The sequence below is a fragment of the Pseudoalteromonas sp. L21 genome, from assembly GCF_021728035.1.
In the GTDB taxonomy this organism is placed as follows: domain Bacteria; phylum Pseudomonadota; class Gammaproteobacteria; order Enterobacterales; family Alteromonadaceae; genus Pseudoalteromonas; species Pseudoalteromonas arabiensis.
This window is the reverse complement of the sequence record NZ_JAKKCV010000001.1, coordinates 456,190-513,860: the sequence shown is the minus strand read 5'-3', so window position 1 is coordinate 513,860 and position 57,671 is coordinate 456,190. Positions and strand designations below refer to the sequence as shown.

Genomic DNA, 57,671 nt, shown 5'->3' with positions numbered 1-57,671 from the left:
AGGTGGTGGCACATCTTTTGTTGAGCTTGCTCGTATTGCAGAAGGGATTGATCCGTCAGGTTTATCATTTGATGATAGCCTAAATGCAGGTAGTGATGGCATTTTTACGCCAAGAGATACCACCGATGGTGTCGTCCCTAATGACGCTTTAGCAACATTAAGTGTCAATGAGCTTGGCAATTCGAACAATCCTCAACCGGTTATTTCAGGTACAACGCAGAACCTTGTAGGCGAGACATTAACTGTCACAGTCACCGATGTGAATGGAAATACACAGGTTGTTACAGTGATTGTCCAGCCTGATGGCACTTTCACGACGACACCGCTAGACCCCTTACCAGATGGACCGATTGTGATTGATGTGGATGTGATCGATCCTAACGGTAATCCACTGAATGATAATATCTTGGCAAATATAGATACAACGGGCCCTCAAGTGCAGCTTAATGCGCTTAATGACTCTGCTTCACCTAATGTAGAGATTTCGGGCACCGTGTCAGGAATTGAAGTGGGTGGAGATGTCACAATCACTGTGACTGACAGCCAAGGGCGAGTACAAACCATTGTGACTCAAGTTGATGAACAGGGTAATTGGAGCATAACAGCGCAAGATCTTTCTGAAGGGCTATACAATGTTGTCGCCTCAGCAATTGACGAAGTAGGTAATGAGGGGGTTGATACTGATAGTAGCCTCATTGATTTAACGCCGCCTGATATTACGCTTGTTGCGATTGCCGACACTAATGATACAACTCCCACATTTGTTGGGCGGGTTGATGATGTGCCAGAGGGAACTCAGGTACGTATTCAAGTTGTTGATAGTAACGGTCAGTCACAAATATTTACAGCCATTGTTGGCGCTGATGGCAGTTATACCGTAGATGCAACGGCGGGATTTCCTGAAGGGGCATTTACCGCTATCGCGACAGTGGTGGATCCTGTTGGTAATAGTGCATCGGCCAATGCCAATGGAGAAATCGCATTTTCTCCTATTTCAATAACAATCAACTCAATTGCTGATAGCAATGATCCAACGCCATTTCTTAGCGGTCAAACCGAAGGCGTTGCGGCGGGTACAACCATCATGCTGATGATCACTGCCAGTAATGGACAAGTCATTAACTTGCTTGCAGTTACTCAAGCTGATGGTAGCTGGTCACTGCAAATGACAGAACCGCTTCCTGAGGGGGACTTTACTATTGTAGCAACTGTTCTTGACCCTCAGGGCAATGAAGCACAGGCGACAGCGGTTGGCAATGTCGATTTAACGGTTAGCATTAACTTTATTATTGATACAAACGATACGACCCCTGTAGTGACAGGCTCAACCCAAGATGTTGATGCAGGTACAGTGGTCACCGTTACCTTCATTGGTAGTGACGGTGCTACAGAAACACTACAAGTGATTACCGATGCAAACGGGGATTGGTCAGTAGAAGCAACAACACCGCTGGTGGAAGGAACATTCACTGTTACAGCAACGGTAACGGATGCGGTTGGTAATACGGCAACCGCGACTGAAATAGGCGAAATAGACTTAACCGATCCTATTATTTTTATAGACACATTAAATGATACTAATGACACGACGCCGACTATCTCAGGCTCCGTTTTAGATGTTCCTGCAGGAACAACAGTGACATTACTGGTTACAGACAGCGGCGGTAATGCACAAACACTCACAACAACAACGGATGCAGATGGTAATTGGCAAGTTGATGTTATAAATGATTTAGCTGAAGGGGACTACACCGTTACGGCGAGTGTTAGCGATGAGGCTGGTAATAATAGTACGGCCACAGCAACGGATACAGTTGATTTAACACCGCCAATAATAACAATTAATACCATAGGTGATGTTAATGATTTAACGCCCACTATAGATGGCACAACACAAACCCTAGACGCCGGCACTGAAGTCACCATTACTGTGACCGATAGTAGCGGAGCGCAGCAGACTTTCATAACCACGACAAATGCTGATGGTAGTTGGTCAATAACCCTAACCGACCCCCTTGCTGAGGGAGAGTTTACTGTTGTAGCCCAAACGCAAGATGCAGCTGGTAATACTGCGCAGGATACCGAAGTCGGTGTGATTGATTTAACTGGACCAACTATAGAAATTAATGATTTTACCCCGTCAAATGACGTAACGCCTATTATTTCTGGGGTGGTGAGTGGTGTTGATGTTGGTACGCAAGTAACCGTGACTTTAGTGGATAGTAACGGCAATCAACAAACATTAACGGCCACCGTTAATGCTGATAATAGTTGGCAAGTTGGTGCCAACCAAGCCATTGTTGAAGGGCCGTTTACAATTACGGCTACGGTAAATGATCTGGCTGGTAATCAAGCAACAGATACTGCACAAGGCATTATAGATTTAACCGCACCGATAATTACATTAGACGATCCTGGCAGTAGCGCTGATACAACTCCGACTATTTCAGGTGTCGTTGAAGGTGTTGACGAAGGCACTGCGGTGACCATTGTTGTGGTTGATGCAAATGGTAATAGTCAAGAATTAAGCGCAGTGACAAACATCAATGGTGGTTTTTCAGTTGATGCTGCTACAGAGCTTAGTGAAGGTCAGTATACTGTCACCGCAACAGTTGCAGATGCAGCTGGAAACCAAGCTTCTGCAACTGCAAATGGGTTAATTGATTCATCATTACTCACCATTACTATTGATGCAATCGGTGAAACAAATGATACCACCCCAACCATTTCAGGGACGACAATTAATGCAGCTCCTGGGAACGTAATCACGGTTGTTGTTACGCCTGCCTCGGGACCTGTGCAGAGCTTTGTGACTCAAGTCGGCCCTGATGGATCATGGAGTATTGAGGTACCTACCGCGCTTGCTGAAGGTGAAGTTTCGATTGATGCGACTGTGACAAACTCTGTTGGAAATACGGCTAACGAAGTTATTAGCGGTATTATTGATATCACTGCGCCTGTAGTTTCTATCGATGAAATTGGTGTCACAAACGATAGTACGCCAATCATCACAGGCTCGGCAGAAGGTGCCTTAGCGGGAAGTACAGTGACAGTAACCGTGTTTGACTCTGTGAATAACAGCCAAACTTACACAACAACGCTGGATGCACAAGGTAATTGGGTTGTACAAGTTACAACACCTGTCAGCGAAGGTAATTTTTCAGTAACTGCAAGCGTGACTGATAACGCAGGTAATACAGGGCTCGATACTGAGATAGGCACATTAGATTCTACAGCACCACTGATAACCATTGATAACCTTGGCACAGTCAATGACCCTACACCAATTATCAGTGGTACAACAAATGAACCTGCTGGCAGTGTTGTACAACTGACGGTAAGTAACGGGGTTGATAGTTATGTTTTTACTGCCATTGTCAGTGGCGGTGGCACGTGGGCTGCTGAGGTACCTGAAGAATTACAAAATGGTACATTTGATATTGTAGCCTCGATTACTGATGCGCAGGGCAATGAAGCTGTAGCAACAAGTTCGTTTGTTTTAAATGCCAGTGCGCCCAGTCTTTCAATTGATACAATTAACGATACCAATGACACTACACCCACCATCAGTGGTACATCGGATGCGCCTAACGGTACCGTGGTGTCTATTATTGTCGAAGACAGTAACAGTAATTTGCAAGCCCTATCCGCCGTCGTTCAAAATGGAATTTGGGTAGCCAATGTCACATCGCCATTAAGTGAAGGGGCATTTTCTGTATCAGCTTCCGTTACTGTTAATGGTATAACTGGTGATGCAACAGCTCAAGGTCTTGTTGATATAACACCACCAACGGTCAGTATTGATGCACTGGCTGATACCACGGATATTACCCCTCTCATATCTGGACAAGCTTCAGGCTTGGCTATTGGCAGTGTTGTTACTTTACAAGTGACTGATAGCGCTGGAAATACTCAATCATTAGCAGCGGTTGTTGGTGCCAATGGTAATTGGTCTGTCGAGGTGGAGACAGGGTTAGCTGAAGGTACTTACACCGTTGAAGCCACTGTCGCAGACACGGCAGGCAATACAGCTTCAGACACTGCCACAGGCGTTGTCGACTTAACTGCACCTCTTGTCTCAGTTAATGGTCCTTTCCTAACAAATGATGATACGCCACTTGTAACTGGTACCTCTGATTTAGCGAATGCAAGTGTTGAAGTAACATTTACGGATGTGAATGGCGATAGTCATATTGTTGTCGTGCAAACGGACAGTAACGGAAACTGGAGTGCAGAGGCTTCGCAGTCACTCGCAGATGGTAGTTATAATGTTTCAGCAAGCGTAACGGATGCTGCCGGTAATACAGGTACTGATACTGATAGCGGTGTGATTGATACAATTCCTCCACAGCTTGCCTTTGAACCTACCTTATTATTAGGTCAATTGATTACTTTGAGTGGTACATCAGATTTACCGGCAGGAAGTGTGGTTACGGTTACTCAAAATTTAATTGGTGCACCAGCAGTCACAACAACCGTGACAACAGATGCTAATGGGAATTGGTCATTAACGGGGTTGAGTGTGCCTATTGTTAATTTGGCATCTATTACAGCAACCGCGTCAGATGCTGCAGGTAATGTCACAACAATTACTACAACTGACTTTGATGATACACCGCCGATTTTAACTGTCAGTGTAGATGCTTTAACTAATGATAATACTCCCCTTATTTCGGGCACCACTGATGCTGGCCAAGGCGCGCAAGTAACCGTTGTTGTTACCGATCAAGCAGGGAATAGTCAAACACTCAATGCGACTGTGAATGCAAATGGTGAATGGTCAATCAGTCCGAATGTGATACTGGCAGATGGCACATTTACTGTCAGTGCTAGTGTACAAAATAGTTTTGGTAATACCACAACAGAAACAGCCAGTGGCGTTATTGATACTGTAGCACCGAGTTTAACGCTTGATGGCGTTGGTAGTGGCAATGATGTAACACCTGTACTGAGTGGCACCAGTGACGAAATAGGTGCGACCATTAATATAGAAGTGACTGATAGCAATGGAACACAGCAAATTAGTGCAACAGTGGCAAGCGATGGCACATGGTCTGTAGAAGTGCCAAATGGCTTAGCTGAAGGAAGTTACACTGTTACTGCATCAGTCAGTGACGATGCAGGTAATACGACAACCCAAAACGCGACAGGTGATATTGATATTACCTTGCCTATAGTTACTGTGAATAATAACGGATTAGGAAACGATAGCACGCCATTATTAAGCGGCACATCCGGTGAGGCAGCAGGAACAGTTGTCAACCTTACAGTGACCGATATCAATGGTGATACGTATGATTTAACCGCAACGGTTGATGCAAATGGTGACTGGCAAGTAGAGGCGCCTTCACTCCCTGATGGTAATTACACCGTTTCAGCAAGCATAACCGATGATGCCGGCAATATTGGCACAGCATCCGGCACCGGTAATATAGACACTGTTGCCCCTGCTATTTCGATTAATAGTCTTGGCACTGTAAACACAAACACACCTACAATAAGTGGTACCTCAACAGAGCCGCAAGGCACACAAATATCTCTGATTGTGACTGATTCAAATAACGTTGATGTGTCTTTAACGGCTGTCGTTGATAGCAATGGAGATTGGTCGGTTACATCTATGGTATTAGCTGATGATGACTACACTGTTGTAGCCACAGTTGCAGATCCTGCAGGTAATACTGCCAGCGCCTCAAGTGACTTTACTGTTAACATCAGCGCGCCGAGTATGTCAGTTGATGCGATAGCCGATACGAATGACACAACCCCGACAATTACAGGCACTACTTCAGCGCCAAACGGCTCGACAGTGACCGTGGTGATTGATGATGGTACTAACCCGCCACAAACATTAACTGCGACTCTTCTTGATGGCATTTGGTCTGTGACACCACCTACAGCATTAGCAGAAGGTAACTTCACAGTGACGGCAACAGTTACCGTTGGAGGTGTTGATGGTGAGGCGTCAACGATAGGCGTTGTTGATTTAACAGCACCTACTATCAGTATTAACAACATAGGTAGTACAAATGACGATACACCAACAATTAGTGGGGTCACTGATGCAAGTGCTGGCAGTACCGTTACATTAGAAATTACGGATTCACTTGGCGGCATCCAAACGATCACCGCGACTGTACAGGCTAATGGCACATGGTCGGTATCGCCGAGCATAGCATTAGCAGAGGGCAGTTTTACAGTTAACGCCAGTGTATTTGATGTTGCAGGTAACGAAGGTACGGCAACTGAAACAGGCTTAATAGATACGACTGCGCCAACAATCGTGATTGATCCACTCTCTGATACAACAGACGTAACACCATTGATCAGTGGGCAAAGTAGCGGCGCTTCAGTCGGTACGCTTGTTACACTAACCATTACCGATGGCGCAGGGCAAGAGCAAGTCGTCACAACGCAAATACAACCAGGGGGGGCATGGTCAGTTGAGGTAACCACCCCATTGGCTGAGGGTGAATACACTGTTAATGCGACATTCGAGGATGCTGCTGGTAATCAAGGCTCGGATACAGAAACAGGCAATGTTGACCTTACTGCGCCCAATATCACCATTGATGCACCTGAATTAACTAATGATAATACACCGACGGTAACCGGTACGTCTGATTTAGCAAACACGCAGCTAGACGTGACCTTTTTAGATGCCGACAGTGTTAGTCATGTTGTTACCGTAACCACAGATGCTTTAGGTAACTGGAGTGCTGATGCAGGTCAAGCGCTTGCTGATGGTAGCTATACCGTATCAGCGACAGTTCAAGATAATGCGGGCAACACCGGCACAGCATCTGATAGTGGTATTGTTGATACTATTGCACCTGATATTCGCATTATACCTTCGTTCCTATTAGGTAATTTAGTCGGGCTATCTGGCACATCTGATTTACCTCAAGGCAGTGTCATTACCATTACTGAGCAGTTAGTCGGTGGCTTAGTGGGGGCAACTTATACGGCTACCACTGATGCGAATGGTGATTGGGAGGTTGCAAATATCACTGTACCGCTACTTAACTTAGCTTACGTAACGGCCACTGCCACGGATGAAGCAGGGAACACCGCTACGGTGAGTACATTAAATTTTGATAATGTTGCTCCTGTCTTAACACTCAATGTTGATTCTTTAACTAATGACACGACGCCGACTATCTCAGGAACAACTGATATGGGAGAAGGGACTGTTATTAACATTACCGTCACTGATAGTGCTGGTGGCTCGCAAAGCTTTACAGCGACAGTGTTAAATGATCAAACTTGGTCTGTTGATGTCCCCGCAGCGCTTGCAGAAGGTGGCTTTACGGTAACAGCGTCGGTTAGCGATGAAGTGGGTAATTTAACCACGGAGCAGGCATCGGGTGTGCTAGATAGTGTAACCCCAAGCCTAGTTATTAACGATATTGGTGCTACTGCAGATGTTCGACCAACGATTTCAGGCAGTAGTAATGAAATTGGCGGTACAGTCGTTGTCGAAGTAGCAGGGCAAACAATTACAACGACAGTGGCAAGTGATGGAACGTGGCAGTTTGTTGTTCCCCTTGATATTAGCGACGGCAGCTACACAGTTACCGCTACAATTACGGATGATGCTAATAATACGCAAACAGTAACAACACCCATCACTGTCGATACGGTTGATCCTGTTGTCACACTGGATGCGCTTGTATTAGGTAATTCAAGTACGCCAGTTATTTCTGGCACATCGACAGAACCACAAGGTACGCTTGTCGATGTTAGCGTTACAGATAGTAATGGCGATATTCAAACATTGACGGCAACAGTACAAATCGATGGTACTTGGCAAGTAACGCCCAGTGATTTGCCTGATGGTAACTATAGTGTGACCGCGAGTATTACCGACTCTGCGGGTAATTCAGGTAGCGCTTCAGATACCGGTGCAATTGATACCTTCGCGCCAATTCTTGTCATTAATGGTCTTGGCACAATAAACGACACCACACCAACCATTAGTGGGACAACGAGCGAACCACAGGGTAGCACGGTGAACATAAGCGTTGAAAATGACGGTAATACCTATCCGCTTACTGCAACAGTGCAAGCAGATGGTAGTTGGTCTGTCGATGTATCACCAGCTTTAACAGATGGTGCAGTCAGTATTACTGCAAGCATTACTGATGCAGCAAGTAATACGACAACGGCCACTGAAACAGCGACTCTTGATAGTAATGCACCTACCATCGCTGTTGACGCACTATCAGTGACGAACAATACAACACCGACTATCTCTGGCACCAGTGATGCCGCAGATACCACGCAGGTGACTGTGAATGTTGAAGATGCACTTGGCAACATTCAGACCGTCTTTGCAACCGTAACAGGGGGTGTATGGAGTGTGCAATTACCGACACCATTAAGCGAAGGTAGTTTTAGTATTACAGCGAGTGTGACCGAAGGCGGGTTAACAGGCACTGCCACACGCAGTGGTGAAATCGACCTAACGGCACCTCTATTCAGTGTTAATACACCAGATGTAACAAATGATACAACTCCTACAATCAGTGGCACCAGTGATGCTCCGCAAGGTACCCTAGTATCAATAACCGTAACAGATGCGCTCAATAATGAAGTCACAGCGAGTGCAATTGTTGGTGCAAGTGGTAATTGGTCTGTTGCACTTGCTTCTCCCCTTGCTGAGGGAGCTTATACAATTGATGCAAGTATTACAGATGCTGCGGGTAATACAGCAACAGATTCGGCATCGGGTAGCATAGACATAACACCTGCAGATGTAACGATTGATCCAATCGCCGTGACAAGTGATTTAACACCAAGCGTGACAGGTAGTGCAACAGGGGCTACAGCAGGGAGTTTGGTGATTGTTACATTTGTTGATTCTGTGGGAGTAAGTCACAGTGTTGAAACAACATTAGATGCAAACCTAGAATGGCAGGTTGAGGCAACACAAAATCTTGCTGAAGGAGCATACACAGTAACAGCAGTTGTCAGAGACAGTGCTGGTAACGATGGTTCTATCTCAACAACGGCGGTGATTGATACGATTGCACCTACTATTAGTATCAACGCGAGTAGTTTGATACTCACAAATGATTCAACACCCACAGTGAATGGTACGTCTGATCTCGCTAACAGCAATATTATTGTTACTTTCACCGCAGCTGGTGGCGTAACGCATAGTGTTGCGGCTGTGACAGATGTGAACGGCAACTGGCAAGCAACCGCGACTCAAGCTCTTGCTGATGGTACTTACTCTGTTGCTGTAAGTATCACTGATGAAGCTGGAAATACTGGAACAGACAGTAAAACCGGCGGAGAGGTTGATACGGTTGCACCAGAACTTTCAATCGTACCGTCATTCTTATTAGGTAACTTGGTTTCGCTCTCTGGTACCTCAGATTTACCTGAGGGCAGCGTTATCTCAATTACGAATCACTTAGTGGGAGGAGGCGTCAGCGCACCCTATACAGCCACTGTTGATGCAAATGGGGATTGGCAAGTCCTTAACTTATCTGTTTCGTTACTAACGCTTGCTTATGTTGAGGCATCAGCAACCGATGCCGCAGGCAATACCACAACCATATCTAGCATTGATTACAGTAACGACCCTAGTTTAGATGCGTTTAATGTAACTAATTATAATCCAGGCGTTTTAGGACTTCTTCTCCCATCAGCTTCAGGGGAGGCAGAACCAGGCACAGAAGTTTATGCCATTGGTTCTAACTTGGTTGGGCTTAATTTATTAAATATTGTTGATTTATCTTTACTTAATTCAGCGCAAACAGTAACCGCAGATAGTAATGGTGATTGGTTTATTAGCTTGTCAGTATTAGACTTAGGTAATGAATATTACTTTGCAATCGTCGACCCTGTAACAGGTGACTTCATTGTTAAAAATACCGAAAATGATTTAGTGGGCACTGGGGTACTCGATACTGAGCCTGATGATGGTCTTATTGGTTTAGGCAGTGAACCTTTGTTAGCTGATTTTGATGAGAGTGAAGAGCAAATGGCACAAGGAACTGAGCCTCAACCACTTGGCGAAAGTATTGATTTGAGTTTGGTTATGACTGACACAAACACAGATTCTACTATTGCTGAGGGGGCGGCACCACTTGAACTGAGTATTGATGATGTACTCACCGATAGTGAGCAAACGGATGTACTTGCTCTTGATACTGGCAATGAAAGTCAAAGTTTGGCATTCAATGGTGAGCCCGAAGTGACATCAGACGCAGCAAATGATATTCAAAATGGCTCTGAGGAGTTAATTAAGAAACTCATCGAAGGCGGCAATAACGCTATCGATATTTAAAACGAGTTACTAAATACAAATAAAGCGCGATTTATCGCGCTTTATTTTTGACTCTGAACAGCTTATTTTAGTAGATATGGTTTTAGGTTTTGCTTAGGAAACTCACGAGTAAATCTTACTTTGTAGTCGCGACTTTATGTCGCGTTATTTATAAGCAATAACTTGGAGCAATAATCAGGTTTACAGCGCCATCTTTTCGGCAAATAGCAAAGTGGCTTATCAGAGGGGGCTATCAATTTGTGAGGTTGTCGTAATAAAGGAGAGATAACCCAAACGCATTACGCTTTTAGGTTATGTACAATTTTATTCTCGCCCTGAATAACACTGCCACCTTGGTCATAGGTCATAGACGATGGTGCACCAATTAAAATATCTTTTAATTGTTTTACACTTAGTTGGGCTTGATGTGCGGCATGTGCATTGACATCGTTTTTCTTTTTGCAATTTGTAAGAAGCTCATTCACCTGCGTGATAAGTGAAGAAACGTCTTCATCTTGAGCATCATTTTTACTCACAAGCACCTGAACTTCTTTATCAAGCGTTTGAATTTTTTGTAATAAGGAGATTTTTTGTTGGGCAATCTCTTTTAAACCTTCACCTCGTTTTGAGGCAATGGCTGTTAGCTCATCATCTAAAAGCGCAGCAATAGACTCTAAATAAGAGACTTGCTGTGTTAATTTGCTGGCAATTAAATGGTTATGATCAGCCATAAACGTCAAACTCGAATGCTGCGATGTTCTTTGCTAGTTTTTCAGTATCAATTTGATACTTTCCTTCGCTGATTGCTTTTTTCAACTCAGCGACTTTTGTACTGTCAAAACCAGATGACTGCTCAGCCTTTTCTTGCAAAGATTTTAATTGCTTTGCTTGCGGCGTTAAGCTCACTGAATCTGCACTGGCTTTAGGCGCAGCTGATTTAGCCGTTTGCGTGTTAAGGTTATCTTTTTGTAAATCAAGCTGTTTTTGCTTGGTATTCGTCAACACAGATGTTTGCTGACTATTATTATTGACGTTGCTTACCATTATTTTGACCTATACATTACCCAACATATGCCTTGGTATCGGCAGGCACACAAGATACTTTAACATAAATATTAAAAATTAAATATTCACCTGTACAGACTCGACACCATCCACGCGTGCATTTAATACTTTACCTGATTTTTTGTTTTTTACACGTACTAATTCATCAAGCGTACCATCTTCTAAAGCAACACCTGTTGTTTTGATTCTAAGTCCACGTATCGCTGCAATGATGGTTACATTATCCCCTTTGCACACCATACAAATATGGCTCATGACAATCGGAAGACCGCTGCGGATATTACGTTTGCTCCGACTTCCTATTAGCACTGATTCATCTTGAATATATTGCGTACGAACAAATTGTTTAGGCTTCATTTCAAGACGCAGATGTTCAGCTTTAATAACCTCTCCACGAGTTAAATTGGTTGTTACTACTACCACAGGCTCAAGTTCAATAATTCTGACATGCACATACTGCGTCCAACTATTTAAGTCTTCGCATTTAAGTTGTACGGTTACCTGCCGATTAAAAGGAGGTTCAGTCGGTACGGTTTTACTCAGCGGTAACTGACAAGGCCTATCAGGGATTCGGCTATCAAGAGGCAGTGCGCTGACTTGTGGTGTTGAATCCAGATCAGTTATTTGTTCGCTGATAAAATCGATAGCGATTTGTTGAAGTTGCTGGTGATTATAGACTTCAGCGTGAAGTTGCGTACTAAGCAACAGGCTAGCAAGAAAATAAAAAACACTGTATCTTCGGCTTTTTTTTAACAAACTCATCATGTTTCGACTATGCTTATGGTTGAAAACAAGGTATAAATATTTTGCGTCAAAAAACAGACGCTTTGTAACCTTATGTAGCTTTAACACAAAGAAAGCAATTATTGTTCCGACTCTGGTTGTTTATCTTTAGGAGATTGAAATGGCAGGCATTTTAGACTCAGTTAACCAGCGTACTCAGTTGGTTGGGCAAAACCGCCTTGAATTACTATTATTCAAACTCAGAGGGCGTCAACGCTTTGGTATTAACGTGTTTAAAGTAAGAGAGGTTTTACAATGCCCACCGCTTACAAACATGCCAAAATCAAACGCCTATATCCGTGGTGTGGCCCATATTCGAGGTCAAACTATCTCAGTTATCGATTTATCTATGGCTGTTGGCGGTCCTGCGATTGAAAATATTAAAGATAGTTTTATTATCATTGCGGAATACAATCGCTCAGTTCAAGGCTTTTTAGTCGGTGGTGTTGAACGTATTGTAAATATGAATTGGGAAAAAATTATGCCTCCGCCATCAGGCGCTGGCCGTTATTCGTATTTGACAGCCGTTACCGAAATTGAAAACGAGCTGGTAGAGATCCTTGACGTTGAAAAGATTCTTAACGAGATTTGCCCGGTTAATACTGAGGTCAGCGCTGAGGTTGTGGGCGAAGGCGAAATTCAAAAAGATTTAGGCGAACGCATTGTCTTTATTGCTGATGATTCTGCGGTAGCAAGAAACCAAGTTAAGCGTGCACTTGAGCCATTAGGTGTGCAAACTGAACTTGCTAAAAATGGTAAAGAAGCGTTACTCAGGCTACGTGAAATTGCTGAACTTGACTGTCAAAACAACATCACTGAACGTGTTGGGTTGCTGATATCTGATGTTGAAATGCCTGAAATGGACGGTTATACCCTAACAGCAGAAATAAAAGCCGATCCAAAATTATCACCGCTACATGTTATTTTACATACATCGCTGAGTGGTGTATTTAATCAAGCAATGATTGAAAAAGTGGGTGCGGATGATTTTATTGCAAAGTTTAACCCTGATGAATTAGCGAGAGCTGTTAAAAAATGGGTTCACTGTGATTAATAATTTATAGGTGGTATTACTTTGGAAAATAAGCACTTACAACAAAGCGAATACGATCAATTTCGCTCTTTTTTAGAGCAACAATGTGGGATTGTGTTAGGTGATAATAAACTTTATTTAGTTAAGAGTCGCCTAGCCCCATTGATGGCTCGCTTTAGTGTGGAATCGTTATCACAGCTTGTGAGCAAAACATTAAGCCCTCATGAGAGGCAGTTACGTGCCGCAGTTGTTGATGCGATGACGACAAACGAAACACTTTGGTTTCGTGATCAATACCCCTTTGAGTTACTTAAAACTAAATTGTTTCCTGAATTTAAAGACTTGCGTAGACCGGTGAAAATTTGGTCTGCGGCAAGCTCTTCTGGTCAAGAGCCTTACTCGATAGCTATGTCGGTTGCTGAGTTTCAGTCTAAGCAACCTGGTGTTTTAAAAATGGGTGCGCAGATTATCGGTACTGATATTTCAAATACTATGCTTGATATGTGTAAGAATGCAGAATACGACTCACTTGCCCTCGCACGAGGCTTGTCGATGGAAAGGCGGCAAAAGTTCTTTAAGGATAGTGGCAATGGTATGGCGCAGGTGGTTGATCCAATAAGAAAAATGGTCAGTTTTAGGCATCTAAACTTATTAGATTCTTATGCCTTGATGGGCAAGTTTGATATTATTTTTTGCCGCAATGTACTGATTTACTTTTCACCAGAGGTTAAGGCAAAAATTATTGCGCAATTTGCGCAGGCACTTAACCCTAAAGGCTATTTATTTTTAGGTGCATCTGAGTCAATGGCAGGTTTAAGTGATAGTTTTGATATGGTACGTTGTAATCCAGGTATCATCTACCAGAAGAAATAATTCCCTCCTAGCAACCTAACGATTAGGTTGCTATATTTTATTTATTTTCAATTAGTTATAACCATATTTATAGCCCCCTTAATTTTTGGCTTATCTTTTGCATTATGCTACGCAGAGTCAAATTTTTGGAGATGGTTATGGCTATCAGTTTTGATAAAGCATTCGGTGTTCACCCCCATGCAATGTTGATCCGTTCACAACGTGCTGAGTTATTAGCGACGAATATCGCTAATGCTGATACGCCGGGCTACAAGGCAAAAGATGTGGATTTTGCATCTGCATTAAAAGCGGCAAAAAGCAACCAACAAAGCGGCAACACTATGGTACGTACAAACGAGAAACACCTTGCGGGTGGTAGTCGTTTTGTTGGTAACTCAGAAATGTTTCGCACGCCAAATCAAGCAGATACAGGTGATGGTAACTCTGTTGATATACAAGTGGAACGAAACTTGTATGTACAAAACTCATTAGAGTATCAGGCAAGCCTGCAATTTATGAGTAGTAAAATTAAAGGCCTTAAAAAAGCCCTCGGTAGTCAAGGAGCTTAATCATGAGTTTATATAATGTTTTTGATATTTCAGGTACGGGGATGAGTGCACAAAATGTGCGTTTAAATACCACGGCGAGTAATATCTCAAATGCAAATACGATTAGCTCAAGTCAAAATGAGACTTACCGAGCGCGCCATCCTGTGTTTGCCGCTGAACTAACAAAAGCGTCAGCATCACAAAGCAATCCTCAGGGCTCTTCTGTTGGCGTTAAAGTACTGGGTATTGTAGAGAGCGACAAGCCCCTGCAAATTGAATATAACCCGAATCATCCAAGTGCAGATGAAAACGGTTATATCTACAAGCCTAATGTTAACGTCGTAGAAGAAATGGCTAATATGATTTCTGCCTCTCGCTCTTATCAAACAAATGTGCAAGTTGCTGATGCAGCAAAGCAAATGTTAAGTAAAACACTGTTGCTTGGGCAGCGGTAACCGAGGATAAGTTATGAGTAACGACATCAGCAGTGCGTCATCCACGTATTTAGATAACTTACGTTGGCAAGACAATCAAACGAAAACAGAAGAGAAAGATGACACATTAACACAAGAAGATTTCTTCTCGTTATTAACTCAGCAGTTATCGTTTCAAGATCCGAGTAAGCCCGCTGACAATGATCAAATGATTGCTCAGATGACAAACTTTACCATGGCAGAAGGTATTTCAAATCTTAATAGTAAATTTGAATCCCTTACGGCTTCGATGACATCTAACTCGGCACTACAAGCATCTACTTTAGTGGGTAAACAAGCGTTGCTTGAGTCAAATATGTTGGATTTAAATGAAACGGGTGTTTCTAAAGGATCTGTTGTTGCAGAAAAACCGGTAGATAAGTTAACACTGCGTATTGAAGACGAATCGGGCCAACTTGTCAGAACCATTGAGTTAGGTGCGCAATCTGCTGGTGCAATTCGTTTTGAATGGGATGGCGAAAATGAAGATGGTGAACGTTTGCCTCCTGGCGAGTACAAAATCAAAGCCGAGGGAAGTGTTAATGGTGACTATACTAGCTTACCGATAGCGACTTTCAAGAATATTGAGAGTGTCAACATTAATGGTTCGAACGGCATTATTATAAATACTAAAGAAGGCGCGGTTAGGCTAACTGATGTAGCAGAAATCGCTTAATTATACAGATTAATTAGTTAGCCAAGTGCTACAGATTGACACTTTAGAGGTGAATTATGAGCTTCAATATTGCATTAACCGGACTTGCTGCCGCGCAAAAAGATTTAGATGTAACAGCAAATAATATTGCGAACGTTAATACGACAGGCTTTAAAGAATCACGAGCTGAATTTGCGGATGTATATGCATCTTCAGTGTTTAGCTCAGGTCGAACTAAAAATGGTGACGGTGTGCAAACAACCATGGTGGCTCAACAGTTCCATCAGGGGTCACTACAGTTTACTAATAACTCGCTTGATTTAGCCATCACTGGCGAAGGTTATTTCGCGATGAGCCAAGAGCTAGGTGCTCAAGATTTTACTTATACGCGCGCTGGTGCCTTTAAGCTAAATAAAGATAACTTTGTTGTTGATGCTAAAGGAAACTACTTACAAGGTTTCCCTGTGGACCCTGCAACAGGCGATACAACGTCAGTGAGCTTAAGTACCTCTTCAGCTATTCAAATCCCAGACTCATCAGGCTCGCCGCGTTCAACAAATAACGTGTATTCATCGTTCAATCTAGATTCACGTTCTACTACGCCAACAGTGACGCCTTTTGATCCTGAGACAAGTGCGTCGTATAACAGTTCGACATCGACAACGATATATGATTCACTGGGTGAGCCGCACGTATTACAGCTTTATTTTGTTAAAACAGATGCGACTGTAACGGGGAATGACAATGAGTGGCAAGTGTATGCTACGCTTGATGAGAAATCATTTAGCCCAGCAGGTGTTGAAGAAACAGCAGCACCTTACACACCATTATCGACATTTCAATTTGATTCAAGTGGTTTACCATTAAACACAAATGGTGCACCAAACACAGATGCTACCTTCAACCCACTTTCTATCCCAAATGGTGCGGGTGCTGGGGTTGGTTTATCTGACTTATTATCAAATGGTGCGAGTTTCCCTGAAGACGTTAATATTAACTGGCGTGATGAAGCAGGTACTACGAATAAAATACCAACCCAGTATGCCAGCCGCTTTGAAGTGAAAGCACTTGAACAAGATGGCGCAACAGTGGGCCGCCTAGCAGGTATTGATATTGGCACAGATGGTAAGGTTGTTGCTTCGTACAGTAATGGTGATACCTCATTCCTAGGGCAAGTTGCCATGGTTCGTTTTTCTAATTCACAAGGCTTACAACAAGTGGGCGATACATCGTGGAAGAAAAGCTTAACCTCTGGTGAGCCTATTGCTGGGGAGCCAGGTTCAGGTACACTTGGTACTGTGAATTCTTCTGCTCTTGAGCAGTCAAACGTGAACTTAACAACTGAGTTAGTTGATTTGATTAGTGCACAGCGTAACTTCCAAGCAAACTCGCGTGCGCTTGAAGTGAACTCAACACTACAACAAAATATCTTACAGATCCGTTAATAATAGCGGATCTTCAACTCAATCCGACACAAGGGCTGCTCTTTAATAGGCAGCCTTTTTCATTTTAGTCATATAGGCCCACACCGCTACAACAGAGAGCTTTACATTCCATAGGCGTTTAAATAAGGCGTCAATTTTACTTTGGCACTGTTATTGCATTTATCAAATATCGTATTTTTAATGAGTCAATGTTATGGACAAAATGGTCTACATTGCCATGTCGGGTGCTAAGCAAAGTATGCGAGGTCTAGCCCTAAAGGCTAATAACCTAGCGAATGCTAACACCACTGGCTTTAAAGCTGATTTTGCACAAGCCCGCTCTATGCAAGCATTTGGTGAAGGCATGCCTACACGCGTGTTTTCTATGCAAGAGCGACCTGGCTCAAATATGGAGTCGGGTGGGTATGTTGAGACTGGGCGCGATCTTGATGTTGCATTGAGCGATAGAGGTTGGCTAAGTGTTCAAGATGCCTCAGGTAACGAAGCTTATACAAAAGCCGGCACATTAAACATTACTCCCGATGGCGCATTAATGACCAGCCATGGACGTCAAGTTATTGGCGAAGGTGGTCCGATTATTTTGCCACTGCCGATTGAAAAAGTTGAATTTAGTTCTGATGGTTCTATTCAAGTTCGACCTCAAGGTGCGCCAGCAAACTTTTTAGAAGTCGTTGACAGACTTAAGGTTATTGAGGCTGACAACACGCAACTTGAAAAAGGTAATGATGGCTTATTTCGGCCAAAACCAGAGACCTTAGTGAATGGCCAATGTACCTTTTGTGATGTGTCAGAAAATGTAGAGGTGTTATCAGGCACACTTGAAATGTCCAATGTGAATCCTGTACATGAAATGGTCGATATGATCAGCCATCAACGCCAATTTGAATTACAAGTTAAATTGATGAAAACAGCGGAAGAGATTGATGAACGTCAAGATCAGCTGTTACGCATCGTTTAATAGCACTGAGAGGGTAGAATTATGAATCCTGCATTGTGGATCAGTAAAACAGGGCTTGATGCCCAACAAACCGATATTTCGGTGATTTCAAATAATCTTGCGAATGCCAGTACGGTAGGCTATAAAAAAAGCCGTGCAGTATTCGAAGATTTACTATATCAAAATATCAATCAGCCTGGTGGTCGCTCATCACAAGATACTGAGATGCCATCAGGTTTAATGCTTGGTGCGGGTGCAAAAGTAGTTGCAAACCAAAAGAACTTTTCGCAAGGTAACATGCTTACTACCGAAAACTCACTCGATTGGATGATTTCAGGCCCCGGCTTTTTTGAAGTACAACTGCCTGATGGAAATATTGCTTACTCACGTAATGGTCAATTTACAACCGATGAAGATGGCCGAATTGTAACCTCAGGTGCGGGTTTCCCTATTCAGCCTGAAATGAATGTTCCTGACGATGCGCAATCAATCACTGTTTCACAAGACGGTGAAGTATCTGTGCGGGTGGCAGGACAAGCAGAAAATGTCGTGATTGGTCAGCTTACAATCAGTGATTTTATTAATCCGTCGGGTTTAGAGCCGATGGGGCAAAACCTGTATACAGAAACCGCTGTAAGTGGTGCGCCTGTGCAAGGTAATCCAGGTATTGATGGCTTAGGCACTGTGGTTCAAGGATCACTTGAAACGTCGAACGTTAATGTAACCGAAGAGCTTGTTAATCTGATTGAAACGCAACGAATTTATGAAATGAATTCAAAAGTGATTTCAGCGGTTGATGAAATGCTTAGCTATATTAATCAGCAGCTTTAATGGGTAGGAGGTCGCATGCGTAATATTATCTTAGTCACATCGGCAGCATTTATGTTAGGTGGTTGTATGTCAACACAGAACCACCATGTGGTTCAGGATGACCCTTACTATGCACCTATGTATCCAGAGCCTTCTGCTGAACAAATGGTACCAACAGGTTCATTGTTTGATAGTTATCTGTCAAATGATCTGTATTCAGATAAAAAAGCACTCAGAACAGGCGATATTATTACTGTTAAGTTGCAAGAGTCTACGCAAGCATCGAAAGCGGCAAAAACTGAAACAGATAAAGAAACGGATGCCAGCTTAGATCCGGTTATCGGCTTAGGTGGAAACCCAGTTAATATAGGCGGAGATAGCATCCAGTTTGGCATTGGCTCAGGTTCATCGTTTAAAGGCGATTCAAAGTCAAACCAGTCTAATAGCTTATTTGGTGATATATCCGTCAATGTAATGCGCGTTTTGCCTAATGGCAATTTAGTGATCCGCGGTGAAAAGTGGCTAACCTTAAATACAGGCGAAGAATTTATTCGTTTAGAAGGCTTAGTTCGCCCTGAAGATGTGACCGCCGATAATACAGTCACATCAAATCGCATTGCGAATGCACGAATTCAATATTCAGGAAAAGGGCAAATGCAAGAGTCGCAAAGTGCTGGATGGCTTTCACGATTCTTCAGCAGTTCACTTTTTCCTTTTTAGAGGTAACACATCATGAATGGGGTTAAATACATCATCGCGCTTTGCTTACTTAGTTTGCAGTTTAGTGTGCAGGCTGAGCGGGTTAAAGATGTCTCTATGGTTGAAGGTGTTCGCTCTAACCAATTAGTTGGCTATGGTCTGGTTGTTGGTTTGCCAGGAACTGGTGAGCAAAGCCGTTTTACTGAACAAAGCTTTAAAGCCATGCTCAATGGTTTTGGCATAACTTTGCCGGCGAGTTTAAAGCCAAAAATTAAAAATGTTGCCGCCGTTGCTGTGCATGCAGAACTGCCTGCATTTAGAAAGCCTGGCCAAACAATTGACATCACTGTTTCTTCAATTGGTAGTGCAGGTAGTTTACGTGGCGGTACATTACTGCAAACCTTCTTAAAAGGGGTGGATGGCAACACCTATGCGATTGCCCAAGGTAGCCTTGTCGTCGGTGGGTTAGGGGCAGAAGGTGCTGACGGTAGCCGTGTTATTATCAATACACCCACTGTTGGGCGTATTCCAAATGGCGCAACGGTTGAGAGAGCAGTTAAAAGCCCGTTTATGCAAGGTGACTACATTACCTTTAATTTGAATCGCCCAGATTTCACAACAGCAAAAAGATTAGAGCAAACAATTAATGACTTAGTTGGTCCAAATAGCGCGCAAGCAATTGATGCGGCGTCAGTGAGAGTGCTTGCACCTCGTGATGCATCGCAGCGTGTTGCTTATTTATCAACGCTTGAAAATTTGGAGTTCAAGCCTGCTGACACTGCAGCAAAAATTATTGTTAATTCACGTACAGGCACAATAGTGATTGGTAAGAATGTTAAGTTGCAACCGGCGGCGATAACGCATGGTGGATTAACCGTTACCATTGCTGAGCAGCAAAATGTTTCGCAGCCAAACGCATTTAGCGAGGGTGAAACAGTTGTGACTAATCAAAGTATTATCGATGTTAACCAAGATGATTCTCGTGCATTTGTATTTAATCCAGGAATTAGTCTTGATGATCTGGTGCGTGCTATTAACGAAGTAGGGGCAGCCCCAGGTGACTTAATGGCCATTCTTGAAGCTCTTAAGCAAGCAGGGGCCATAAATGGGCAACTTGTGATTATTTAATTAACTAAAAACGCGCGAAAGCGCGTTTTTAGTCTCTGCGTTATTATTCTACATTCTTTTCTCTTATTTGTTGGCTCATTTTTTGCATTTGATTGGGTATTAATAATTATTGTGTCAAAAAGCTGATGGATACTAATCATCTCGACAAGCAAAACTTTTTTGATTTAGGTAACTTAGACTCATTACGTCAAAGTGCCCTAAAAAATGATGCCTCTAGCGATGCGTCAAAAGAAGCGCTAAAAAAGGCGGCGGCACAATTTGAATCTATCTTCACACAAATGCTCTTGAAGAGCATGCGTAAAGCGAATGAAGCGTTCGAAGATAAAGACAGTCCTTTTAACACCAGTGGCGTAAAGTTTTTTGAAGAAATGCATGATCAGCAGCTATCAGTCGAGCTGTCTTCAAATGGCTCATTGGGTTTAGCAGATCTTATTGTTCAGCAGTTATCGCCTGATGGCAAAAAATTTATGCCAGGCTCTGTGCTTAGGACTACAACTGAGTTTAACAGTGATAGACGTGCAAGTGGTGTTGAACAGCCAGATACGACGACTAAAGCTGTCGAGACTACGTCAGCCAATGAACAAACTGAAAATCGCTTTGATGATGCTGAATCATTTATCAGCACGGTGTGGGAACATGCTAAAAATGCAGCTGAGAAAATTGGTTTAAACCCTGCTGTCATGGTTGCGCAAGCAGCCCTTGAGACAGGTTGGGGAAAACACATTATTAGTAAAGCAGACGGCACCAGTAGTAACAACTTATTCAATATTAAATCTGATAAAAGCTGGCAAGGTGACAAAGCAAGCAAACTTACTTTGGAGTTTGAGCAAGGTGTGCCTGTTAAGAAACAAGCCAGTTTTCGTTCTTATCAATCGATTAAAGAAAGTGTTCATGATTTTGTGGATTTCCTCAATGAGAATCCTCGTTATCAAGAAGCACTTGAAAACACCGCAGAGCCTGCAGCATTTTTAGATTCTTTACAAAAAGCAGGTTATGCAACAGACCCAAATTATGCCGATAAAATAAAGCAGGTACTAAAGCGTGTTGAGCTTCAAAGTGTTGCTGCTTCATTGGTACGTTAAGGAGTAAGCCCTCATGTCATTTAATATTTATGACATTGCAAATGCTGGTATAAGAGCAAACTCACAGTTGCTGCAAACCACCAGTAAAAATATAGCCAATGTTAATACAGAAGGCTACGTACGTGAGCGAACAGAATTTACTACCATGATCGACAATCAAGTTGGTCGTGGTGAAACTTATCGTTTACTCAATGAGTTTGCGCAAAAACAGCTCAATCGTGACACGTCAAGTAAAGCATTTTTTGACCAATTTGTAACTGAAGCAAGCCGCATGGATAGCTTATTCTCAGAAGAGTCAAATAGTGTATCAACCAGTGTTAATTCGTTTTTTAATAATATTCAAGAAAGCCTAAATCAGCCATCGTCAAATGTTGCGCGTTCTTTAGTGATGACAGATGCACAGAATCTAATTGATCAAATGGATAGACTATCGGGGATTGTTTCAGAGCAAAAAGCGGTTGTGAATGAGCAGCTAGAAATCTTTTCCGAAGAAGCGAATAATTTAATTCAAAGTATAAGTGAACTGAATTCACAAATTGTTGCTGTTGATGGCACTGACCGTGAGTCACTTTCAAGTAGCCTTTATAATGAACGTGATAAAGCGATTCGTGATTTATCAGAATTAATTGATATTGAAACGTTGGATGGAAGTAACGGTGAAAAACAAGTTTATTTAGGCACAGGCGAAGCCTTAGTTATGGAAAATGGTACATTTAATTTATTTTCTTTAACAGGCGATCCTGATCCGAGTTTTCAAGAACTTAAGTTAGATGTCAATGGTGGCAAAGCTGTGCCGCTTGAGGTAGATACGGGTAAATTAAAAGGCAAAATTGGTGGTCTTTTATCATTTCGTGATGACATCCTCGTGCCGGCACACAATCAGCTTGGTCAAATGGGGTTGGCGCTTGCTGATGCATTTAACCAACAGAATCACTTAGGTATGACTGCAAATGGTGAAATGGGCGGAGATATTTTTGCTATCCCTTCAACCAATGGCCTTGCGTATCAGGCAAATACGGGTAACGCATCAATGACGGCAACTGTTGAAGCTGGGTTTGGTAGTTCACTACCAGCCAGTGATTTTGTGATTAGTTATACCAGCCCTACGACAGTGGAAATCCAAGCGGTTGATAATAAAGGTGAGCCAATTGGTGCAGTAACAACCGCAGATGTTGTGGGTGGGGTTATTGACTCTTCAACTATTACACCTGCCGGTGGTGAGTCATTTGGTTTAGAGCTCAATGTTTCTGGCACGGCGAATGTCGGTGATAAGTTTATGGTTAAATTAAACTCTCACGCTTCTGGCAATTTAGAGCTGGCTACAAACAGACCCGAAGACTTAGCGCTTGCATCGCCTATTCGCACTGCTAATGATATCAACAACACCAGTGATGCCAGTATTTCTGCCGGAACAGTAACCGATGCAGGCTATTTTGGTTCTCCAGTCAGTTTACCTAATGGCAGTATTACAATTTCTAAAACTGCAGAGCCAGATGAATATACAGTGTCTGATGGGGTTAATACTGAAACATTCAACGGAACACCGCCATTAAAAAATGTACTTTCAGCTGCAGGCGGTAATTTTGTAAATTACGGTTTTGATTTCGATATAGAAGGTACACCTGCTTTAGGTGATACATTTACTGTGGAAGCAAATGAAGGCGGAATTGACGATAACCGTAATGGTTTATTGCTTGCTGATATTCAGAATTCAAATATCGTGAGACGAAATGTTGACGGCTCAGCAGATAATAATCATCAGACCGTTAATCAAGCCTATACTGGTTTAGTGTCTGATATTGGTGTTGTTACAGGGCAAGCTCAAACGAATGGCGCGGCTTTTACAGCGTTGGCTGAGCAATCTGAAGCATGGTATGAGTCTTTGTCGGGTGTAAACCTAGATGAAGAAGCTGCTAACTTGCTTCGTTTTCAACAATCTTATGCGGCGTCTGCACAAGTGCTTGCGACTGCCCGTTCAGTTTTTGATACCTTATTAAGTGCGGCGAGGTAATTATGCGTTTATCTAATAATTTAATGTACCAAAGCAGTATCAACAAAATTCTTGAAGGGCAGCAAGGTGTTGCTAATGCACAAGAGCGCGTGAATACTGGGCAAAAATATTTATCGACTTCAGAAAGCCCGTCTGCCTACTCGCAAGCATCTTTATTTACAAATAAAATTCAGACAAACGAGCAGTATACTAAAAATATTAATCAACTGAATGGCAGATTAGAAACAGAAGAAAGTGTACTACAAAATATCAATACCACCATTCAGGCTGCGCAAGAGCTAACAATTCGTGCCGGTAATGGAGCAATGAGCCAAACAGACTTACAAACCATTGCCAGCGAGCTGGAGGAGCTGCAAAAGTCTTTGCTCAGCTCAATGAATAGCCAATCTGAAGATGGCAAGTATATTTTTTCTGGTTATCAAGATAGCACGCAAACATACAGCCTGAATACGCTAACTGGCTTATATGAATATCAAGGCGATCAGGGACAGCATAAAGTAACAATAGCTAAAGGTGTTGATGTTCGCTCAAGTGATAATGGTTTTACTGCGTTCGAAAAAGTGAATGCCCGCCTTGATGTGGTATCAAATGAGGGAACAGCGGCAGGTGGTGTTACATCGGGTACAGTGTATGTCAAAAAACAAGCTGATTTTGATAAGTTCCATCAAGCGAATTACGACTTGAACCCGACGGCATTGCCTGCAGATAATACATTTCAAGTCGAACTTGTTCCGGGTGTTAACCCTGGTGACCCTGACACCTATGTTATTAATGATGGCTATGGTAATCCAATCACCCCAGCAGTGACTGGTGAATACACAGGCGAGCCAATTGAATATGCCGGTATGGAGTTTAAGCTAGAGGGCGCAGCCCCTGGTACGTTTGATTTTTCGTTGCAACAACCGCAAAAAGAAAATGTACTCAATACCATGCAAAACCTGATCACTAGCCTTAATAGTGGTCTTGAAGGCGATGAGCTGCACGATGCACTCGCTGATGGCTTAGTACAATTACAAAATGCCAGTGATCAAGTTGTGTTTACCCAAGCAAGTTTAGGTGCCCGCATGAACTTGGTTGAACAAGTGACGGATTCAAATAGCGCGTTAGATATTAATAATAAAGAGAGTAAAGCAAATCTAGTTGAAGTCGATATGGCCGAAGCGATTAGCGACTTAACGAAACATGAAACAGCGTTGCAGGCATCACAAGCAACTTTTGGGCGCTTAGCCAACTTAACATTGTTTGATTATTTATAGTGACAAAACATCGGAAATAGTTTGCCTATTTCTAAAAAAGCCAGTGGCAATAAATTGTCACTGGCTTTTTTATTATGAGCTTTATCATAAGGAGTGAATTAAAAACGCTTATAAAACATGGTTTTAAAATTTATTTTTGAGCTGGCACGCTTCCTGCTTTATGTGTTTTACAAAGCGCGTGGTTCCTCACATTATCATTGGACCACAGCCTAATTAAAACTAGGAGATGGTAAAATGGCATTAACAGTCAATACTAATGTGTCGTCACTAAACGCACAGCGTAATCTGAATAAATCAAGTCAAGGTTTAACAACCTCAATGGAACGCTTAGCGTCAGGTATGCGTATTAATAGCGCCAAAGACGATGCAGCGGGCCTACAAATTTCAAACCGTTTAACATCACAAATAAACGGTCTTGCAGTCGCACAGCGTAACGCAAATGATGGTATCTCAATGGCGCAAACAGCTGAAGGTGCGATGCAAGAGTCTACCAGTATCTTACAACGTATGCGTGAGCTTGCGCTTCAAGCTGCAAATGGTTCAAACTCAGCAGAAGATAGAGACGCGCTACAGCAAGAAGTTACAGCATTACAAACAGAATTAACTCGTATCTCTGATACAACAACGTTCGGTGGTGTACAGCTACTCGATGGAACCTTTGGCACTAAGCAATTCCAAGTGGGCTCAGATGCGAACCAAACGATTGATGTAACACTTGAGAGCACAGCTGCGGGTGATATCGGCTCACATGAAGTGAAAGGTGGTGGGTCAGTTTTTGGTGAGTTTAATAACTCAACACTTGCAACAGAGTTTGCTAATGGTACTGGTGGCAGCGTAACTTTCTCTGGTTATAAGGGTGCTTATACACATACCTATGCAAATACACAATCAGCAGTGGATGTGGCTGAGGCAATTAATGCAGAAAATACAGGTATTGAAGCAAAAGCCTATGTGAATGTAACAATCGACAATTTAGGTGTTGATGATGATGGTACTTTAAACGTAGGTACTAAATCTTATGATTTAGCAACGTTTGCGGGTAACGCGGAACGTTTATCTGAAGAGCTTGCTAAAGATGGCTTTAATGTAAAATTTGATGCAGATACAGGCTCTATTGATCTAACTGCTGAAGGTGTGAATGGGGTTGAAATCACAGGTTCAACGCTACCAGGTGCTACGGTGCAGTTAGATGGTAATGCAACAGCAGCTGATGTGAGTAAAACGTCTGAACTAAGACTTACCTCAACTCAACAGTTTACAGTGGGTGATGATGGTACGGCAGACGCGGCAGAACTTGTTGCAGGAACTGCCTCTACGTTATCTACTGTTAAAGATATTGATATTGCATCGTCTCAAGATGGTGCGCAAAGTGCTATTGATGTTATTGACTCGGCAATTGCACAAATTGACAGTATTCGAGCTGGACTTGGTGCGGTACAGAACCGTTTTGGTCACACAATTAGTAACTTAGCGAATGTTGCTGAAAACGTATCGGCTTCACGTAGCCGTATTCAAGATACTGATTTTGCAACAGAAACAGCGCACATGACGAAAAACCAAATCTTGCAACAAGCGGGTACGTCAATTTTGTCGCAAGCGAATCAAATACCACAAGCAGCAATCAGCCTATTGGGTGGCTAACATTAGTTGTTATTCTAAAAACGCACTCACTGAGTGCGTTTTTTGTTTTAAGCGTCAGATCTTTTACTATCCTAGGTGGATATCGATAATTAGATTTTGCCAAAGAGCTTACGGGCAACTTTATCTTGAAATAGCTATTAATAAGTACGATGAGTAATAGTTGTGACTCTTGGTCGCACGGTTTTATTAAGCATCACTGCATTAGTAGAAAACGTAATAATGGCTCTTTTAAGCGATAAATGTAGGGATTGAATGCAAAACATCTTCTTTAAATAGACGGTTTAATGAATAATAAAATTCAATAATTTTAAACAGTTAAATTATTTTCTAATAAAAATATCATTTTTTTTGAAAAAAAGTCTAAAGATAAATCTTCACCTGCCGTTAACTTAACCAGTACAGAGCTTGAACATACAATTGTGAAAGTTCTTGGTTAAATCAATACAGATATATTACGAAAGTAATCAGGAGTTTTATCATGGCTTTATCAGTAAATACAAATGTATCTTCATTAAATGCTCAACGTAACTTGTCTCGTTCAAGTGAAGGCTTAGCAACTTCAATGGAACGTTTAGCATCAGGTATGCGTATCAACAGCGCAAAAGATGATGCGGCTGGCCTACAAATTTCAAACCGTTTAACTTCACAGGTAAATGGTCTAGCAGTAGCACAACGTAATGCTAACGACGGTATCTCAATGGCACAAACTGCTGAAGGTGCGATGAATGAGTCAACAAGTATCCTTCAACGTATGCGTGAGCTAGCACTACAATCAGCTAACGGTTCAAACTCTGCTGAAGACCGTGATGCACTTCAAGAAGAAGTTGTAGCACTACAAACAGAATTAACACGTATCGCTGATACAACGACATTCGGTGGTGTAAAACTACTAGATGGTAGCTTTGGTACAAAACAGTTCCAAGTTGGTTCAAATGCAAACCAAACAATTGACATCACATTAGATGGTACAAGCTCAACGGATCTTGGTGCAAATGAAATCAAAGGTGCAGGTACTACTTTTGGTGTAGTAGCAGCAGATACACTTGCAGCCGGTAATGTTCCAACAGCGGGTGATGTAACATTCTCTGGTTATAAAGGTGCAGCAACAATCGCTGTAGGTGGAACTGACTCTGCGAAAGACGTTGCAGATGCTTTAAATGCTGAAAACACAGGTATTGAAGCTGAAGCATATGTTGAAGTACAGATTGCTGCGCTTAGTGTAGACGACGACGGTACACTGAATATTGGTGATGAGTCTTATGACCTAGCTGATTACGCAGGTAACACAGAGCGTTTATCTGAAGACCTTGCTAAAGCTGGTTTTGATGTAACTTACGACGCAGACGCAAATACAATTGACCTAAAAGCAACTGATGTTGATGGTGTTGAGATTGTTGGTTCAACTGCGGGTACTGTTACTTTAGGTGGTACTGCAGCGGGTACGGGTGATGTATCTAAAACATCAGAGCTTCGCCTAACATCAACTCAGTCGTTCACAGTGGGTGATGACGGTACTGCGGATACAGCTGAGCTACTATCTGGTGCAACTTCAACGTTGAATGATGTTAACAGCATCGATATTTCAACAAGCCAAACATCTGCTCAAGAAGCAATTGATGTTATTGACTCGGCAATTGCACAGATTGATAGCCAACGTGCGAGCCTAGGTGCGGTTCAAAACCGTTTTGGTCACACAATCAGCAACCTTGCAAACATCTCTGAAAACGTATCTGCTTCACGTAGCCGTATTCAAGATACTGACTTTGCAACAGAAACTGCGCACATGACTAAAAACCAAATCTTGCAACAAGCAGGTACATCAATCTTGTCGCAAGCGAACCAATTACCACAAGCAGCGCTTAGCTTAATTGGTTAATAGTGTGATTAGTTACAACAACTAATGGTTAAGTCAGCATTAGTTAACTAAAATAAAAAGGAGATTGGCTTAGCTAATCTCCTTTTGTTGTATTAGCCATAGGGTAAAATGTTTAAGGAGGCGTTATGAGTGCAATAACCCAAAGCCCTGATTTTGCAGTGGCTCCGCAAAAAGCTGATGATAAGTTAGCTGCGAGTCCACAACTGACAGCAACGGCGGTTGATGAATCAAATAAAACGGAAAATACACTTCAACAACAAACAGAGCAAAATAATCAACAAGTGCAACAAAGCGGTGAAAAAGATGAGTTGGGCCGCGAGCAGCTTGAGAAAATGGCGCAACAATTGCAAGACTTCATGGGCGAAATGAATCGCAGTTTGCAGTTTCAAGTTGATGAAGAGTCGGGCCGTGATGTTATTAAAGTGGTTGATAAAAACAGTGGTGAGCTAATTAAGCAATACCCATCTGAAGAAGTGTTGAGCCTAGTGGCTAAACTTTCAGAAACCGCTGGTTTTTTAATTGATCAAACAGCTTAGCTTTTTGCTACTTTGATTTAAATAGGTAATTAAGAGGATGTGTTATGGCTATTTCATTTAATGGTTTAGGTTCAGGTTTAGCAGTATCAGATATTGTTGATGCGTTAGTTAATGCTGAGCGCACCCCTTTTACTTCACGTTTAAATAAAAGAGAAGCAACGTTAACAACGGATATTTCAGCAGCTGGTGCACTCAAATCAGCACTTGAAAAACTACAAACCTCAATGGAAGCATTGGGCGATGTTGAAAACTACCAAAGAAGAAGTATTTCTGGTGGTGATGACTTTCTTTCCGTTGAATCAGATAAAGATGCTCAGCCTGGTGGTTATAATGTAAAGGTTGATGCGCTCGCACAAGCACATAAGCTGTCATCACCAGCTTTTGCTGCGGATGAGCCGATTGGTAGTGGCGTTATTACCATTAGCTCAGGCGAGAATAGTTTTTCTACTGTATTGTCACCAACAAATACATTAGAGGATTTACGAGACCAAATAAATAATGGTCCATTCACGGGCACTGATAGTAATGACTCTGTGACAGCAACAATAGTAACAACGGACGCTGGACAGCATTTAGTATTAACAAGTAAAGAAACCGGTGAAGAAAATGCCATCAGCATTACAGTGCAAGATGGTGATGGTAACAACTCTGATACAGGTGGTCTTTCTCGCTTAGCATATGATGTATCAGATGCCGACCCTGCTAATCACGTCACTAACTTAACCGAAGTTGATGCCGCACAGAATGCACAAATTACCATTGATGGCACACTCACCGTGACGAGTAACACAAATGAGTTTAAGAATGTTATCGATGGCGTAGATATTACAGCTAAAAAAGCACATGGCACAGATGATGACAGCTCATTAAAAGTTACAGAGAATAATAGCAACATCAAGGCTGGCTTAAACAGTTTTATTGAAAGCTACAATGAGTTACTTGAGCTAAGCAAAAATCTTGGCCGCTCAGGCGAAGACGGAGCTGGTGTTATGGCTGGTGATTCTATGCTTCGTGGTGTGATGTCAAAACTTCGTCAACAGCTAACCAATGAAGTTGGCTTGAGTGATGGCAGTAGCTTGTCATTATCTAAGCTTGGGGTTGAAGCAGACCGTTACGGTAAACTGACCTTAGATGCAGAACGTTTAGATGAGCAAGTAAAAGCAGATGTGGATTTAGTTCAAGAATTCTTTTTAGGTGACGATGAAGACGAGGGCGGCTTTGCGCAGTCTTTTGATGAACTTATGAGCTTTTATACTGACTCTGATGGTATTGTTCAAAACAGAATTGACAGTAAACAAACTCAGTTAGATGGTTTAGATGATGAGCGCATTGATTTTGCAAGAAAAATGGAATCTTTAGAGTCTCGTTTATATGCACAATATAACAGCATGGATTTACTTGTTGCACAGCTAAACTCAACCAGCAGTTATGTTCAAGCACAGCTTGATAATATGCCTGGGGTTGTCAAAAAGAGTAATTAGTAAACTTAGCACCTTTCCTTATTTAAGCGCCAACTTCTTTGGCGCTTTTTAGTTTTTGGCGTACAAACTATTTTTTATCAAGTATTACGCTTTGCTTGAAAACCCTCACAAACATAATCAGTTTACCCACGTTGCACCCTTATGATGCTTCGAAAATGAATAACAAAAGTGGTATTAACCTAGGGTGTAGTTGCGACTTTATGTCGCGCAATTGATACAGCAAGAGTGATATTAATCAGTATCGTAGTTGCACCTTTATGTCGCGTAATTGAATAGCAAAAGTGATATTAACCCGTGATGTAGTCGCGCAATTGAGGTAATAAAAACAACTAAACGCTTGATTAGCGCTTAGTTGCTTTATATTTAGAGATAGCCTTGTTTGATTTTCGTTGGCTGAGAAGCTCTGCTTGTGTTTTGTCTCTTGCGCTTTTTAGTCTGGCCATGGCGGAAGAAATACGGGTTTGTATTGCTGAGAGCTCTTGTTCGGTTGGAGGTGTGCTACTTTCACACCAAGCCCTTAGCTTTTTATCGATAGCCACTAACGATTGGCTGGCAAGCTCAATCTCAGTTTTATCTATATGCTCTGAAAGGGCAGTGAGTTGCTCGTCCAGAGTCAGATTATCAGGCATTTTATTGATCAGCTTTAGGTGTGCGCTCATCTGCTGGAATGGCATCCCAGCCTTCTTTTATTTCTTTTACGATTCGAATAACGTCATCAATTGCATCAATATCATTATTGATATTTGCTTCTGTTAGACGGCGTTGGCAAAAGTCGTAAAGTGATAAAAGGTTATTAGAAATTTCTCCGCCTTTCTCAAAGTTTAAAGCGTCTTGTAAAGCGCCAAACAATAAAATGCTACTAGAGATATTCTCACCCTTTTTTTCCAGTTCTTTACGTTCAATAAAGCCCTTTGTTGCCGCTAATCTGCCAATGATATTATTGAAGATAAGGTTTATCTGCTCGTACGGTGTCATTTCGTTGATGTTGCTAACGCTAACCTGACTGTACTTTTTTACTGAGATGTGTGCCATGAGAAAATCCTATAATTAAAACACCAATTAATAAAACAAATCTAAGCAATATTAGTGCCATAGATAGTATCGGCAGAATTAACTTTTTCTTTATCTTAGTCTAGATGAATTATACAAATGTGCGTAGCTGCACTAAAGCAAAAACTTCTCTATTGAGTTAAGTTAGTAGTTTAGTATTGCTTTTTCTACTAAGTGACTATTTTTTGGCGTTGATGTCAATAAATTGCCGCTTTGCGCTTGCATCCCGTTCAAACTCGCTTACAATTTAAAAATTAACTAACCGAGTGGTAACTGTGGTTCGCCAATAATGATCTTAATTTTAGACAATAATAATAATCGTGCGATAGGTTTACATGCAGCACTTACCTTTATAGGTGAAGCTGTTCAATTGGTTGATGAGTCAACACTACAAACATTTTGTGAGAAGCATCAACAGCAAGAATGTATGGTGATTCTTGGGGCTTTACAGCAACTAAGCCATGAAACCGTTATAAAGCAGTTTCCTGCTATCCCATTCTTATTGATAGGTGAAACACTCAAGCCGTTATTGAGTATTGCTAACGTGGTGGGGTTAATTTGTGAACCCTTTAACCATGATGTAACTACTCAGCTTTTGCATGATTGTCAGCAATATCAACGTATGTTGCCAGGCGAGCATAAACAGTCTAAATCGCATAAATCATTTGATGGTTTAGTGGGTGAAACTGATGCAGTCAAAGACGTTCGCTTTTTAATTGAACAAGTCGCAAAAACAGATGCCAATGTGCTCATTTTAGGTGAATCTGGCACTGGTAAAGAAGTTGTTGCCCGTAATGTTCACTTATTGTCTAAGCGTAACACAGGACCATTTGTTCCAGTAAACTGCGGAGCAATCCCAGGGGAGTTACTTGAAAGTGAGTTATTTGGTCATGAAAAAGGCGCTTTTACAGGTGCGATTTCTGCACGTAAAGGTCGCTTCGAATTGGCCCAAGGTGGTACGCTCTTTTTAGATGAAATTGGTGACATGCCATTGCAAATGCAGGTGAAGTTACTACGTGTTTTACAAGAGAGAAGCTATGAGCGGGTAGGGGGGACTAAGCCTATTCAGGCTGATGTGCGCATCATTGCTGCAACCCACAGAAATCTTGAGGATATGATCGAAAAAGGGGATTTTCGTGAAGATCTTTTTTATCGCTTAAATGTATTTCCGATTGAAAACCCATCACTAAGTGAACGCGCAGACGATATTCCACTGTTATTAAAAGAGTTAATGCGCCGTGTAAACGAGCAAAGTGGCACCACAGCCAAGTTCACTGAGCGCGCGATTCAAAGTTTAAAAGAGCATGCGTGGCCTGGCAATATTCGAGAGCTGGCGAACCTCGTTGAGCGTATGGTGATCATGTTCCCTGATAAGGTCGTTGATGTACCAGACTTACCAAGCAAATACCGCTATATTGAAGTCGATGCCTATGAACCTGAATACCCTGAAGAGTTGATGGAGCGAGATGCCTTTAACGATATTTTCAGCAGTGGTTTTAGCGATTACGAGGACGAAGAGCCTGAACTTTCAGCCGCGTCAGCTGATTCAGGTTTATTACCTGAAGAAGGTATTGAGCTAAAAGAGTATTTAGCAGATTTAGAAATAAGCCTGATTAGCCAAGCCCTTGAGCGTTATGACTATGTCGTGGCACGTGCCGCTGAAATTTTAGGTGTACGCCGTACAACCCTAGTCGAAAAAATGAAAAAGTATAATCTGTCACGAGATTAACCTGCTTTAGCTTTTCAGTATTACCCCAAAAAATGTGTAGGTCATTTTAGCAACACGCTATGATAGATGACCTACTTGTTTTTATTCGCTTCAAATTAACACTAATCGTGCAATCAATACTGTGCAATTATTTCAGCTTTTCTAAAACAATCATTACTGTGATCATTAACCATACCGCATGCTTGCATATGCGCATACACGGTTGTTGGCCCTAAAAATTTAAAGCCGCGCTTTTTTAGATCTTTAGCAAAAGTGGTCGAGGCTTCTGTAATTGCAGGGTAATCCTCTCGCTTTTCAAGGTTATTCACTAGTGGTTTACCACCTACAAACTGCCATTGATAGTTTGAGAAACTACCAAACTCTCGTTGAATCTCTAAAAAGCAGTTAGCATTGTTGATTGTTGCAGCAATTTTCAAACGATTACGGATAATGCTGTCATCTTGCATTAAACGTTCTATATCGCTTTCATTCATTTTGGCGATGTCATCGACGACAAAGTTTTTAAATGCTCTGCGATAACCTTCACGCTTTTTCAAAATAGTGTACCAACTGAGTCCTGCTTGTGCAGACTCAAGAGTGATGAACTCAAAAAGGCGATGGTCATCGTAGACGGGTACACCCCATTCTTCATCATGGTAGGCCACATAATCTTCTTTACTGGTGTCGAGCCATGGGCAGCGACAAAGGTGTTCTTTTTGCATCGTTCCCTCGCAGTTGTCATTTTTTTGTCGTTGTTAAATTAACCTTTAATTTATTGAATTTAAACAATAATAAAGTTGGTATGGTTTGTGCATTTACACTGTCAGACAGGATTTTTGAGTAGTTAATTATGGCCTTGGCAAATGTACTAAAACCACAATTTATCACAGCTAATCAATATAACCCATGTTTACAGCAAGAAGAGTATGTGGGGGAATTAAGTGAGCTTCGCCAGCAAGCGAGTTGGCTTAGTCATTTGGTTGATACTATGCCTGCAGGTGTGGTGGTGCTAGATGGGCGCGGCATGATTGCAAAAGCAAATCAAATCGCGATAGACATGCTGGGTGAGCCATTAGAAGGTGAAAAGTGGTTTAGCGTTATTCAGCGCTCGTTTCGCCCTAAGCAAGATGATGGTCATGAGGTGTCACTAAAAGATGGTCGTTTAATTAAGCTCGATATTACAGCCCTAGCCCCTGAGCCTGGGCAACTCATCCTAATGACAGATTTGACCGAAACGCGCAGATTGCAAAAGCGTGTAGCGCATATGCAACGTTTAAGTGCCCTTGGCAAAATGGTTGCTTCTCTTGCTCATCAAGTCAGGACGCCGCTTTCAGCAGCTATGCTATATGCTGCAAACTTAGGCTCGAAGCGATTACCTGAAGCATCGCGTGGTAATTTCCATACTAAGTTAATGTCGCGTTTAAAAGATTTAGAAACCCAAGTGAATGACATGCTTTTATTTGCTAAAAGCGGTGAGCAGCAAGTTGTTGAAAGTGTCTCGATGCAACAGCTTTTAAGCGAAGTTAAAGCGGGTGCCGATGCAATGGTTGCTCAAAATCACAGCGAGCTTGTCGTTAGTTTACCTGAGCCAGATATCGAAATTGTCGGAAATAAAACCGCACTGGCAAGTGCCGTTCAAAACCTTATTCATAATAGTATTCAAATAATTGGCAGTCAGGCACGTGTTGAGCTGAGTGCTGAGCGAGATGACAAAGATGAAAATTGCGTGCGCATAAGTGTCAGCGACAATGGCCCAGGTATTGATACTCGTTTAGCAGATAAATTATTTGAACCGTTTTTTACCACTAAAAGCCAAGGTACAGGGCTTGGACTGGCTGTAGTCAGCTCAGTCGCCAATGCCCATCAAGGGCGGGTTGAAGTATATAACAACGCACATGGTGGTGCCTGTTTTAGTTTGATCTTGCCTATTAGTGCAGAACCTATGTTAGCGGAGGCAAAATGAGTACTCATCCTATTTTAGTCGTTGAAGATGACGCAGGCCTACGAGAAGCGCTGATTGATACACTAGAAATGTCAGGTATTGATTGTATTGCTGCCGATAGTGCCGAGCAGGCAATGGTCTTGTTAAAACAAAATACCTATGCATTGGTAGTCAGTGATGTGCAAATGGGCACTATGAGTGGTCTCGACCTATTGCGCAGCATTAAATTGAATTACCCAGAGTTGCCCGTTTTGATGATGACAGCGTATGCCACCATTGATGATGCGGTTGAAGCAATGCGCCTTGGTGCTATTGACTATATGGCCAAGCCGTTTGCGCCAGAAGTGCTCCTTAATATGGTCAGTCGTTATTTACCAGAGAAAGAAAAAGAGACCGAAGGCCCGATTGTCGCAGATCCATCAAGCATAAAGCTACTTGAGCTGGCCAGTAAAGTGGCTCGCTCTGACGCCAGTGTTATGGTGCTTGGCCCAAGTGGGTCAGGTAAAGAAGTCTTAGCGCGTTACATTCATGATAAGTCTAGCCGTGCTGATGCGCCTTTTGTTGCAATTAACTGCGCAGCCATCCCCGAAAACATGCTCGAGGCAACATTATTTGGTTACGAAAAAGGTGCTTTTACAGGTGCTATTCAAGCTTGTCCAGGTAAATTTGAACAGGCGCAAGGCGGCACTATTTTACTTGATGAAATCACTGAGATGGACTTAGGGCTGCAAGCAAAATTACTGCGTGTATTACAAGAGCGTGAAGTGGAGCGACTGGGTAGCCGTAAAACGATTGAACTTGATGTTCGTGTTTTGGCAACCAGCAACCGTGATCTAAAAGACGCTGTTAGTAACAATTTATTCAGAGAAGACTTATACTATCGTTTAAATGTATTCCCACTGATGTGGCGGCCACTTGCTGAGCGTCCAGGTGACATTATTATTCTGGCTGAGCATTTGATTGAACGACACTGCTTGAAAAGCAAAGAGCCAATTGCACTGATTACAGAAGGCGCAAAGCAGAAGTTACTAGCGCATGCGTGGCCTGGTAACGTACGTGAGCTTGATAATGTCATTCAACGGGCACTCATTTTATGTGATGGCAACAGTATTCATGAGAATGATATTTTCATCGAAGAGTTGTTATCACCAAGTTCAGAGCCAACCCAATCGGCTCCATCACATAATGCCCCGATTTACCAAGAGCAGCCTGTAGAGCCTCAGCTTGCGAGTATTCCTCAAGTGAACGAGCAAGGTAATTATAAAGACGAACTCAAAGATAAAGAGCATCGTATTATCTTAGAGACGCTAGCCAAATGCCAAGGCAAACGCAAAGAGGTTGCTGAGACTTTAGGAATTAGTCCTCGTACACTTAGGTATAAGTTGGCGCAAATGCGTGACCTTGGGATCGCATTACCAGCCTAATCCATATTTTTTCTTACACAAACAAGCTCACATTATCGTGAGCTTGTTTGCTGTCAAAACTCTGACAACAACAAATTAAATAATAACCAATTGTTTTTATTGGTTTTTATTTGTGGCACGCTTTGTGCATTTTACTTATTAAGTGAACTGCATCGTCAGAGAGTATTATGAAAATTCAAAACAGCGCATTATTTCAAGAAATGCAATCTATGGCTCTAGAAGCGGGCCGTAGCCAGTCAGTTAATAACTTACCAACACAAGCTCAGCCGACTTCATCAGCACAGTTTGGTGATTTACTTAGTAATGCGCTTGATAACGTTAATGGCCTACAACAAGACGCTAAGCAAAAAGTCACCGCATTAGAGATGGGAGATCGCAGTGTTTCTTTGGCAGAAGTGATGATAGCTTCGCAAAAGTCTTCAGTGGCTTTTGAGGCGACGGTACAAGTAAGAAACAAACTTGTTGAAGCATATAAAGACATTATGAACATGCCTGTTTAACTAGGTAGTGGAGAATTATTGTGGCGCAATCTAATCAATCAACTGATCTAGCCTTAGCAGGTGGTGGAGTCGATTCACCTGATACTGAGGAACAACAAGAGCAAAAGTCTGGATACTTAAGTGCCCTGAACGGTGTGGATGTACTTCGTCAGGTTACGTTAGTTATTGCATTGGCTATCTGTTTGGCAATCGCTATTTTTATCATTATTTGGGCTCGTCAGCCTGATATGCGACCGCTTGGTAAAATGCCAACGGAAGAGCTTATTCAAACTCTCGACTTTTTAGATGCTCAAAAGATTGATTATGAATTAGATGGTAATGTCATTTCGGTTGAAGAAGGCGAATACCAAAATATTAAGCTATTGATGGCTCGTGAAGGCCTTGAGCAAGCGCCAAGCTCAGGTACTGATATCATCATGCAAGATATGGGATTTGGTGTAAGCCAACGCCTTGAACGAGAACGTTTAAAACATGGCCGTGAGCAGCAGCTTGCGCGCACCATTGAAGAGCTAAAAAATGTAACTCGCGCCAAAGTACTTTTAGCTATTCCAAAAGAAAACGTATTTGCTCGTCGTGAAAAACAGCCTTCTGCTACGGTGGTGCTAACGCTTAAGCGTGGCCGCACACTTGATGGTGAAGAAGTTGACTCAGTGGTTGATATTATTGCGTCAGCTGTACAAGGGCTGTCACCTGAGCGCGTTACAGTTACCGATCAAAATGGCCGTTTACTTAACTCAGGCTCACAAAATTCACTGGCAGCTCGCTCACGTAAAGAGTATGAAATTGAGCGCAAACGTGAAGAAGAATATCTTAATAAAATCGATAGTATCCTTATCCCTGTCGTGGGGTTAGGCAACTACACAGCGCAAGTAGATTTGAATATGGACTTTAGTGCCGTTGAAGAAACTCAAAAGCGCTTTAACCCAGATTTACCTGCCGTGCGCAGTGAAACAACGTTTGAAGAAAATAACATTGGTGGTTTAGCGGTTGGTATTCCTGGTGCCTTAACAAACCAGCCGCCTGTTAACTCTGATATCCCTGAGGTAGCGGGTCAAGGTGCTGCTGGCACAGCAACTAACCCAAGTCGCTCTCACAAAGAAGCAACCCGTAATTATGAGTTAGATACAACGATTTCACATAAACGTCAGCAAACAGGGGTTATCCGTCGTATTAGTGTATCTGTTGCCGTTGACTACGTGCCTCAAGTCGGTGAAAACGGTGAAACAACAATGGTACCGCGCTCGGTTGAGGCATTGTCAAATATCCGTCGCTTATTACAAGGTGGTGTTGGCTTTGATATGCAGCGTGGTGATGCGCTAGAAGTTGTAACCGTGCCTTTTGTTCGCCAAGACACAGGAGAAGCAATCGAAATACCACTGTGGGAACAAGAGTGGTTCATGAAAATGCTACGTTTAGCGCTGGGCGCCTTGGTAATCATTGTACTAATAATTGCTGTTGTTAAACCGATGCTGAAACGCTTAATTTACCCAGATGATACACTGGAAGAATATGATGAAGATGCGCTAAGCTCAGGTATAGATATTGGTGATAGTACGCTAGATATGCTAAATAAAGACTTTGACTCGGCTGCTGTAGGATTCTCAAGTGATGGTACACTACAGCTACCAGATTTACATGGCGATGAAGATTTACTTAAAGCAGTGCGAGCACTGGTAGCAAATGAGCCTGAATTGTCTTCACAAGTAGTGAAAGCGTGGTTAACAGAAGATGACTGATCAAGAAAAACAACTACCTGCGGCGTTTGATGTCGACAAATTAGACGGCGTAGATAAAGCCGCGATACTTTTGCTGAGTTTATCAGAAGAGGATGCAGCACAAATCCTAAAACACTTAGAGCCAAAACAGGTTCAAAAAGTCGGGATGGCAATGGCTGCGCTGGATGATTTATCGCAAGCAAAAATTAGCGCTGTACATAACTTGTTTATTGAACAAATTCAAAGCTTTAGTACTATTGGTTTCCAATCTGAAGACTTTATTAAGAAAGCACTAACCGCAGCCCTAGGTGAAGATAAAGCAGCAAGCTTAATCGATCAGATTGTAATGGGCTCAGGTGCGAAAGGCCTCGATTCGTTAAAATGGATGGACTCTAAACAGGTTGCTAATATTATTCGTAATGAGCACCCGCAGATCCAGACCATTGTGTTATCTTATTTAGAGCCAGAGCAGTCTGCGGAGATCTTGTCGCAGTTCCCAGAAAAAGTGCGCCTCGATTTAACCATGCGTATTGCTAACCTTGAAGAAGTTCAACCTGCTGCACTCCAAGAATTAAACGAAATCATGGAGAAACAGTTTGCTGGTCAAGCAGGTGCACAAGCAGCTAAAATGGGTGGCTTGAAAGCCGCGGCAGATATCATGAACTACCTAGATACGAATGTTGAAGGTCAGTTGATGGATTCAATCCGTGAGCATGACGAAGAAATGTCGCAACAAATCCAAGACTTAATGTTTGTCTTCGAAAACTTAATGGATGTAGAAGATAGAGGCATTCAAGCGATTCTTCGTGAAGTGCAACAAGATGTACTGATGAAAGCAATCAAAGGTACCGACGAAGCACTGAAAGAAAAGATCCTAAGCAATATGTCAAAACGTGCCGCAGAACTGCTTGCTGATGACTTAGAAGCAATGGGGCCTGTGCGTATTAGTGAAGTAGAAACGGCACAAAAAGAAATTCTGTCAACAGCACGTCGCTTAGCAGATTCAGGTGAAATTATGCTTGGTGGCGGTGGTGGAGAGGAGTTCCTGTAAATTATGGATAAACCATCACTTCACCGAGGTAAACCTGTTCACGCCAGTGAAGCGGTTGATGAACTTTTAGAAAATTGGCCAATTCCTGATGTTGAACAAGATACTCGCAAGTATGCGGGACGCTCTACTGCATTTGGCACGCCTTTAGCTGATTTATATCGTAAAGAGCAAGAAAAAGCACCCGCAAAGGAAGAGCCTGAAGAGCCAGAAATACCCGCATTAACAATGGCTGAGCTTGAAAAAATTCGTCAAGATGCGTTTGAGGAAGGTTTAAAGCAAGGCCATGAGCAAGGCTATATTGATGGCTTCGAAAAAGGTGTAGGTGAAGGAAAAGAAGCCGGCTACAAAGAAGGTGTAGAGTTAGGTAAAACCCAAGGCCAAGAAGAAGTTAAGCCTATAATTGAAGAGCAACTCACGATATTACGTGGCTTACTTGATAGCCTATCAAATCCTTTATCACAAGTGGATGAAAGCGCTGAAAAACAGCTCGTGCAACTGGCTGTGATGTTAAGTGAGTCACTGATTTATCAAGAAATTAAAACCTCGCCAGATATTGTTTTACATGCCTTAAAACAGGCGATAGATGCGCTAGGTGACGAACAAACAAAAGTACGTATTCACTTACACCCTGATGATATTAAACTCGTCACAGAAGGTTATGGTGAACAAACTGTTGCAGACAATCACTGGCAGTTAGTGGCAGAACCGACCCTTGAACGCGGCGGATGTGAAGTTAAAACACCTCAGTCATCGATAGATATGACCGTAAAAACCCGCGTCAAAGAAACATTGGAAAACTTTTTGCATAACAGTGGTATCTAACCACTTTTTAGGCTCAGTATGAGTAGTCAAACACCCCTTGGCGAACGTTTAAAGCGTTATGAAAAGCACATAAAAGTCAGTAAGCCTGCTGTCGCAGGCATTTTGACGCGCGTTGTCGGTTTAACTCTCGAAGCGAAAGGTCTTCGCGCACCGGTTGGTAGCCAGTGCAAAATTGAAACAATCAATGGTTATGTTGACGCTGAGGTTGTTGGTTTTAATGATCAAACCTTATATTTAATGCCAAATGATCATATTTCCGGCGTGTTACCTGGCGCACGGGTTATTCCCCAAGTTAACGAAACAGGCTTGCCTGTGGGTATGAGTCTACTCGGTCGTGTTATTGATGGTCTTGGTCGTCCACTTGACGGCTTAGGTGCAATTAAGGCTGAGCATTACCTGAAGTTTGCACAAAACGCGATTAACCCTCTTGCCAGACGTCCAATTAGCCAGCCAATGGATGTTGGGGTGCGGGCGATCAATTCCGTTATCACTGTTGGACAAGGTCAGCGTATGGGCTTATTTGCAGGCTCAGGTGTGGGTAAGTCAGTGTTACTGGGTATGATGACCAGAGGCTCAGAAGCCGATGTCATCGTAGTTGGTTTAGTGGGAGAACGTGGCCGTGAGGTAAAAGAATTTATTGAAGAAATTCTTGGTGTTGAAGGGCGTAAACGTTCTGTTGTTGTTGCTGCACCTGCTGATGCATCACCGCTTATGCGTTTAAAAGGCTGTGAAAGTGCCGTCACAATTGCCGAATATTTTCGTGATCAAGGTCTCAATGTGTTACTGCTGCTTGATTCAGTGACTCGTTACGCGATGGCGCAGCGTGAAATCGCGCTCGCTGTAGGTGAGCCTCCGGCAACAAAAGGTTATCCGCCTTCCGTATTTGCAAAATTACCCGCATTAGTTGAGCGTGCTGGTAACGGTGGTGAAGGGCAAGGTTCTATTACTGCATTTTTTACTGTGCTGAGCGAGGGGGATGACATGCAAGACCCTATTGCCGATTCTGCCCGTGCTATTTTGGATGGTCACATCGTGTTATCGCGAGACTTAGCTGATAGTGGTCATTATCCTGCCATCGATATTGAAAAGTCTATTTCACGGGTTATGCCTCAAGTTGTCTCAGAGCCGCATATGCAACAAGCAAGAGTGCTTAAACAAGTCTATTCTATGTACCAGCAGAATAAAGACATGATTACGCTGGGAGCTTATCAAAAAGGAACAGATCCTATGCTTGATCAAGCAATTAATATGATGCCAGCAGTGAATCAGTTTTTACAACAAGGCATGAAAGATGTGATCAGCTATGACGATGGCTTACAAGGCCTAGCACAACTGTTAGGACAAGCATAATGGCTAAAAATAAACTTGATTTATTACTAAAGCTTGAGAACGATAAAGAAGAATCACTGCGTATGGATTACTTAAAAGCACAGCAGCACTTGCAAAGTAACCAACAAAAGCTACAAGGCTTAAATAACTTTCGTCTTGAATACTCACAGCAGTTGCATACTAAAGGGCGCTCAGGGTTATCAAGCGCAGGTTTTAGCCAGTACCACTCGTTTATTGCCAAAATAGAAGAAGCGATTCGTCAACAGGCAAGCACCGTGAATACTGCAAAGCAAGTTGTTGCGCAGCGTAAAACTCTGTGGTTAAAACAGCAAGTTAAAGCAAAAGCGGTTGCTAAGCTTATCGAAAAACAGGCAATTAAGCAGGCCGCGGCAGTCGCTAAAAGTGAGCAAAAAATGCTGGACGAGTTCGCTTCAAATCAATTCTATCAACGCCAGTTGAAAAATCCGACACTGTAATTTTTTAGGCATATAATTTGCATTTGTACTTGCTAGTAACATTTATTTTGGCACTTACGGCGGCAAATTGCCCCTTTATACTCAGGTGAATTATGGCGATCAGTGAAATTAATTTGCAAGTAAAAACAGAGCAAGGTACTGGTTTTTCAAGTAAAGAAACAGATTCTTCAGAGCAATCATCAGATGTAAGCTTTTTATCAACGCTTACACAAGCTCATGATGCGGCAAATGAAACCACCAGTAAGGATCGTCAAAGTGAACCTGTCAAACAAGTGGATGATTCAAAGCCGTCAGAAACAGCCGAAGATGAGCCAAAAAGCGAAAACAACACATTATTATCGCAAATTAATGCATCGCAAGCGATGAGTACCCACGTTAACGTCATCAATAACGCAGAAGCTGAGCAGCCAGCGAGTGCTGCTAATACACAAATTGCTAAACCTGATGGAACGCCAGTAAAAGACACGACTTCTGTTGCCAGCTTAATCGAAAAATCAAAAGTCGCGACAGCTGTTAATAACGAATTGAACGCCGCTAATTTACCGCCAAAAGATAAAGTTGAACCGGTGGTGGGTAAAGTTGCAGCTCAAAGTGATACGGTAATAGATAAGCAACTTAACACTGATGAGTTAAAAGTTGCTATGCAAAGTGAGCCAAAAGTGGCAGCAGAATTAACGAAAGCTGCGAACATTAGTGATGAACAAACAGTCCGTTTACTCGCTCAGCTACAAAAAGGAGATGGTCAAGCCGTCAGTCAATTAGCTAAAGAGCTTGCTTTATCACCAGAACAACAAGCCAAGTTGGAGCAGCAAGTAGCTGAATTAAAAGCGAGCGGCGAACTCAAAAACAGTGATATCAAAGCGATTAAATCACTGCTTAGTGAAGTATTGAACACTCACTCTAGTAATAACCCAGTTAAGCGTGACAATGCTTTACAAAACAATGAGCAAGTACTTGCAAATGAAAGTAAAGATACGACTAGTAAATTACCTCAATCAATAGAAAAACAAATAAGCGCACTGACTAAAAGTGAGCAACAAGTTTTATTGAATAAAGTGAATGAGCAGTTACACACATTGCCTGAAGATTCTGAGCAATATAACAAGTTATCCGCAGTGCAAGCACGTTTAACTGAGGCTGTAAATCATTCAGATAAGAGCGCCGCCACCACAAGCTATGCGGCGGTGCAGTCAAATAAAGACAGCACTTCGCGTTCAGAACTGGCATCAGCTAAGCCATCTTTTGATATGACTGCAGAGGCTGAACCACTAAGTGAAGCTGAGATCTTAGCTGTGAAGGAAGCAGCTAAAGAGCCTGCATCTGCACGTGTTGTGCAATTATTCAATCAATTAGCAACACAGACAACGACAGCACAAACCAGTGCCTATGAACTTGCAGCGCAGCAGCACGAACAAGCACTTGAGCTACAAAATATACAAACACAATCGGTACAACAGACGAACAGTAAAACGGTGAGTGTTGACCCAGGCGTCATGCAAGCGATAAATATTGTAAAAAGTGACGCTGCTAAAATGTTGCAAGAGCGAGTCAGTGCACTATTAAATATCAATAATAAAGAAGCAGAAATTCGCCTCGACCCACCGGAAATGGGCAGTATGCACATTCGTATTCGCAGTGATGCAGAGCAAGCACAAATTAACTTTGTGGTTCAAAACCAGCAAGCGAAAGAAGCGCTTGAGCAATCAATGCCACGCCTGCGCGAAATGTTGGCGCAGCAAGGTATTGAGCTTGGTGAAAGTAGTATTCAACAAGGTGAATCTGGAGCGCAGCAAGACCCACAACAAGGGCAAGGGAATCTAGCGGGTAATCAACATGAAGAAGAAAGTCAGACTAACACTACTGCAACAAATGTCGAAACTTCTCGACAACAATCTTCATCATCAATAGATTACTATGCTTAAGTCCTGCTATTATAAGAAATAAATTAGTTACAGTATGTACTGCTTAAATAATATGCTGTAATCGTGAAGGAAGTGATAATGGCTGAAGATGTAAATTTAGAAATAGAAGATACCGGTAAAAGTAAAAAAAAGTTGATCATCATTATAGCCGTCGTTGCTATTGTGGTGGCAGCTGGCGCAGGTTATTTTCTATTTTCGGGTGATGATGCGCCCGCTGAGTCACTTGCCGATGAAACAACCGTAGCAAATAATGCTGCAGCACCTTCAAGCTCTGCAGAAGTGGGCTCTGCGCTCTATGTCGCGATGCCACGTCCATTTGTGTTCAATGTACCTGGTGCTAGTCGAGATCGTATAGTGCAAATAAAAGTACAGCTTTTAGTGCGCGGCGAAGTCAATGAAGAAACAGCTAAAAAGCACATTCCTTTGATTGAGAGCACTTTATTAAGTGTACTTTCTACCACAACCGCCGACGAGTTGGGTACTAGCGAAGGGAAAGAAACGGTGCGAGTAGCTGCACTTGAAAAAGTTCAATCTGCATTAAACGATGTTGAGGGCAGTAAAGTGATTGAGCGGGTATTATTTACCGGCTTTGTGATGCAATAAGGGGTCAGCGTGAGCGATTTACTATCCCAAGACGAAATTGATGCGCTATTACATGGTGTCGATGAAGTCGAAGAGGAAGATATTGGCGAAAGTGGTGATTCGGACAGTAGTACGCTTCAGTATGACTTTTCATCACAAGATCGTATTGTCCGTGGTCGTATGCCGACCTTGGAAATCGTCAACGAGCGCTTTGCAAGGCATATGCGGATCAGCTTATTTAACATGATGCGCCGTACCGCCGAAGTGTCTATCAACGGCGTGCAAATGATCAAGTTTGGCGAATACATCCATACTTTGTTTGTACCGACAAGTTTGAATATGGTGCGTTTTCGTCCCCTCAAGGGAACGGGGTTAATTACCATGGAAGCACGCTTAGTGTTTATTTTGGTAGATAACTTTTTTGGTGGAGATGGGCGTTATCATGCCAAAATAGAGGGCCGTGAATTTACCCCTACTGAACGTCGTATCGTACAAATGCTACTTAAAATAATCTTCGAAGATTATAAAGAAGCATGGGCACCTGTTATGGATGTGTCATTTGAATACCTTGACTCTGAAGTTAATCCCGCAATGGCAAACATCGTGAGCCCAACAGAGGTTGTGGTAATTAGCTCATTTCATATTGAGCTAGACGGTGGTGGCGGTGATTTTCATATTGCACTGCCTTACTCAATGCTTGAGCCGATTCGTGAGCTACTTGATGCCGGTGTACAATCTGATACTGAAGATACAGATTTACGTTGGAGTAAAGCATTACGTGATGAAATTATGGATGTTGAAGTTGATTTATCGACCCAACTACTTGAAGTCGATTTATCACTTGAACAAATAATGGAGCTTAAAGCAGGCGATATTATACCGGTTGAAATGCCGGAACATATCACAGTGTTTATTGAAGAGTTGCCAACCTTTAGGGCGAAAATGGGTCGCTCAAGGGATAATGTGGCACTTCAAATCAGCGAAAAAATTAAACGTCCTGAATCAGTTAAGTCGGAACTACATGTGTTTACAAAAGGTGGTAAAAAACTTGATTCAGATGCAGAATTAGCAGAACTAGAAGATGATTTGCACCTATCTGAAGGTGTTGATTTAGACTGGTAGTCGATTTATAAGGTTAAATATAATGAGTGATGATCAAGATACAATGGACGAATGGGCTGCGGCATTAGCCGAAGCTGAGGAAGCCGAAAATGGCACAGGTGAAGCTGCTGTCGCGGAACTTGATGAGCTTAAAGATGAAAAGCATGAACTGTCTGGCGAAGAAAAACGCAAGCTTGATACTATTTTAGATATTCCGGTTACTATTTCTATGGAAGTAGGGCGCTCTAAAATAAATATCCGTAACTTACTACAACTCAACCAAGGTTCAGTTGTTGAGTTAGACCGTGTTGCCGGTGAACCTCTTGATGTGTTAGTGAATGGCACCTTGATAGCGCACGGTGAGGTGGTCGTTGTTAATGATAAATTTGGTATTCGTCTTACAGATGTAATTAGCCAAGTTGAGCGAATTAAAAAACTACGATGATTACTTTAGCAGCACTAACAAGTGTAACCAGCACTGCAATGCCTACAGCATCACCGACGGCAGATATTCTGTCTATGGTGATGTCGCTATTTTTAGTACTTGTGGTTATTGTTGTACTTGCCTTTTTTGTCAAAAAACTTAACCCTAATCTAACCAACAGTGATGAGTTTAAGGTGATTCGTAGTTTACCGCTTGGTTCGCGAGAGCGTCTAATGGTGGTAGAGATAGATAACAGCCAGCACTTAATTGGTGTGACGCCTCATAGTATAAATTACCTACATAAGCTTGAAACACCGCTCAAAGAAAAGGAATTGCCTGAACTAGCAAAACGATTTGGCAGTTTACTTAACACTCAATCATCTCTAAATAAAAAGAACTAACGCTATGATCAAGTGGCTACTTATTTTAGCAAGTGTACTGTTTTTACCTTCTGTTCATGCTGAGGGTATCGAAGCACTCACCATTACAACGAATCCAGATGGCTCGCAAGATTACTCTGTAACCTTACAAGTCCTTGCAATTATGACTGCGCTGAGCTTCATTCCTGCCGCAGTTATTATGATGACCTCATTTACTCGTATTATTGTTGTGCTCGCTATTTTGCGTCAAGCAATTGGTTTACAACAAACGCCCTCTAATCAAATATTACTTGGTATGTCGCTATTTTTGAGCATTTTCATCATGGCACCGATTTATCAGCAGGTAAATGAGCGGGCAATCGAGCCATATTTGAATGAGCAAGTGACGTCAGTACAGGCATTAGAGCTTGCAAAAGAGCCTATGAAAGCGTTTATGCTTTCTCAAGTACGTATTAAAGATCTTGAGACTTTTGCAAAGATAGCAGGTCACGATAAGCTTGACTCTCCAGAAGACACCCCGCTAATCGTGCTTATTCCTGCGTTTGTAACAAGTGAACTACAAACCGCATTTATTATCGGTTTTATGTTCTTTATACCGTTTCTCATCGTCGATTTGGTGGTTGCATCAGTACTCATGGCAATGGGTATGATGATGTTGTCGCCAATGATTGTATCTTTACCCTTTAAAATTATGCTGTTTGTTTTAGTCGATGGTTGGAGTCTTGTGATGGGGACCCTTGCAAAGAGCTTTGGTCTAGGGGTCTAGCGATGCTTAATGTGACCAATAGCAACTAGGAGCGATACGATGGAACCAGAAATCTTTGTTGATATTCTCAGTGGCGCACTTTTCTTAGTGATTAAATTAGTCTCGGCAATCGTTGTACCTGGTTTATTAGTGGGACTGGTTGTGGCTGTTTTCCAAGCGGCTACATCAATTAATGAGCAAACGTTAAGCTTTTTACCGCGTTTATTGATAACAATTAGCGCATTAATAATTGGTGGACATTGGTTTACTCAAGAGTTGATGGATTACTTTAATGGTTTAGTGTTATCAATTCCAGAGATTGCAGGGTAAATGGAATTTCCATTTGCAGTGGTCATTCAGTGGTTAAGTGACTTTTTACTACCACTGGTGCGCATTAGCTCCATGATTATGATAATGGCGGGCTTGGGCGCAAAAAACGTTCCTGCACGTATAAAATTAGGTTTGGCGGTAGTTATAACCTTAGTAGCCGTGCCTGTATTACCTCCGGCGAGTTTTACTAACTTGTTTTCGTTTGAAATGATATTGGTCGTTATTCAACAAATGTTGATTGGTGTTGCTATTGGCTTTGCATCTGTTTTGCTGCTCAATACCTTTGTGCTGGCAGGGCAAATATTGGCAATGCAAACCGGTCTTGGTTTTGCGTCAGTCGTTGACCCTTCAAATGGTTTAAGCGTACCTGCTGTGGGTCAATTTTATCTCATATTAGCAACGTTATTGTTTTTTGTGTTCAATGGGCATTTGATGATGATTCAAATGGTCATCCACAGTTTTCAAGTTTTACCAATTGATGGTAGCTGGTGGTCAGTGGACCATTACTGGGATATCGTCACTTGGGGTGGCTGGATGTTCACCACAGCCCTCGTTTTAGCCTTGGCGCCATTGACTGCTATGCTAGTCATTAACATGTCGTTTGGGGTGATGACACGTGCAGCACCACAGCTTAATATTTTCTCAATTGGTTTTCCGTTCACCTTAGTGGCCGGTCTTGTGATCATTTGGGCGACGCTGGGTAACTTTATGACCCAGTTCGAGTTCCAGTGGCTGAAAATGGTTGAGTTGATGTGTAGCCTTGTTGGTTGTACCCCTTAGGAGCGCACTATGGCTGAAGATTCAGGTCAAGAAAAAACCGAAGAACCCACCAGTAAAAAAATAGAAGACGCGAAGAAAAAAGGTCAAGTAGCTCGTTCGAAAGAGCTTGGTACAATGTTTGTTCTCATGTTTTCTGCTATTTCGCTGCTTTTGTACGGGCCAGAAATTGGTAAAGGCTTGTATAACGTGATGGGGCGATTGCTTAGCTTAAATCGTAATGAAACCTATGACACCACAAAAATGTTCTCGGTTTGGGGGGTTGTGGGTGATGCCTTGCTCTTTCCTATGGCGATGTTTGTTTTTATCATCGTTATTGCTGCTTTTATTGGTAATACCTTATTGGGGGGCTTTAATTTTAGTTGGAAAGCCGCTGCGCCTAAAGCCAACAAAATGTCTCCAGCTAAAGGCATAAAACGTATGCTAGGCCCACAAGCGGGGGTTGAATTGGTGAAGTCGCTGTTAAAATTTGCGGTTGTGGCTGGTTTTGCAGTGTTTTTAATTAATACCTTTTTCGATGAGATACTGCATCTGAGTATAGAAAGTGCGCCTGGTAATATTATCCACTCCCTTGAGATTTTATCGTGGATGTTTTTAGGACTGACATGTACTTTAATTGTTATTGCAGCTATCGATGCGCCTTACCAAAGTCATAAGCATCATAAAGAGCTAAAAATGACGCTTCAAGAAGTCAAAGATGAGTATAAAAACTCAGAAGGTGACCCACAAATAAAAGCACGTATTCGTCGTACGCAACGAGAAATGTCGCAACGACGGATGATGCAAGATGTGCCTGATGCGGATGTTATTGTAACCAACCCGACTCACTACTCTGTTGCCATTAAATATGACACAGCAAAAGCAGGGGCGCCTATCGTACTTGCTAAAGGCCTTGATGAACTTGCTATGCAGATTCGTAAAGTGGGTAAGGGTAATGATGTCCCTATCGTTGAGTCGCCAGTACTGACGCGTGCGCTTTATCATACGACAGAAGTTGGGCAGCAGATACCCGATCAACTGTTCACCGCGGTTGCCCAAGTACTTGCCTATGTATTTCAGCTAAAACGCTTCAAAAAAGGCCGTGGTAAACGCCCAATCCCTCTGAATAAAAAACTGCCAATACCTGATGATTATAAATATTAGCGAGTCGCTTTATAACTTGGAATAGTTATTGCAAATTCCGTGTAGTGTCAATTTTTTGAAATTGTTGAATTATGGAATTTAAAGCGGTATTACAACAACTTAATAAAGATAAAAAAGAGTATGCTAAAGGTGTGGGTACACCATTACTAGTGTTAGCTGCGCTAGGTATGGTGATTTTACCACTGCCACCTTTTCTTTTAGATATTCTTTTTTCGTTTAATATCGCGCTCGCACTTGTGGTACTTCTGGTCACGGTTTATACCATGAAGCCACTTGAGTTTGGTATGTTTCCAGCCGTATTGTTAATCGCCACGATTATGCGCCTTGCACTCAATGTTGCCAGTACCCGTGTTGTGCTACTTGAAGGTCACAACGGTGGTGACGCAGCAGGTAAGGTTATCGAAGCATTTGGCTCGGTGGTGATAGGTGGTAACTATGCCGTAGGTTTAGTGGTCTTCCTTATCCTTATTATCATTAACTTTGTTGTTATCACCAAAGGGGCAGGCCGTATTTCTGAAGTGTCAGCACGTTTCACCCTAGATGCAATGCCAGGTAAACAAATGGCGATTGACGCCGATTTAAATGCCGGTTTTATCAGTGCAGAACAAGCGCGTGAGCGCCGTGATGAAGTAACCCGTGAAGCTGATTTTTACGGTTCAATGGACGGTGCAAGTAAGTTCGTTAAAGGCGATGCCATCGCCGGTATCGTGATACTTGTAATCAATATTGTTGGTGGTTTATTTGTTGGTATGATCCAGCACGACTTAAGCTTTAGTCGAGCGATGGAGGTTTATACTCTGCTAACGATTGGTGATGGCCTAGTAGCGCAATTACCATCACTGTTACTTTCAATTGGTACGGCGATTGTTGTGACGCGTCAAAATGAGTCGCACAACATGGGGGAGCAGTTTAAAACTCAGTTAGGTAACGAAAAATCTTTATATATTGCATCGGGCATTCTAATCACCATGGGTTTAGTGCCAGGTATGCCGCATATCGCATTCTTAAGCTTAGGTGCATTGCTTGGCTATCTTGCATATTTCACGCAAAAACAAAAAGCAAAAGCCGAAGCCGAGCAAGCAGAAATCGAAGCAAATGGCGGAGCACCAGGCACCGGTGTTGCTAATAAACAAGAGCAAAAAGAGCTGGGCTGGGATGATGTTCAGCAAGTAGATGTTATTGGTCTAGAGGTTGGTTATCGTTTAATTCCACTTGTGGACCAATCACAAGGTGGAGAACTACTTAATCGCATTAAAGGCGTGCGTAAAAAGCTATCTCAAGAACTTGGTTTCTTAGTACCTCCTGTGCATATTCGCGATAACTTAGAGCTCGATCCAAATGCCTATCGCATCACGATGATGGGTGTATCAAGTGGTGAAGGTGAATTAAAGCACGGTGATGAGCTGGCAATTAACCCAGGTCAAGTATTTGGCCCAATCAAAGGTGTTGAGACAAAAGATCCTGCATTTGGCCTTGATGCAGTATGGATCAAGCCAGATCAAAAAGACGAAGCCCAATCTCTTGGTTATACGGTTGTTGATTCTGCGACTGTGGTTGCTACACACATCAGTCAGTTGCTAACGAACAGCGCAGCCTTGCTACTTGGTCACGAAGAAGTGCAAAACTTATTAGACATGCTAGCGAAGAGCCACCCACGTCTTGTTGAAGGTTTGGTGCCTGACGTTCTACCACTCACAACCGTTGTAAAAGTACTACAAAATTTACTTAATGAAGGGGTGGCAATTCGCGATATGCGCTCGATTGTTCAAACCCTTGTTGAATATGGCCCACGTAGCCAAGACCCTGATGTACTAACAGCTGCAGTACGAATTTCACTGCGTAGACTTATCGTTCAAGACGCTGTTGGTATGTCTTCTGAGATCCCTGTCATAACCTTGGCGCCTGAGTTGGAACAGATGTTGCATCAGTCACTTCAAAATGCAGGTGACGAAGGTGCCGGAATAGAACCAAGCCTTGCAGAGCGACTTCAGCAATCATTGAATGAAGCGCATCAAAACCAAGAAATGGCCGGTGAACCTTCAATACTGTTAACGTCAGGAATGTTACGTACTGTGTTATCTCGTTTTGTTAAGTACACGATTCCAGGTTTAAGGGTCATGTCTTATCAAGAGGTACCAGACGAAAGACAGATTAAGATTGTCAGCTCAGTAGGCCAACAATAGGATAGTAAAGGGGTTGAACCATGAAAATTAAACGTTTTTTTGCTAAAGATATGCGCACTGCACTTAAAGAAGTGAAAGATGAATTAGGTGTTGATGCGGTTATTATGTCAAATAAAAAGCTCGCTAACGGTGTTGAAATTGTTGCAGCTGTAGATTATGACAAGGCAGCCCCTAAAGCTGAAGCAGCGCCCGTAGCAGTGCAATCAAAACCTGCGCCACAGCCTAATTTTGTTAAGCCTGAGCCAATGCGTGCTAAACCTGAGCCGCAAGCACAAGTTGCCGATAGCCTACAAGCGTTACTTGAGCGCCAAGCCCCACGCCCTCGTTCGCCTGAGCTTGCATCTATGTTTAGCCAATCTGGTATCGATACGAGCGAACACTATCAACCTAAAGAGCCTAGTTTTCAACAGCAACAACCTGAGTATGCTCAAAAGCCACGCTACCAAGAACAAGCTGCACCTCGCATGCAAACGCAAGCCCATAGCCTAGGTTTTGATGATGACTTAGATGCAGGCTTTGATGATTTAGATTCACCGGTAGAACAGAAAAACTCTGCGCCTGCTAACCAATCAGAAATGGCGACAATGCGTGAAGAAATGAATGCGATTCGTCAATTACTCGAACATCAAGTATCGGGCTTAATGCAGCAAGATATGGCACGTCGTGATCCAACTCGTGCGTGTATGATTGACCGTTTAGCGGGGATGGGAATTGAGCGTGATGTTGCTGAGCAAATGGCGTGTTTTATTCCAGACGATGTTTCACGTCAACAAGCTTGGCAAGCACTCCTGCAAATGGTTGAAAACCAAATGCACACCACCAATAACGAAATCTTACGTCAAGGCGGCGTGTTTGCACTTGTTGGGCCTACAGGGGTTGGTAAAACAACCACCGTTGCTAAGCTTGCTGCGTTAGGAGCCCAAAAATACGGTGCCGACAAAGTTGCATTAATTACGACGGATACATACCGGATTGGTGCCTACGAACAACTTGCTACCTATGGCCGTATTATTGGCTGTGGTGTTAAACAAGTAAAAGATGCAAATGAATTGGCTGAAGTGCTATACCATTTACGTAATAAGCGACTAGTATTAATAGACACAGCGGGAATGAGCCAACGTGATTTACGCTTGACTGAGCAGCTTAATACACTAATGCGTAATCAGCGAGTTGATATTCGTAGTTACTTAGTATTAAGTGCTACAGCACAAATAAATGTGTTGCAAGAAACCGTAAGACACTTTAAAAAGGTGCAACTAAGTGGTTGTATATTCACTAAGTTGGATGAATCGCTAAGTTTAGGTGAGATTATCAGCATAGCGATTCAAAATCGTCTTCCGATAGGGTATCTTACTAATGGTCAGCGAGTTCCAGAGGATATTCGTGTTGCAAATGCCGAAAAACTAGTGAAAAAGGCTGAACAATTGTATTTAAAACGAGCAAAAGCACAACATTCACGACGTCAAGCAGTAGCGTCGAGCACAGTAGGGATGTATGATTAACACAGTATTAGATCAAGCAAGCGGCCTGCGCAAAATGAATCAAAATAATAATAGTGGCGTTAAAGTTATCGCTGTGACTGGTGGCAAAGGTGGTGTGGGTAAAACCAATGTTTCACTAAATACCGCTATTGCACTCGGTCAGCAAGGAAATCGAGTATTAGTACTTGATGCCGATTTGGGATTGGCAAATTGTGATGTCATGCTTGGCCTTCGTGTTGAACGTAACTTATCTCATGTTTTATCTGGCGAATGTGAGCTGGATGAAATCCTTGTTGAAGGCCCTGCGGGGATTAAAATAGTCCCTGCAACCTCTGGTTCGCAGAGCATGGTGGAACTAAGCCCTTCTGAGCATGCCGGCCTTATCCGCGCTTTTAGCGAGTTAAATACAGAGTTTGATATCTTAATTGTTGATACCGCCGCGGGTATTTCCGACATGGTATTAAGCTTTTCACGTGCAGCACAAGATGTCGTTGTGGTTGTATGTGATGAACCTACCTCCATAACCGACGCCTATGCACTTATTAAAGTACTGAGCCGTGAACATGGTGTATATAAATTTAAAATTGTTGCCAATATGGTCCGCAGTATGCGTGAAGGCCAAGAATTGTTTGCTAAACTATCAAAAGTAACCGATCGTTTCTTGGATGTATCTATGGAATTAGTTGCAACAATACCGTATGACGAAAATATGCGTAAATCGACTCGACGCCAAAAAGTGATTGTTGAGTTGTTTCCTAGTTCGCCAGCAGCAGTCGCATTTAAAACATTAGCAACAAAAGCAGTTAAGTGGCCAATACCGAATCAACCATCCGGTCATTTAGAATTTTTTATTGAAAAACTAGTAAACGGCTAACTATGACAACATCGGTGAATAAAGCGATGGGATATCAATCAGCAAACAATTTGAATGCGATTGTCGAAAAGCACGCCTCTTTAGTCAAAAAAGTGGCATGCCATTTAATTGCTCGTTTACCCGCCAGTGTTCAATTAGACGATTTAATTCAATCAGGCATGATTGGCCTTATAGAAGCATCAAAAAACTTTGATGCAGGCAAAGGAGCGAGCTTTGAAACCTTCGCTGGTATACGCATTCGCGGTGCGATGCTTGATGAAATTCGTCGCGGCGATTGGGCGCCTCGCTCTGTTCACCGAAATGCACGTCTCGTTGCTGAAACCATAGCCGCACTAGAAAGTACTTTAAATCGAGAACCAAAAGATACAGAAGTTGCTGAAAAACTTGATATTACGCTCGATGAGTACCATCATATCTTACATGATGTAAATTCTAGTAAAGTTCTGGGTATTGAGGATTTAGGTGTTGATGAAGACGTTATTACACCTATGGGGCAAGATTTAGCACTAGACAAACCGTTTAATAACGTTAAAAATGAACGGTTTAACCAATCTCTATTAACGGCTATTCAATCGTTACCGGAAAGAGATGCACTTGTTTTATCTTTGTATTACAACGATGAAATGAATTTAAAAGAAATAGGGCACATACTCGACGTAAGTGAATCGCGTGTGAGTCAAATACATGGTCAGGCGATGATTAAGCTCAAAGCAAAAATCAATGACTGGATTAATTAGTAGTAAGTAAATATAGGTTCAAACCTCACCGGAGGATGTTTTGGATAAAAACATGAAAATTCTTGTTGTTGATGATTTTTCTACAATGAGACGTATCATTAAAAACCTGTTAAGGGATTTAGGTTTCACCAATGTGCAGGAAGCTGATGATGGTTCAACAGCATTACCAATGCTACAAAATCAAGAATTTGATTTTGTTGTCACCGATTGGAACATGCCAGGTATGCAAGGTATTGATTTATTGAGAGCTATTCGTGCCGACGACAGCCTAAAGCATATTCCAGTGCTCATGGTGACAGCTGAAGCGAAAAAAGAACAAATTGTTGCTGCTGCTCAAGCGGGTGTAAATGGTTATATCGTTAAACCATTTACTGCTGCGACACTGAAAACCAAATTGGAAAAAGTGTTTGAACGTTTAGGTTAATCTAAGGGGAGAGGCTTATGTCAGCACTTGCTGCGCCTCAAATAAGTTTAGAGCAAGCTCGTCAACTTGTTGAGTATCTTGAAAATGGTGAACAAGAAAAAGCGGATAAGCTAATACTTGACACAGCATCAAAAGAACAATCAGAGCTGTTTGCAGAAATTGGTAAATTAACGCGACAACTTCATGAAGCGCTAAAAAACTTTGATCTCGATACGCGTTTAACTGGCTTAACAACGGAAGCAATACCCGATGCTAAACAGCGCTTAAATTATGTCATGGAAATGACAGAAAGCGCCGCTAATAAGACCATGGATGCAGTGGAAGCAAGTTTGCCAATTGCTCAGCAACTTGCAGACGATATAGCGACGATAAAACCTACGTGGGATCGTTTGATGAATCGAGAAATTGAGCTCGGTGAATTTAAATCGCTATGTCATAGCTTAGATAAGTTTATGAACAGCTCGCAAACTAAAACAGATGAGTTACAAGGCTTGATGACGAATGTGCTGATGGCACAAGATTATCAAGACTTAACAGGGCAAGTTATACGCCGAGTCATCGAATTAGTACGCGAAGTAGAAGACAGTTTAATCAATCTTTTAACTGTGTTTGGCAGTCAAGAAGATGGTCATCAAAAACAAGAAAAACAGGCCATAGAACAAGCACCTGCACAAAGCGATACGCTTGCAGGTCCTGAAGGGCCAATTATTGATAAAGAGTCTCGCGATGATGTTGTCTCAGGACAAGATGAAGTTGATGATCTATTATCAAGTCTGGGCTTCTAAGAGGAGAGTAGCTGCATGAGCTTTGAAGTCGATGAAGATATTTTACAGGATTTCCTAGTTGAAGCTGGAGAAATCTTAGAGCTTTTGTCAGAGCAATTAGTCGAACTGGAAAATAACCCAGAAGATAAAGATTTATTAAATGCCATTTTCAGGGGCTTCCATACCGTAAAAGGTGGGGCTGGCTTCTTAAGCATGACAGAACTTGTTGATGCATGTCATGGCGCCGAAAATGTCTTTGATTTATTACGTCAAGGCGGGCGTACTGTTACATCTGAATTAATGGATGTTATTTTACAGGCACTCGATACAATAAATGAGATGTTTACGACCATCCAGAACCGTGAGCAACCAGAGCCTGCGGATCCTGCCCTCCTTGAAGCCCTTCACAAATTAAGTCATCCACCGAGCGCAGAAGAACTTGCTGGTGAAGACACATCAATTACAGAGGGTGTCAGTGCGGCACCAGAAGAGCCCGTTGTTGAAGAGCCTATCATTGATAGCCCAGAAGTAACTGCTGATGTGGCAACGGATAACGTTGATGAAGACGACCCGTTTGCATTTGATATGTTGTTTGATGGTGGTTTGGCTGATACCCAGCATGAAGCACAAAATATTGATGAAATTACTGAAGACGAATTTGAAAGCTTACTTGATGAACTCCATGGTAAAGGGCAAAGCCCAGCAGCCGTAGAGGCAGAAAAAGTAAGTAATAATAGTGATGATATCACTGATGATGAATTTGATAGCTTATTAGATGAACTGCACGGAGTAGGTAGCTTTGGTGAAGTAAAATCAACTAGCACACCAGAACAAGTGTCGATTGAAAAGCCTGTCAGTACAGTATCAGCGCCTGCTGGCAGTGAGAGTGACGATGAAATTAGTGATGATGAATTTGAAGCATTGCTGGATGAGTTACATGGTAAAGGAACAGCGCCTAAGTCATTAGAGTCTTCATCACCAGCACAGCCTACAGAGCCAAAAGCGCCAGAAGTAGCTAAAGCTGAGCCTAGTAAACCAGTGCCGCAAGCAAAACCAGCAACCCCTGCGCCTGCAAAAGCGGCTCAACCAGCCCCTGTTGCAGCTAAAGCTGAGCCTAAGCCAAGTGCCGCTGCGAAAAAAGCACCTGCACCACAGGCGGAAACGACGGTACGTGTTGATACTAAACGTCTTGACGAG

At 42.4% G+C, this 57,671-nt stretch carries 49 protein-coding genes (2 of these 49 only partly in view); 43 read left to right on the top strand and 6 right to left on the bottom strand.

Features of this window, described 5'->3' with window-relative positions; all coding sequences use genetic code 11:
* Positions 1 to 10,300: the 3' portion of an Ig-like domain-containing protein gene (locus L3V41_RS02370; protein WP_237127106.1), read on the top strand. The gene continues 422 nt to the left of window position 1, outside the view; 10,300 of the gene's 10,722 nt are visible here — the last part of the coding sequence; its start codon lies beyond the left edge, outside the window; it ends in the stop codon at positions 10,298 to 10,300.
* Between the two features lie 278 nt (positions 10,301 to 10,578).
* Here L3V41_RS02370 and L3V41_RS02365 read toward each other — a convergent pair whose 3' ends face one another.
* The 3 genes from L3V41_RS02365 to flgA form a co-directional block, all read right to left on the bottom strand.
* Entirely contained in the window at positions 10,579 to 11,010 is a 432-nt protein-coding gene (locus L3V41_RS02365) for a flagellar protein FlgN (protein WP_237127105.1), read from the bottom strand.
* Positions 11,003 to 11,323 (bottom strand): flagellar biosynthesis anti-sigma factor FlgM, encoded by a 321-nt coding sequence (flgM, locus tag L3V41_RS02360; protein WP_062569699.1) that lies wholly within the window; start codon positions 11,321 to 11,323, stop codon positions 11,003 to 11,005. The genes L3V41_RS02365 and flgM overlap by 8 nt, the downstream gene beginning before the upstream one ends.
* 78 nt (positions 11,324 to 11,401) lie before the next feature.
* The gene (gene flgA, locus L3V41_RS02355) at positions 11,402 to 12,106 is read right to left on the bottom strand and encodes a flagellar basal body P-ring formation chaperone FlgA (RefSeq protein ID WP_062570034.1); all 705 of its coding nucleotides are present in this window, start codon (positions 12,104 to 12,106) and stop codon (positions 11,402 to 11,404) included.
* 142 nt (positions 12,107 to 12,248) lie between these two features.
* Between flgA and L3V41_RS02350 the strand changes: the two genes are divergently transcribed.
* The 17 genes from L3V41_RS02350 to fliD all read left to right on the top strand — a co-directional run bounded on the left by L3V41_RS02350 (position 12,249) and on the right by fliD (position 30,590).
* The gene (locus L3V41_RS02350) at positions 12,249 to 13,181 is read left to right on the top strand and encodes a chemotaxis protein (protein WP_062569700.1); all 933 of its coding nucleotides are present in this window, start codon (positions 12,249 to 12,251) and stop codon (positions 13,179 to 13,181) included.
* 21 nt (positions 13,182 to 13,202) lie between these two features.
* A complete protein-coding gene (locus tag L3V41_RS02345; RefSeq protein WP_062569701.1) occupies positions 13,203 to 14,033 on the top strand; it encodes a protein-glutamate O-methyltransferase CheR in 831 nt (276 codons plus the stop codon).
* Positions 14,034 to 14,170: 137 nt separating this feature from the next.
* The gene (gene flgB, locus L3V41_RS02340; protein WP_062569702.1) at positions 14,171 to 14,581 is read left to right on the top strand and encodes a flagellar basal body rod protein FlgB; all 411 of its coding nucleotides are present in this window, start codon (positions 14,171 to 14,173) and stop codon (positions 14,579 to 14,581) included.
* A gap of 2 nt (positions 14,582 to 14,583) precedes the next feature.
* On the top strand, positions 14,584 to 15,015 hold the full coding sequence (flgC, locus tag L3V41_RS02335; protein WP_062569703.1) for a flagellar basal body rod protein FlgC: 432 nt from the start codon (positions 14,584 to 14,586) through the stop codon (positions 15,013 to 15,015).
* A 13-nt stretch (positions 15,016 to 15,028) separates the two neighbouring features.
* Positions 15,029 to 15,709, top strand: coding sequence for a flagellar hook assembly protein FlgD (locus L3V41_RS02330; RefSeq protein ID WP_193987631.1), 681 nt, complete (start codon positions 15,029 to 15,031; stop codon positions 15,707 to 15,709).
* Between the two features lie 56 nt (positions 15,710 to 15,765).
* Positions 15,766 to 17,133 carry a flagellar hook protein FlgE gene (flgE, locus tag L3V41_RS02325; RefSeq protein ID WP_062569705.1) on the top strand — a complete coding sequence of 456 codons (1,368 nt, stop codon included), beginning with the start codon at positions 15,766 to 15,768 and terminating at the stop codon, positions 17,131 to 17,133.
* Between the two features lie 193 nt (positions 17,134 to 17,326).
* Positions 17,327 to 18,091, top strand: a complete 765-nt coding sequence (locus tag L3V41_RS02320) for a flagellar basal body rod protein FlgF (protein ID WP_062569706.1) — start codon at positions 17,327 to 17,329, stop codon at positions 18,089 to 18,091.
* Between the two features lie 21 nt (positions 18,092 to 18,112).
* Entirely contained in the window at positions 18,113 to 18,901 is a 789-nt protein-coding gene (gene flgG, locus L3V41_RS02315; protein WP_062569707.1) for a flagellar basal-body rod protein FlgG, read from the top strand.
* A 15-nt stretch (positions 18,902 to 18,916) separates the two neighbouring features.
* Positions 18,917 to 19,600, top strand: coding sequence for a flagellar basal body L-ring protein FlgH (gene flgH / locus L3V41_RS02310; RefSeq protein WP_062569708.1), 684 nt, complete (start codon positions 18,917 to 18,919; stop codon positions 19,598 to 19,600).
* A gap of 12 nt (positions 19,601 to 19,612) precedes the next feature.
* Positions 19,613 to 20,707 (top strand): flagellar basal body P-ring protein FlgI, encoded by a 1,095-nt coding sequence (locus L3V41_RS02305; RefSeq protein WP_062569709.1) that lies wholly within the window; start codon positions 19,613 to 19,615, stop codon positions 20,705 to 20,707.
* A 125-nt stretch (positions 20,708 to 20,832) separates the two neighbouring features.
* The gene (gene flgJ / locus L3V41_RS02300) at positions 20,833 to 21,789 is read left to right on the top strand and encodes a flagellar assembly peptidoglycan hydrolase FlgJ (RefSeq protein WP_062569710.1); all 957 of its coding nucleotides are present in this window, start codon (positions 20,833 to 20,835) and stop codon (positions 21,787 to 21,789) included.
* Positions 21,790 to 21,802: 13 nt separating this feature from the next.
* On the top strand, positions 21,803 to 23,800 hold the full coding sequence (flgK, locus tag L3V41_RS02295; protein ID WP_062569711.1) for a flagellar hook-associated protein FlgK: 1,998 nt from the start codon (positions 21,803 to 21,805) through the stop codon (positions 23,798 to 23,800).
* Positions 23,801 to 23,802: 2 nt separating this feature from the next.
* Entirely contained in the window at positions 23,803 to 25,056 is a 1,254-nt protein-coding gene (gene flgL, locus L3V41_RS02290; protein WP_062569712.1) for a flagellar hook-associated protein FlgL, read from the top strand.
* Positions 25,057 to 25,290: 234 nt separating this feature from the next.
* Positions 25,291 to 26,697, top strand: a complete 1,407-nt coding sequence (locus L3V41_RS19970) for a flagellin (protein ID WP_062569713.1) — start codon at positions 25,291 to 25,293, stop codon at positions 26,695 to 26,697.
* 478 nt (positions 26,698 to 27,175) lie between these two features.
* Positions 27,176 to 28,573 carry a flagellin gene (locus L3V41_RS02275; protein ID WP_193987627.1) on the top strand — a complete coding sequence of 466 codons (1,398 nt, stop codon included), beginning with the start codon at positions 27,176 to 27,178 and terminating at the stop codon, positions 28,571 to 28,573.
* A 125-nt stretch (positions 28,574 to 28,698) separates the two neighbouring features.
* Positions 28,699 to 29,109 carry a flagellar protein FlaG gene (locus tag L3V41_RS02270; protein ID WP_193987626.1) on the top strand — a complete coding sequence of 137 codons (411 nt, stop codon included), beginning with the start codon at positions 28,699 to 28,701 and terminating at the stop codon, positions 29,107 to 29,109.
* Positions 29,110 to 29,153: 44 nt separating this feature from the next.
* Positions 29,154 to 30,590, top strand: a complete 1,437-nt coding sequence (gene fliD / locus L3V41_RS02265) for a flagellar filament capping protein FliD (protein ID WP_237127104.1) — start codon at positions 29,154 to 29,156, stop codon at positions 30,588 to 30,590.
* 341 nt (positions 30,591 to 30,931) lie between these two features.
* Here fliD and L3V41_RS02260 read toward each other — a convergent pair whose 3' ends face one another.
* Positions 30,932 to 31,219 (bottom strand): hypothetical protein, encoded by a 288-nt coding sequence (locus tag L3V41_RS02260; RefSeq protein WP_193987624.1) that lies wholly within the window; start codon positions 31,217 to 31,219, stop codon positions 30,932 to 30,934.
* Position 31,220: 1 nt separating this feature from the next.
* A complete protein-coding gene (gene fliS, locus L3V41_RS02255; protein ID WP_062569718.1) occupies positions 31,221 to 31,622 on the bottom strand; it encodes a flagellar export chaperone FliS in 402 nt (133 codons plus the stop codon).
* A 307-nt stretch (positions 31,623 to 31,929) separates the two neighbouring features.
* Between fliS and L3V41_RS02250 the strand changes: the two genes are divergently transcribed.
* Positions 31,930 to 33,369: a sigma-54 dependent transcriptional regulator gene (locus L3V41_RS02250; RefSeq protein WP_062569719.1), complete on the top strand. Its 1,440-nt coding sequence runs from the start codon at positions 31,930 to 31,932 to the stop codon at positions 33,367 to 33,369.
* A gap of 113 nt (positions 33,370 to 33,482) precedes the next feature.
* Here L3V41_RS02250 and L3V41_RS02245 read toward each other — a convergent pair whose 3' ends face one another.
* Positions 33,483 to 34,070: a DNA-3-methyladenine glycosylase I gene (locus L3V41_RS02245; RefSeq protein ID WP_237127103.1), complete on the bottom strand. Its 588-nt coding sequence runs from the start codon at positions 34,068 to 34,070 to the stop codon at positions 33,483 to 33,485.
* Between the two features lie 128 nt (positions 34,071 to 34,198).
* Here L3V41_RS02245 and L3V41_RS02240 point away from each other — a divergent pair, with 128 nt between their 5' ends.
* From L3V41_RS02240 to L3V41_RS02125, 24 genes are all read left to right on the top strand, one after another.
* Positions 34,199 to 35,311 carry an ATP-binding protein gene (locus L3V41_RS02240; protein ID WP_062569721.1) on the top strand — a complete coding sequence of 371 codons (1,113 nt, stop codon included), beginning with the start codon at positions 34,199 to 34,201 and terminating at the stop codon, positions 35,309 to 35,311.
* On the top strand, positions 35,308 to 36,714 hold the full coding sequence (locus L3V41_RS02235) for a sigma-54 dependent transcriptional regulator (protein ID WP_062569722.1): 1,407 nt from the start codon (positions 35,308 to 35,310) through the stop codon (positions 36,712 to 36,714). The genes L3V41_RS02240 and L3V41_RS02235 overlap by 4 nt, the downstream gene beginning before the upstream one ends.
* 167 nt (positions 36,715 to 36,881) lie before the next feature.
* Positions 36,882 to 37,214 (top strand): flagellar hook-basal body complex protein FliE, encoded by a 333-nt coding sequence (gene fliE / locus L3V41_RS02230; protein WP_062569723.1) that lies wholly within the window; start codon positions 36,882 to 36,884, stop codon positions 37,212 to 37,214.
* Positions 37,215 to 37,234: 20 nt separating this feature from the next.
* Positions 37,235 to 38,950, top strand: coding sequence for a flagellar basal-body MS-ring/collar protein FliF (fliF, locus tag L3V41_RS02225; protein ID WP_062569724.1), 1,716 nt, complete (start codon positions 37,235 to 37,237; stop codon positions 38,948 to 38,950).
* Entirely contained in the window at positions 38,943 to 39,980 is a 1,038-nt protein-coding gene (fliG, locus tag L3V41_RS02220; protein WP_062569725.1) for a flagellar motor switch protein FliG, read from the top strand. Before fliF ends, fliG begins: the two co-directional genes overlap by 8 nt.
* Positions 39,981 to 39,983: 3 nt before the next feature.
* The gene (gene fliH / locus L3V41_RS02215; protein ID WP_062569726.1) at positions 39,984 to 40,802 is read left to right on the top strand and encodes a flagellar assembly protein FliH; all 819 of its coding nucleotides are present in this window, start codon (positions 39,984 to 39,986) and stop codon (positions 40,800 to 40,802) included.
* A gap of 18 nt (positions 40,803 to 40,820) precedes the next feature.
* Positions 40,821 to 42,152: a flagellar protein export ATPase FliI gene (gene fliI / locus L3V41_RS02210; RefSeq protein WP_062569727.1), complete on the top strand. Its 1,332-nt coding sequence runs from the start codon at positions 40,821 to 40,823 to the stop codon at positions 42,150 to 42,152.
* Positions 42,152 to 42,607: a flagellar export protein FliJ gene (fliJ, locus tag L3V41_RS02205; protein ID WP_062569728.1), complete on the top strand. Its 456-nt coding sequence runs from the start codon at positions 42,152 to 42,154 to the stop codon at positions 42,605 to 42,607. The genes fliI and fliJ overlap by 1 nt, the downstream gene beginning before the upstream one ends.
* 92 nt (positions 42,608 to 42,699) lie before the next feature.
* The gene (locus tag L3V41_RS02200; protein WP_237127102.1) at positions 42,700 to 44,529 is read left to right on the top strand and encodes a flagellar hook-length control protein FliK; all 1,830 of its coding nucleotides are present in this window, start codon (positions 42,700 to 42,702) and stop codon (positions 44,527 to 44,529) included.
* A 78-nt stretch (positions 44,530 to 44,607) separates the two neighbouring features.
* A complete protein-coding gene (gene fliL / locus L3V41_RS02195) occupies positions 44,608 to 45,132 on the top strand; it encodes a flagellar basal body-associated protein FliL (RefSeq protein WP_062569730.1) in 525 nt (174 codons plus the stop codon).
* 9 nt (positions 45,133 to 45,141) lie between these two features.
* A complete protein-coding gene (fliM, locus tag L3V41_RS02190; RefSeq protein ID WP_062569731.1) occupies positions 45,142 to 46,233 on the top strand; it encodes a flagellar motor switch protein FliM in 1,092 nt (363 codons plus the stop codon).
* A gap of 22 nt (positions 46,234 to 46,255) precedes the next feature.
* Positions 46,256 to 46,657: a flagellar motor switch protein FliN gene (gene fliN / locus L3V41_RS02185; protein WP_062569732.1), complete on the top strand. Its 402-nt coding sequence runs from the start codon at positions 46,256 to 46,258 to the stop codon at positions 46,655 to 46,657.
* A complete protein-coding gene (gene fliO, locus L3V41_RS02180) occupies positions 46,654 to 47,037 on the top strand; it encodes a flagellar biosynthetic protein FliO (protein ID WP_062569733.1) in 384 nt (127 codons plus the stop codon). The genes fliN and fliO overlap by 4 nt, the downstream gene beginning before the upstream one ends.
* Before the next feature lie 4 nt (positions 47,038 to 47,041).
* Positions 47,042 to 47,782: a flagellar type III secretion system pore protein FliP gene (gene fliP / locus L3V41_RS02175; protein WP_062569734.1), complete on the top strand. Its 741-nt coding sequence runs from the start codon at positions 47,042 to 47,044 to the stop codon at positions 47,780 to 47,782.
* A 39-nt stretch (positions 47,783 to 47,821) separates the two neighbouring features.
* Positions 47,822 to 48,091, top strand: coding sequence for a flagellar biosynthesis protein FliQ (gene fliQ, locus L3V41_RS02170; RefSeq protein ID WP_062569735.1), 270 nt, complete (start codon positions 47,822 to 47,824; stop codon positions 48,089 to 48,091).
* Positions 48,092 to 48,871 (top strand): flagellar biosynthetic protein FliR, encoded by a 780-nt coding sequence (gene fliR, locus L3V41_RS02165; RefSeq protein WP_130150477.1) that lies wholly within the window; start codon positions 48,092 to 48,094, stop codon positions 48,869 to 48,871.
* A 9-nt stretch (positions 48,872 to 48,880) separates the two neighbouring features.
* Positions 48,881 to 50,011, top strand: a complete 1,131-nt coding sequence (gene flhB, locus L3V41_RS02160; RefSeq protein WP_062569737.1) for a flagellar biosynthesis protein FlhB — start codon at positions 48,881 to 48,883, stop codon at positions 50,009 to 50,011.
* A gap of 71 nt (positions 50,012 to 50,082) precedes the next feature.
* The gene (flhA, locus tag L3V41_RS02155) at positions 50,083 to 52,194 is read left to right on the top strand and encodes a flagellar biosynthesis protein FlhA (protein ID WP_062569738.1); all 2,112 of its coding nucleotides are present in this window, start codon (positions 50,083 to 50,085) and stop codon (positions 52,192 to 52,194) included.
* 20 nt (positions 52,195 to 52,214) lie between these two features.
* Complete coding sequence (flhF, locus tag L3V41_RS02150; RefSeq protein ID WP_062569739.1) at positions 52,215 to 53,696, top strand: flagellar biosynthesis protein FlhF; 1,482 nt, start codon at positions 52,215 to 52,217, stop codon at positions 53,694 to 53,696.
* The gene (locus L3V41_RS02145; protein WP_062569740.1) at positions 53,689 to 54,549 is read left to right on the top strand and encodes a MinD/ParA family protein; all 861 of its coding nucleotides are present in this window, start codon (positions 53,689 to 53,691) and stop codon (positions 54,547 to 54,549) included. The genes flhF and L3V41_RS02145 overlap by 8 nt, the downstream gene beginning before the upstream one ends.
* Before the next feature lie 26 nt (positions 54,550 to 54,575).
* Entirely contained in the window at positions 54,576 to 55,286 is a 711-nt protein-coding gene (locus L3V41_RS02140; protein WP_062570035.1) for an RNA polymerase sigma factor FliA, read from the top strand.
* A 40-nt stretch (positions 55,287 to 55,326) separates the two neighbouring features.
* Positions 55,327 to 55,710, top strand: coding sequence for a chemotaxis response regulator CheY (gene cheY, locus L3V41_RS02135; protein ID WP_016708035.1), 384 nt, complete (start codon positions 55,327 to 55,329; stop codon positions 55,708 to 55,710).
* A gap of 17 nt (positions 55,711 to 55,727) precedes the next feature.
* Positions 55,728 to 56,495: a protein phosphatase CheZ gene (locus L3V41_RS02130; RefSeq protein ID WP_062569741.1), complete on the top strand. Its 768-nt coding sequence runs from the start codon at positions 55,728 to 55,730 to the stop codon at positions 56,493 to 56,495.
* A 15-nt stretch (positions 56,496 to 56,510) separates the two neighbouring features.
* Positions 56,511 to 57,671, top strand: the 5' portion of a protein-coding gene (locus tag L3V41_RS02125; protein ID WP_237127101.1) for a chemotaxis protein CheA. The gene runs 1,122 nt beyond the window's last position; only the first 1,161 of its 2,283 coding nucleotides appear in the window; it begins with the start codon at positions 56,511 to 56,513; its stop codon lies off the right edge, out of view.

Bases quoted from the DNA above. Each gene is read 5' to 3' on its own strand.
- flgB (WP_062569702.1), top strand. From the start codon at position 14,171: ATGGCTATCAGTTTTGATAAAGCATTCGGTGTTCACCCCCATGCAATG.
- L3V41_RS02145 (WP_062569740.1), top strand. From the start codon at position 53,689: ATGATTAACACAGTATTAGATCAAGCAAGCGGCCTGCGCAAAATGAAT.
- L3V41_RS02260 (WP_193987624.1), bottom strand. From the start codon at position 31,219: ATGCCTGATAATCTGACTCTGGACGAGCAACTCACTGCCCTTTCAGAG.
- L3V41_RS02320 (WP_062569706.1), top strand. From the start codon at position 17,327: ATGGACAAAATGGTCTACATTGCCATGTCGGGTGCTAAGCAAAGTATG.
- L3V41_RS02330 (WP_193987631.1), top strand. From the start codon at position 15,029: ATGAGTAACGACATCAGCAGTGCGTCATCCACGTATTTAGATAACTTA.
- flhA (WP_062569738.1), top strand. From the start codon at position 50,083: ATGGAATTTAAAGCGGTATTACAACAACTTAATAAAGATAAAAAAGAG.
- L3V41_RS02305 (WP_062569709.1), top strand. From the start codon at position 19,613: ATGAATGGGGTTAAATACATCATCGCGCTTTGCTTACTTAGTTTGCAG.
- flgE (WP_062569705.1), top strand. From the start codon at position 15,766: ATGAGCTTCAATATTGCATTAACCGGACTTGCTGCCGCGCAAAAAGAT.
- flhB (WP_062569737.1), top strand. From the start codon at position 48,881: ATGGCTGAAGATTCAGGTCAAGAAAAAACCGAAGAACCCACCAGTAAA.
- flgC (WP_062569703.1), top strand. From the start codon at position 14,584: ATGAGTTTATATAATGTTTTTGATATTTCAGGTACGGGGATGAGTGCA.
- fliS (WP_062569718.1), bottom strand. From the start codon at position 31,622: ATGGCACACATCTCAGTAAAAAAGTACAGTCAGGTTAGCGTTAGCAAC.
- fliE (WP_062569723.1), top strand. From the start codon at position 36,882: ATGAAAATTCAAAACAGCGCATTATTTCAAGAAATGCAATCTATGGCT.
- flgL (WP_062569712.1), top strand. From the start codon at position 23,803: ATGCGTTTATCTAATAATTTAATGTACCAAAGCAGTATCAACAAAATT.
- fliJ (WP_062569728.1), top strand. From the start codon at position 42,152: ATGGCTAAAAATAAACTTGATTTATTACTAAAGCTTGAGAACGATAAA.
- fliO (WP_062569733.1), top strand. From the start codon at position 46,654: ATGATTACTTTAGCAGCACTAACAAGTGTAACCAGCACTGCAATGCCT.
- flgK (WP_062569711.1), top strand. From the start codon at position 21,803: ATGTCATTTAATATTTATGACATTGCAAATGCTGGTATAAGAGCAAAC.
- fliP (WP_062569734.1), top strand. From the start codon at position 47,042: ATGATCAAGTGGCTACTTATTTTAGCAAGTGTACTGTTTTTACCTTCT.
- flhF (WP_062569739.1), top strand. From the start codon at position 52,215: ATGAAAATTAAACGTTTTTTTGCTAAAGATATGCGCACTGCACTTAAA.
- fliG (WP_062569725.1), top strand. From the start codon at position 38,943: ATGACTGATCAAGAAAAACAACTACCTGCGGCGTTTGATGTCGACAAA.
- L3V41_RS02365 (WP_237127105.1), bottom strand. From the start codon at position 11,010: ATGGCTGATCATAACCATTTAATTGCCAGCAAATTAACACAGCAAGTC.
- fliI (WP_062569727.1), top strand. From the start codon at position 40,821: ATGAGTAGTCAAACACCCCTTGGCGAACGTTTAAAGCGTTATGAAAAG.
- fliH (WP_062569726.1), top strand. From the start codon at position 39,984: ATGGATAAACCATCACTTCACCGAGGTAAACCTGTTCACGCCAGTGAA.
- L3V41_RS02200 (WP_237127102.1), top strand. From the start codon at position 42,700: ATGGCGATCAGTGAAATTAATTTGCAAGTAAAAACAGAGCAAGGTACT.
- flgH (WP_062569708.1), top strand. From the start codon at position 18,917: ATGCGTAATATTATCTTAGTCACATCGGCAGCATTTATGTTAGGTGGT.
- fliR (WP_130150477.1), top strand. From the start codon at position 48,092: ATGGAATTTCCATTTGCAGTGGTCATTCAGTGGTTAAGTGACTTTTTA.
- fliN (WP_062569732.1), top strand. From the start codon at position 46,256: ATGAGTGATGATCAAGATACAATGGACGAATGGGCTGCGGCATTAGCC.
- L3V41_RS02275 (WP_193987627.1), top strand. From the start codon at position 27,176: ATGGCTTTATCAGTAAATACAAATGTATCTTCATTAAATGCTCAACGT.
- L3V41_RS02245 (WP_237127103.1), bottom strand. From the start codon at position 34,070: ATGCAAAAAGAACACCTTTGTCGCTGCCCATGGCTCGACACCAGTAAA.
- fliQ (WP_062569735.1), top strand. From the start codon at position 47,822: ATGGAACCAGAAATCTTTGTTGATATTCTCAGTGGCGCACTTTTCTTA.
- fliD (WP_237127104.1), top strand. From the start codon at position 29,154: ATGGCTATTTCATTTAATGGTTTAGGTTCAGGTTTAGCAGTATCAGAT.
- flgG (WP_062569707.1), top strand. From the start codon at position 18,113: ATGAATCCTGCATTGTGGATCAGTAAAACAGGGCTTGATGCCCAACAA.
- L3V41_RS02270 (WP_193987626.1), top strand. From the start codon at position 28,699: ATGAGTGCAATAACCCAAAGCCCTGATTTTGCAGTGGCTCCGCAAAAA.
- flgA (WP_062570034.1), bottom strand. From the start codon at position 12,106: ATGAGTTTGTTAAAAAAAAGCCGAAGATACAGTGTTTTTTATTTTCTT.
- L3V41_RS02235 (WP_062569722.1), top strand. From the start codon at position 35,308: ATGAGTACTCATCCTATTTTAGTCGTTGAAGATGACGCAGGCCTACGA.
- L3V41_RS02130 (WP_062569741.1), top strand. From the start codon at position 55,728: ATGTCAGCACTTGCTGCGCCTCAAATAAGTTTAGAGCAAGCTCGTCAA.
- L3V41_RS19970 (WP_062569713.1), top strand. From the start codon at position 25,291: ATGGCATTAACAGTCAATACTAATGTGTCGTCACTAAACGCACAGCGT.
- L3V41_RS02240 (WP_062569721.1), top strand. From the start codon at position 34,199: ATGGCCTTGGCAAATGTACTAAAACCACAATTTATCACAGCTAATCAA.
- L3V41_RS02250 (WP_062569719.1), top strand. From the start codon at position 31,930: ATGATCTTAATTTTAGACAATAATAATAATCGTGCGATAGGTTTACAT.
- flgJ (WP_062569710.1), top strand. From the start codon at position 20,833: ATGGATACTAATCATCTCGACAAGCAAAACTTTTTTGATTTAGGTAAC.
- L3V41_RS02350 (WP_062569700.1), top strand. From the start codon at position 12,249: ATGGCAGGCATTTTAGACTCAGTTAACCAGCGTACTCAGTTGGTTGGG.
- L3V41_RS02140 (WP_062570035.1), top strand. From the start codon at position 54,576: ATGGGATATCAATCAGCAAACAATTTGAATGCGATTGTCGAAAAGCAC.
- flgM (WP_062569699.1), bottom strand. From the start codon at position 11,323: ATGGTAAGCAACGTCAATAATAATAGTCAGCAAACATCTGTGTTGACG.
- fliL (WP_062569730.1), top strand. From the start codon at position 44,608: ATGGCTGAAGATGTAAATTTAGAAATAGAAGATACCGGTAAAAGTAAA.